This is a genomic window from Kitasatospora sp. NPDC041917 (assembly GCF_055589745.1).
In genome coordinates this window covers 1-56779 of record NZ_JBVJBI010000019.1, presented here as the reverse complement: position 1 = coordinate 56779, position 56779 = coordinate 1, and the positions used below count along the sequence as shown (strand labels likewise).

The 56779-nt window shown below is 72.8% G+C and carries 47 protein-coding genes (1 of these 47 cut by a window edge); 29 read left to right on the top strand and 18 right to left on the bottom strand.

From position 1 onward, the window contains the following. The 4 genes from ACZ6EM_RS23295 to ACZ6EM_RS23280 form a co-directional block, all read right to left on the bottom strand. Positions 1-2368, bottom strand: the start of a protein-coding gene (locus ACZ6EM_RS23295; RefSeq protein WP_465773136.1) for a type I polyketide synthase. It extends 3509 nt beyond the left edge of the window; 2368 of the gene's 5877 nt are visible here — the first part of the coding sequence; the start codon lies at positions 2366-2368; its stop codon lies off the left edge, out of view. A gap of 376 nt (positions 2369-2744) precedes the next feature. Further along, entirely contained in the window at positions 2745-3806 is a 1062-nt protein-coding gene (locus ACZ6EM_RS23290) for a carboxymuconolactone decarboxylase family protein (RefSeq protein ID WP_452180150.1), read from the bottom strand. Positions 3807-3846: 40 nt separating this feature from the next. Further along, entirely contained in the window at positions 3847-5502 is a 1656-nt protein-coding gene (locus tag ACZ6EM_RS23285) for a GMC family oxidoreductase N-terminal domain-containing protein (RefSeq protein ID WP_401049264.1), read from the bottom strand. After that, on the bottom strand, positions 5499-6029 hold the full coding sequence (locus ACZ6EM_RS23280; RefSeq protein ID WP_401049262.1) for a DUF5987 family protein: 531 nt from the start codon (positions 6027-6029) through the stop codon (positions 5499-5501). Before ACZ6EM_RS23280 ends, ACZ6EM_RS23285 begins: the two co-directional genes overlap by 4 nt. Before the next feature lie 450 nt (positions 6030-6479). Between ACZ6EM_RS23280 and ACZ6EM_RS23275 the strand changes: the two genes are divergently transcribed. After that, the gene (locus tag ACZ6EM_RS23275; RefSeq protein WP_452180149.1) at positions 6480-7256 is read left to right on the top strand and encodes a helix-turn-helix transcriptional regulator; all 777 of its coding nucleotides are present in this window, start codon (positions 6480-6482) and stop codon (positions 7254-7256) included. Positions 7257-7383: 127 nt separating this feature from the next. Here ACZ6EM_RS23275 and ACZ6EM_RS23270 read toward each other — a convergent pair whose 3' ends face one another. From ACZ6EM_RS23270 to ACZ6EM_RS23260, 3 genes are all read right to left on the bottom strand, one after another. Further along, positions 7384-8742: a cytochrome P450 gene (locus ACZ6EM_RS23270; protein ID WP_359912771.1), complete on the bottom strand. Its 1359-nt coding sequence runs from the start codon at positions 8740-8742 to the stop codon at positions 7384-7386. A gap of 2 nt (positions 8743-8744) precedes the next feature. Beyond that, positions 8745-9719: a DUF1702 family protein gene (locus tag ACZ6EM_RS23265; protein WP_452181030.1), complete on the bottom strand. Its 975-nt coding sequence runs from the start codon at positions 9717-9719 to the stop codon at positions 8745-8747. Positions 9720-9810: 91 nt separating this feature from the next. Beyond that, a complete protein-coding gene (locus ACZ6EM_RS23260; RefSeq protein WP_401047754.1) occupies positions 9811-10827 on the bottom strand; it encodes a DUF1702 family protein in 1017 nt (338 codons plus the stop codon). A gap of 252 nt (positions 10828-11079) precedes the next feature. On the opposite strand from ACZ6EM_RS23260, the gene ACZ6EM_RS23255 reads away from it, so the two are divergent. Beyond that, positions 11080-11808: a maleylpyruvate isomerase family mycothiol-dependent enzyme gene (locus ACZ6EM_RS23255; RefSeq protein ID WP_401047757.1), complete on the top strand. Its 729-nt coding sequence runs from the start codon at positions 11080-11082 to the stop codon at positions 11806-11808. A gap of 114 nt (positions 11809-11922) precedes the next feature. Here ACZ6EM_RS23255 and ACZ6EM_RS23250 read toward each other — a convergent pair whose 3' ends face one another. From ACZ6EM_RS23250 to ACZ6EM_RS23235, 4 genes are all read right to left on the bottom strand, one after another. After that, positions 11923-12939 (bottom strand): enediyne biosynthesis protein, encoded by a 1017-nt coding sequence (locus tag ACZ6EM_RS23250; RefSeq protein ID WP_380554043.1) that lies wholly within the window; start codon positions 12937-12939, stop codon positions 11923-11925. Continuing rightward, positions 12936-14864 carry a CRTAC1 family protein gene (locus ACZ6EM_RS23245; RefSeq protein ID WP_465773178.1) on the bottom strand — a complete coding sequence of 643 codons (1929 nt, stop codon included), beginning with the start codon at positions 14862-14864 and terminating at the stop codon, positions 12936-12938. The genes ACZ6EM_RS23250 and ACZ6EM_RS23245 overlap by 4 nt, the downstream gene beginning before the upstream one ends. Positions 14865-15426: 562 nt before the next feature. Beyond that, positions 15427-16803: an FAD-binding oxidoreductase gene (locus ACZ6EM_RS23240; protein WP_401047760.1), complete on the bottom strand. Its 1377-nt coding sequence runs from the start codon at positions 16801-16803 to the stop codon at positions 15427-15429. Between the two features lie 28 nt (positions 16804-16831). Next, positions 16832-18073: an acyl-CoA dehydrogenase family protein gene (locus ACZ6EM_RS23235; protein ID WP_452180938.1), complete on the bottom strand. Its 1242-nt coding sequence runs from the start codon at positions 18071-18073 to the stop codon at positions 16832-16834. A 192-nt stretch (positions 18074-18265) separates the two neighbouring features. Between ACZ6EM_RS23235 and ACZ6EM_RS23230 the strand changes: the two genes are divergently transcribed. Further along, positions 18266-19654 carry a condensation domain-containing protein gene (locus tag ACZ6EM_RS23230; protein ID WP_401046519.1) on the top strand — a complete coding sequence of 463 codons (1389 nt, stop codon included), beginning with the start codon at positions 18266-18268 and terminating at the stop codon, positions 19652-19654. A 54-nt stretch (positions 19655-19708) separates the two neighbouring features. On the opposite strand, the gene ACZ6EM_RS23225 is transcribed toward ACZ6EM_RS23230, so the two are convergent. After that, positions 19709-21046, bottom strand: coding sequence for an extracellular solute-binding protein (locus ACZ6EM_RS23225; RefSeq protein ID WP_401046522.1), 1338 nt, complete (start codon positions 21044-21046; stop codon positions 19709-19711). A 213-nt stretch (positions 21047-21259) separates the two neighbouring features. Here ACZ6EM_RS23225 and ACZ6EM_RS23220 point away from each other — a divergent pair, with 213 nt between their 5' ends. The 10 genes from ACZ6EM_RS23220 (at position 21260) to ACZ6EM_RS23175 (ending at position 31746) form a co-directional block, all read left to right on the top strand. Then, on the top strand, positions 21260-22834 hold the full coding sequence (locus ACZ6EM_RS23220) for a 4-hydroxyphenylacetate 3-hydroxylase family protein (protein WP_401046525.1): 1575 nt from the start codon (positions 21260-21262) through the stop codon (positions 22832-22834). Positions 22835-22872: 38 nt separating this feature from the next. After that, positions 22873-24627, top strand: a complete 1755-nt coding sequence (locus ACZ6EM_RS23215) for an amino acid adenylation domain-containing protein (RefSeq protein ID WP_465773135.1) — start codon at positions 22873-22875, stop codon at positions 24625-24627. Continuing rightward, complete coding sequence (locus tag ACZ6EM_RS23210) at positions 24624-24845, top strand: MbtH family protein (RefSeq protein WP_401046530.1); 222 nt, start codon at positions 24624-24626, stop codon at positions 24843-24845. Before ACZ6EM_RS23215 ends, ACZ6EM_RS23210 begins: the two co-directional genes overlap by 4 nt. 15 nt (positions 24846-24860) lie before the next feature. Beyond that, complete coding sequence (hppD, locus tag ACZ6EM_RS23205; RefSeq protein WP_380553393.1) at positions 24861-25943, top strand: 4-hydroxyphenylpyruvate dioxygenase; 1083 nt, start codon at positions 24861-24863, stop codon at positions 25941-25943. Then, positions 25933-26775: a class I SAM-dependent methyltransferase gene (locus ACZ6EM_RS23200; RefSeq protein ID WP_401046534.1), complete on the top strand. Its 843-nt coding sequence runs from the start codon at positions 25933-25935 to the stop codon at positions 26773-26775. The genes hppD and ACZ6EM_RS23200 overlap by 11 nt, the downstream gene beginning before the upstream one ends. 107 nt (positions 26776-26882) lie before the next feature. Further along, positions 26883-28049 (top strand): LLM class flavin-dependent oxidoreductase, encoded by a 1167-nt coding sequence (locus ACZ6EM_RS23195; protein ID WP_380553387.1) that lies wholly within the window; start codon positions 26883-26885, stop codon positions 28047-28049. 125 nt (positions 28050-28174) lie between these two features. Next, complete coding sequence (locus tag ACZ6EM_RS23190) at positions 28175-29728, top strand: FAD-binding oxidoreductase (RefSeq protein ID WP_465773134.1); 1554 nt, start codon at positions 28175-28177, stop codon at positions 29726-29728. Beyond that, on the top strand, positions 29721-30494 hold the full coding sequence (locus ACZ6EM_RS23185; protein ID WP_359915586.1) for an SDR family oxidoreductase: 774 nt from the start codon (positions 29721-29723) through the stop codon (positions 30492-30494). Before ACZ6EM_RS23190 ends, ACZ6EM_RS23185 begins: the two co-directional genes overlap by 8 nt. Positions 30495-30528: 34 nt before the next feature. Beyond that, the gene (locus ACZ6EM_RS23180) at positions 30529-31245 is read left to right on the top strand and encodes a DUF2306 domain-containing protein (protein WP_401054894.1); all 717 of its coding nucleotides are present in this window, start codon (positions 30529-30531) and stop codon (positions 31243-31245) included. A 138-nt stretch (positions 31246-31383) separates the two neighbouring features. Continuing rightward, a complete protein-coding gene (locus ACZ6EM_RS23175; RefSeq protein ID WP_401054893.1) occupies positions 31384-31746 on the top strand; it encodes a YciI family protein in 363 nt (120 codons plus the stop codon). Between the two features lie 109 nt (positions 31747-31855). Here the strand turns inward: ACZ6EM_RS23175 and ACZ6EM_RS23170 are convergent, their stop codons facing one another. The 4 genes from ACZ6EM_RS23170 to ACZ6EM_RS23155 form a co-directional block, all read right to left on the bottom strand. Next, positions 31856-33310, bottom strand: a complete 1455-nt coding sequence (locus ACZ6EM_RS23170; RefSeq protein ID WP_465773133.1) for a multicopper oxidase family protein — start codon at positions 33308-33310, stop codon at positions 31856-31858. 54 nt (positions 33311-33364) lie between these two features. Then, complete coding sequence (locus ACZ6EM_RS23165) at positions 33365-34384, bottom strand: alcohol dehydrogenase catalytic domain-containing protein (RefSeq protein ID WP_465773132.1); 1020 nt, start codon at positions 34382-34384, stop codon at positions 33365-33367. 21 nt (positions 34385-34405) lie between these two features. After that, on the bottom strand, positions 34406-35638 hold the full coding sequence (locus tag ACZ6EM_RS23160; protein WP_465773131.1) for a cytochrome P450 family protein: 1233 nt from the start codon (positions 35636-35638) through the stop codon (positions 34406-34408). A gap of 87 nt (positions 35639-35725) precedes the next feature. Then, entirely contained in the window at positions 35726-36904 is a 1179-nt protein-coding gene (locus ACZ6EM_RS23155) for an acyl-CoA dehydrogenase family protein (protein WP_380551036.1), read from the bottom strand. Between the two features lie 262 nt (positions 36905-37166). On the opposite strand from ACZ6EM_RS23155, the gene ACZ6EM_RS23150 reads away from it, so the two are divergent. The 11 genes from ACZ6EM_RS23150 (at position 37167) to ACZ6EM_RS23100 (ending at position 49523) form a co-directional block, all read left to right on the top strand. Then, on the top strand, positions 37167-37580 hold the full coding sequence (locus ACZ6EM_RS23150; RefSeq protein WP_401050705.1) for an SgcJ/EcaC family oxidoreductase: 414 nt from the start codon (positions 37167-37169) through the stop codon (positions 37578-37580). Between the two features lie 70 nt (positions 37581-37650). Beyond that, a complete protein-coding gene (locus ACZ6EM_RS23145; protein ID WP_401050703.1) occupies positions 37651-38808 on the top strand; it encodes an epoxide hydrolase family protein in 1158 nt (385 codons plus the stop codon). Between the two features lie 95 nt (positions 38809-38903). After that, entirely contained in the window at positions 38904-40493 is a 1590-nt protein-coding gene (locus ACZ6EM_RS23140; protein WP_401050702.1) for an outer membrane protein assembly factor BamB family protein, read from the top strand. Between the two features lie 675 nt (positions 40494-41168). Further along, positions 41169-42452 carry a PQQ-dependent sugar dehydrogenase gene (locus ACZ6EM_RS23135; protein WP_401046092.1) on the top strand — a complete coding sequence of 428 codons (1284 nt, stop codon included), beginning with the start codon at positions 41169-41171 and terminating at the stop codon, positions 42450-42452. 36 nt (positions 42453-42488) lie between these two features. Further along, positions 42489-43655, top strand: coding sequence for an inositol-3-phosphate synthase (locus ACZ6EM_RS23130; RefSeq protein ID WP_401046093.1), 1167 nt, complete (start codon positions 42489-42491; stop codon positions 43653-43655). After that, positions 43652-44554, top strand: a complete 903-nt coding sequence (locus ACZ6EM_RS23125) for an SCO3242 family prenyltransferase (protein WP_465773130.1) — start codon at positions 43652-43654, stop codon at positions 44552-44554. The genes ACZ6EM_RS23130 and ACZ6EM_RS23125 overlap by 4 nt, the downstream gene beginning before the upstream one ends. Next, positions 44551-45450: a sugar phosphate isomerase/epimerase family protein gene (locus ACZ6EM_RS23120; protein ID WP_465773129.1), complete on the top strand. Its 900-nt coding sequence runs from the start codon at positions 44551-44553 to the stop codon at positions 45448-45450. The genes ACZ6EM_RS23125 and ACZ6EM_RS23120 overlap by 4 nt, the downstream gene beginning before the upstream one ends. Next, the gene (locus ACZ6EM_RS23115) at positions 45447-46154 is read left to right on the top strand and encodes an EboA domain-containing protein (RefSeq protein WP_401046099.1); all 708 of its coding nucleotides are present in this window, start codon (positions 45447-45449) and stop codon (positions 46152-46154) included. The genes ACZ6EM_RS23120 and ACZ6EM_RS23115 overlap by 4 nt, the downstream gene beginning before the upstream one ends. Continuing rightward, the gene (locus tag ACZ6EM_RS23110; RefSeq protein WP_452180650.1) at positions 46151-47011 is read left to right on the top strand and encodes a TatD family hydrolase; all 861 of its coding nucleotides are present in this window, start codon (positions 46151-46153) and stop codon (positions 47009-47011) included. Before ACZ6EM_RS23115 ends, ACZ6EM_RS23110 begins: the two co-directional genes overlap by 4 nt. Next, positions 47008-48138: a metabolite traffic protein EboE gene (gene eboE, locus ACZ6EM_RS23105; RefSeq protein ID WP_452180649.1), complete on the top strand. Its 1131-nt coding sequence runs from the start codon at positions 47008-47010 to the stop codon at positions 48136-48138. Before ACZ6EM_RS23110 ends, eboE begins: the two co-directional genes overlap by 4 nt. Further along, entirely contained in the window at positions 48135-49523 is a 1389-nt protein-coding gene (locus ACZ6EM_RS23100; RefSeq protein ID WP_465773128.1) for an alkaline phosphatase family protein, read from the top strand. Before eboE ends, ACZ6EM_RS23100 begins: the two co-directional genes overlap by 4 nt. A gap of 10 nt (positions 49524-49533) precedes the next feature. Here ACZ6EM_RS23100 and ACZ6EM_RS23095 read toward each other — a convergent pair whose 3' ends face one another. Further along, positions 49534-50784, bottom strand: a complete 1251-nt coding sequence (locus ACZ6EM_RS23095) for an RNA polymerase sigma factor (protein ID WP_380358210.1) — start codon at positions 50782-50784, stop codon at positions 49534-49536. Positions 50785-50788: 4 nt separating this feature from the next. Beyond that, a complete protein-coding gene (locus ACZ6EM_RS23090; protein WP_401046107.1) occupies positions 50789-51151 on the bottom strand; it encodes a YciI family protein in 363 nt (120 codons plus the stop codon). A 210-nt stretch (positions 51152-51361) separates the two neighbouring features. Between ACZ6EM_RS23090 and ACZ6EM_RS23085 the strand changes: the two genes are divergently transcribed. From ACZ6EM_RS23085 to ACZ6EM_RS23065, 5 genes are all read left to right on the top strand, one after another. Next, positions 51362-52954 carry an MFS transporter gene (locus tag ACZ6EM_RS23085; RefSeq protein WP_465773127.1) on the top strand — a complete coding sequence of 531 codons (1593 nt, stop codon included), beginning with the start codon at positions 51362-51364 and terminating at the stop codon, positions 52952-52954. 143 nt (positions 52955-53097) lie between these two features. Beyond that, positions 53098-53742 carry a dihydrofolate reductase family protein gene (locus tag ACZ6EM_RS23080; RefSeq protein ID WP_452180646.1) on the top strand — a complete coding sequence of 215 codons (645 nt, stop codon included), beginning with the start codon at positions 53098-53100 and terminating at the stop codon, positions 53740-53742. Positions 53743-54018: 276 nt separating this feature from the next. Continuing rightward, the gene (locus ACZ6EM_RS23075; RefSeq protein ID WP_465773126.1) at positions 54019-55182 is read left to right on the top strand and encodes an acyltransferase family protein; all 1164 of its coding nucleotides are present in this window, start codon (positions 54019-54021) and stop codon (positions 55180-55182) included. A gap of 30 nt (positions 55183-55212) precedes the next feature. Then, complete coding sequence (locus ACZ6EM_RS23070) at positions 55213-56445, top strand: cytochrome P450 (RefSeq protein WP_452180645.1); 1233 nt, start codon at positions 55213-55215, stop codon at positions 56443-56445. An 11-nt stretch (positions 56446-56456) separates the two neighbouring features. Further along, positions 56457-56666, top strand: a complete 210-nt coding sequence (locus ACZ6EM_RS23065; RefSeq protein ID WP_380358219.1) for a ferredoxin — start codon at positions 56457-56459, stop codon at positions 56664-56666. Positions 56667-56779: the final 113 nt, after the last annotated feature.

Below are 56779 nucleotides of genomic sequence, written 5' to 3'. Positions count from 1 at the left end.
GGCGGACGGGTTCCTGGAAGTCGAACCGCGCGAGCTCGGCGGCCATCGCGACCGCGGCCGGCTCGACCAGCGGCGAGTGGAAGGCGTGCGACACGTTCAGCCGGGTCGCCGTGACGCCCTCGCCCGCGGCCCGGCGGCAGACCTCGTCGACCGCCTCGGCGGGGCCGGAGAGCACGGTCTGCCGGGGCCCGTTGTAGCCCGCGATCACCACGTCCTGTCCGGCGGACAGCCGGGTGGCCTGCTCCGGGGTCGCCGCCAGTCCGGCCATCGCGCCGCCGCCGTGGCTCGCCTGGGCCATCACCCGTCCGCGGATCGTGGCGAGGCGCACCACCTGCTCCTCGGTCATCGCGCCCGCCCAGTGCAGGGCGGTGAGCTCCCCGAGGCTGTGGCCGACGGCGGTGTCGGCCCGGATGCCGACCGCGTCCAGCACCCGCAGGGCGGCCAGGGAGCCGGTGACGATGCGCGGCTGGGCGACCTGGGTGGCGACCTGGTCGTCACCGGTGGGCAGGGCGGCGGCGCGGAACACCTCCTCCGCCGCGGCGAACCGGCGCCGGATCGCGCCGACGGCGCCGCGGCCGGAGCCCTGGCCCGGGAAGAGGTAGGCGATCCGGGGGGCGGTCCGGGCGTGGCCGAGGAAGATCCCCTCACCGGCCGAGGACACCTCCCGCGCCCCGGAGTCGAGCAGGGCCAGCAGCCGTTCGAGGCCGCGCACGGCGTCGTCCGGGCCGGTCGCCACCACGGCGGCCCGCACCGGGCCGTCGGCGAGCCGGTCGGCCAGGGTGCCGGCCAGGTCCGCGAGTTCGGCCTGGGCCAGTTTCGGCACCAGGTCGAGCAGCCGGGTCAGCTCCGCGCGCAGCGCGGCCGTGTCCGCCGCGTCCAGCAGCAGGAGTTCGGCGTCCTGGCGGCCGGCGACCAGCCGGGTGGTGCGCGCGTCGAGCGCCTCGCGCCGGGTGCTGCCGGGTGCCTCGGCGAGGGTGACGTGGGTGTTGATCCCGCCGAAGCCCATGGCCGACACCCCGGCCCGGACCGGGTGGCCGGCCGGCCAGAGTTCGGCCTGGCGCGGGACGTACATCGCCGCCTCGTCACCGAGCAGGCCGGGGTGCGGGTCGACGTGGCCGGTGGCCGGGGGGATCACCTGGTGGTGCACGGCGAGGGTCGCCTTGATCAGGCCGGCCACGCCCGCGGCGGCCTTGGTGTGCCCGAAGTTCCCCTTGACCGTCCCGAGCGCGGCCGGACGGGCCGTCGGGTCCGCGGTGCGGCGGGCGGAGGACAGCGCCTCGATCTCGGTCGCGTCGCCGAGGGCCGTGCCGGTGCCGTGGCCCTCGAAGTACGAGACCGTCTCGACGCCGTAGCCGGCCCGCCGGTAGGCGCGGGTCAGTGCCAGCCGGTGGCCGCTCGCCTCCGGCCGGGTGATGCCGCCCTTGCCGTCCGAGGAGACGCCCCAGCCGCTGATGCTCGCGTAGATCCGCCGCCCCTGCGCCAGCGCGTCCCGCTCGCGCATCAGCACGAGCATGCCGGAGCCCTCGCCGGGCCAGAAGCCGTTGGAGTCCCGGTCGTAGACCTTCATCTCGCCGGTGGCCAGTGCGCCCGTCTTCGCGAAGCCGATCACCTCGAACGGGTCGATGGACAGGTCGACGCCTCCGGCGACGGCCACGTCCAGTTCGCCGTCGGCCAGTGCCTTCGCCGCCGTGACGACGGACAGCAGGGAGGAGGAGCAGGCCCCGTCGACCGTGTAGCCGCCGCCGCGCAGGTCGAAGTGGTTGCAGATGCGGCCGGCGATGGTGTTGGCGAGGCCGCCGGCCAGCGAGTCCTCGTCGATGGCCGGGAAGGGCGCCTTGTACTGCGGCTCCAGCTCCTGGAGGAGCTTCGCGACGTCCTCCTCGGACCAGCCCTGGCCGGTGAGCGCGGCGGCCACCGTGCGGCGCACGTAGGGCCACCGCAGCCGCATGATGTTGGCCCGCGAGAATTCCCCGGTGAGGCTGTTTCCGACCACCACGCCGGTGCTCTGGTGGGGAAGTCCCGAGCCGTCCGGGAATCCGGCGTCGGCAAGTGCCTCGGCGGCCACGTCGAGGGCCAGCCAGTGCGTCAGGTCGGTCGCCCGGTACGTGCTTCCGGCGACGCTGTATTTGATGCGGTCGAACGCGTAGTCCCGCAGGACCGCGGCCTTTTTCGTGTAGTGCCGGTCCGGCGCACTCCGGTCCTCCGACCAGTAGTCCGCCTGGTTCATCCGCTCGTCCGGCAACCGCCGGAAGGCTCGCCGGCCGCCCAGTACGTTGTCCCACAGTTCGCTCGCCGAATTGGCGTCCGGATAACGGAGGCCAATTCCTACGATAGCGATCCGCTCACTGCTCACGTATTCACCACCCATGGAGATGAATTGACGGCGAATCTCCTCGCCGACTCGACTCGCCTGCACTGTCGTCAAGAATGCATCTGCGGCCGCCCCGATGTCTTCTCCGAGTTTGCTTTCCGCCTGGTGGGGGGCACTGCTTTTCCATAACGGTGTGATTTCTCGGCGCCGCTATTCAATAACGCCGTCATTTCCGGGGCGGGCCGCGCCCGTCCGGACGACCGTGCCGGTGGACGTGCCGACGCCCGTGCGGACGGCTGTGCGGACGGTCGTGCGGACGGCTGGGCGGGCAACCGTGCCGACGCCCGTGCCGATGCCCGTGCGGGAGGCCGGGAACGCGCCGAGGCTCCCGCCGGTCGGCGGGAGCCTCGGTCGTGCGGGGCCGTGCGCGGGGTCAGCCGTCGGCGGCCTTGGGCAGGCGGGCACCGAGCCGGGCGCCCAGCTCCCGGGCCGCCGTCAGGGCGGCCCAGGAGGTGAGCTCGATCAGCGCGGTGTCACCGGGCCGGTCGCTCCGGAACTCGGCGACGAGGCCGTCGTCGACCTGGTAGGAGGCCTGGGCGGTCAGCAGGGCCAGCCGGCCCGCCGCACGCTGGTCCCCGGGCAGGGCCGACACCGCGTCCTCGACCCAGCCGCGGCTGATCCCCGGCGGTCGGCCGTCCCACCCGGCCAGCCGGTCCGTCACCAGGGCGCGGACGCCGTCCGGCACCGACCGGGCCCCCGCCGCGTCGATCGCGGCCGCCGCCCGGGCGAACGCGCCGGCGACGCTGGGGGTGCCCGCCGCCCAGCTCAGGTCCCCGGGCAGCGGCGCGGAGGGCAGCAGGTCGAGGGAGGTCCCGGCCGGCGGGGCGAGGCGCGCGCTGCGGCGCATCAGCCGGCCGAGGACCGCCCTCGCCGCCGACCGCGCGGCCGGCGGAAGACCGGCCGGCAGCGGGCTCTGCGCGAGGAACAGGTTGACCATGCGGTTCAGGTAGTGGAAGGTGACGGCCACCCCGACCAGCTCGGGCGCCGCCTGCGTGGGGAACGGCGGCCGGTCGTCCGGCGCCGGCCCCCGGTCGCCGTCCGCCCGGAACCAGTCGGCCCACCCCTCGGCCGTCGCGCGGGCCGTGCCCGGGGCGGCGGCCCCGGGCAGCAGCGCGGCCAGCGCCGTGCCGTGCACCTCCACGCAGTACGGGCAGGCGTTGGCGGCCGAGACCGCCGCGGCCACCGCCTCCTTGGTCGCGCGGTCGACCCGCCCGCCGGCCACCAGGGTCTCCCGCAGCATCACCCAGGAGGCGGCGAGCACCTCCGGCGCGGCGGCGTGCAGCCCGATCGGCGGTGCCAGCATGCCGAACTCCCGCTCGACCTCGGCGAAGACGCCGGCCACCTCCTCCCCCGCGGCTGCCGGCCGCACCGCGGCGACCCGGTGGATCTGCGCCATCGACCTTCGCAGGGCCGACCGCAGGAACGGTGTCGTCATGTGCCTCCTCCTCGACGGCTCGATCCGGTGCCGGGGCCGGCTACCGGCGCATCAGGCCGGGCAGCTGCACCTGCACGCCGCGCCGCCCGCTGGTCGCACCGTCCGGCGCGGGAGCGCCGTAGACGACGTTCACGCCGCGCTCCCGCGCGGCCCTCACGATGCCGGGGATCGCGCGTTCGGCGAGCGCGGAGATGGTCAGCGCGGGGTTGACCGTGAGCGCTCCCGGGACGGCGGAGCCGTCGGTGACGAAGATGCCCGGGTGGTTGCGGAGTTCCTGCCGGTCGTCGAGCGCCGAGGTCTGCGGGTCGTCGCCGATCCGGCAGGACGCCAGCGGGTGCACGGTGTAGGCGCCCACCAGGTCGTTGGTCCACGGCATGACGCGGGCGAGTCCGTCGCGCTCCAGGATGTCCTTCACCACGGCGTCCGAATCGGCCCAGGCGCGCAGGGTGTTGGCGGTCGGCCGGTACGAGATCGACCCGCGCCCGAGCATCTGCTGGGAGATCCGGACGGCGTTGCCGGTGGGCGGCGGCGGCCCGAAGACGCCCTCGTTGTCGTCCTCGATCATGGTGAAGACGGTCAGCCAGGACTGCCACTGCCGGACCAGTTCCTTCTTCTCCACGCCGAACCAGCTGGGCCCGCTCGCGTCGGGCACCTGCGCCAGGATGGTGCCGAAGCCCGGCGGGAAGTAGAGCTGTTCCAGGGAGAACCGGGAGTGCTCCGGCAGCGATCCGTCGAGGTTGTCCCAGCTCGCCACGACCGGGCCCTTGCCGATCTGGTTGGCCTTGAACGCCCGGCCGTCGGAGCGCTTGAGCCCCAGCAGGTCGCGGGCCTTCTCCTCGTCCACGATGGCCGTGTTGAGGCGTTCGCCGTTGCCGGAGAAGTAGCGGCCCACGGCGTGCGGCATGGTGCCCAGGGTCGCCTCGGAACGCTGGAGGATGACCGGGGTGGCGCCGGCGCCGGCGGCGAGCACGACGATCTTCGCGTCGATCGTGCCGCTGCCGACGTGCACCCGGTAGTCCACGTCGTCGACGACGTCGTAGTGCACCCGGTAGCCGCCGTCGTCCGTCCGGGACAGCTGCTGCACCTCGTGCAGCGGCCGGATCTCGGCGCCGTGCGCGAGGGCCGCCGGAAGGTAGTTCAGCAGCAGGGACCGCTTGGCGTCGAAGCGGCAACCGGACATCATCCAGTTGCAGTTGGTGCACTTCGCCCGGTCGATGGCGGCCGGGACGGGGTTGGCGGTGCGTCCCGCGTGCTCGCAGGCGGCGGCGAACAGCCCGCCCGCGTACGTGACGTCGTTCCAGTCCTGCTGGGTGATGGGCAGCGCCTCGGCCACCCGGTCGTACCAGGGGTCGAGGACGTCCCGGTCGATGGCGGCCGGCCACATCCGGCGGCCGATGCTGCCGCGGCGCTCGAAGACGAACCGCGGGGCGCGCGGCATCGCGGCGAAGTACACCACGCTGCCGCCGCCGACGCAGTTGCCGCCGAGCAGGCTCATGCCGTCGCCCACCACGAAGTCGAAGATCCGGGTGTACGAGGAGCCGAGCAGGAAGTCGTGGTCGAAGTCGTCGGCCTTCAGCCACGGGCCGCGCTCCAGGATGGTGACCTTCGCGCCGCCGGCCGCCAGGTGGTACGCCGCGATCGCGCCGCCGAAGCCGCTGCCCACGATCAGGACGTCGGTGCTCTCGGTACTCGTCATGCGGGACTCCCTGTAGGCGTGGTGTCCGGGTGGGGGTCTGCCAGCTGCTTGCCGTACGAGAAGTCGGGGAACCGCCACAGGCCGTCCTCGTCGGGCTTCATGAAGCCCATCGCCGTGAGGCCCGGGTGGCCCGCCGCGAGCGCGTCCGCGGTGTGCATGTGGGCGGCCGTGTCGAAGGCCATGTTGGCGAACAGCGCCAGCAGGACCCACAGTTCCCGTTCCTGGTGCTCCGTTCCGGTCAGCTCCTGCACCAGGCTGGTCCGGTCCGCGAACGGCAGGGCGACGAACGGCGGCACCGAGTCGTCGAGCCGCAGGCCGTGCTCGTCCGCGTACGTGCTCGCGTGGCGGTTGAGCGCCTGCACGTAGTCGTCCAGGGCGTCCGACAGTCCGGTCGCGGGGGTTTCGAGCAGTTCGACGGCGCCCGCCTGGACGGCACCGCCGCCGGTCGAGGCGCCGGCCACCGCCCGGTCGTCGGGCGAGCGTTTCTCGCCCGGGACGATCGTGTCCGCGAAGGCTTCGAGCGTCATGGTCCGGTCATGGTTTCGATCTGAGGTAGGCGATCCCACCGGCATCTCCTCAGCTGCTTGTCGAAAAGCGGGGACGGCACACACCGGCCGATCCCGATTCGCATACGCGACTGTGGCATCGTGCGCGCATTGCGCTCCCGCCCGCATCTCTCGCGTTGCTGAGGGCTCCCGGCGCCGTTCAAACCCGACTTCCGGGATGTCTCACCGCTCGGGCTTGCCAACGGCACGTGCCGCCCGGCCCATTGCGGCTGTCATGTGCCTGCTGCTACGGTCGTCACTTGCTATGGCGGCGACACTTTTCAGCTTCGCCTTCCGAAGGGGGTCCTCCCTTCGCTTGCCCTGGCGCCTTCGACAGTCGGCCTGTCACCGCGGCCGTGACTTTCGTTCCCGATCATCGCAAGGGTGGAATTCTGTTCATCCGCAGGTGCGGCGGAGAAGCTGGAGTCAAAGATGACATCTGCCATCGAGCAAGCTGTTTCCCGGGCCATCGAAACCATGCACGACAACATCGGCGAGTTACTGACCATCGACGATATGGCGCAGGCGGCCATGTACAGCAAGTTCCACTTCTCCCGGGAATTCCAGCGGATGACCGGGGTGTCACCACGGCGGTTCCTCTCCGCCCTCCGGCTCGAAACGGCCAAGCGCCTCCTCGTCGAAACCTCGTTCACGGTGACCGAGATCAGCCACCGCGTCGGGTACAACAGCGTCGGCACCTTCAGCTCGCGGTTCGCCAGCAGCGTCGGTGTGCCTCCCACCACCTACCGTCAGCTCGGGGGCTTCACCCCCCGGATCGAGATCGACTCGCGCGGCCTGGCCCGGAGCACGGAGCTCTCGACCTTCCGCGGCGAGATCCGGGCCCCGATCGCGGGGAACCTCGGCCTCGTGTACCTCGGGCTGTTCCCGACCCGGGTCCCCGAGGGCCGGCCCGCCGCGTGTACCGTCCTCCCCCATCCCGGCGTCTTCTTATTCGACCAGGTGCCGGCCGGCACCTGGTACCTGCTGGCACACTCCGTCCCGGCCGCCTTCGACGAGGTGCTGACGGGTGGCCACCCCGTCTCGGTGGGATCGGTCGGACCGATCGAGGTGCGGCCGGACGTGCCGCTGCTGCCGATCGAACTGCGCCTGCGCCCGGCCCGCGTCCTCGACCCGCCGGTCCTGCTGGCACTGCTGGACGCACGGACCATCGCGCAGACCGTACGGACCCCGATCACCGACACCGCCTGATCCGGCCCGGGCCGCGGCAGCGGGCCGGGCCGACCGGGGCCCGCGCGACGGCGCGGGCCCTCCGCACGGCAGAGCCCCCGCGACGTCGTCGCGGGGGCTCTGCCGTGCACGGCGCGGGCGTGTCCGCTCAGCCGGCGGAGTGCACCGTCATCGGCAGGCCGCCGCGCACCCGCAGCGACAGCATCGGCTCGGCCACCACCCGGTACCCGGGCACCTTCCTCAGCCGCAGGTCCCGGGCGACCATGGCGATCGTGAACGTGGCCTCCAGCAGCCCGAGGTGGTTGCCGATGCAGAAGCGCGGACCCGCTCCGAACGGGATGTAGGCGTAGCGCGGCCGGTCCGTGGCCCGGTCCCGGTCGAAGCGCTCCGGGTCGAACTGCTCCGGGTCGTCCCAGAACCGGGAGTGGCGGTGCAGGGTGTACGGGCAGATCAGGACGTCGGAGCCGGCCGGGACGTGGTACCCGCCGACCTCGTCGTCCGCCTGGGCCTGCCGCGGCAGGATCCACACCGGCGGGTAGAGCCGCATGACCTCCTCGACCACCATCGAGGTGTACCGCAGGCGGTGCAGGTCCTCGAACTCGGGCAGGCGGTCGCCGAGCACCTCGACGGCCTCGGCGTGCAGCCGGTCCATCACCTCGGGGTGCCGGTCGGCCAGGTAGAACGTCCAGCCCAGGGTGCTCGCCGTGGTCTCGTGGCCGGCCAGCAGCAGGGTGACCAGTTCGTCGCGCATCCGCTGGCGGGCGACCTTGTGGTCGGGCTCCTGCCGGGTGGCGACGATCAGGCGGGACAGCGCGTCCTCCCCCACGATCTCCCCGGCGTCGCGGGAGACCCGCTCGGCCACCAGCCGGTCGACCACCCGTTGCAGGTCCTGCCGGGCCTGCCGGAAGCGGAGCTGCTTGGACAGCGGCACCCAGCCGGGCACCATGCCCATGGTGACCATGTCGAACATCGCCTGGTCCTGCACGGCCTCGAAGTCGTGGCCGACCGCCTCGAAGGCGCTGAGGTCGACGTCGAGCAGGGTGCGGCCGAGCACCCCGAGGGTGAGGGCCGTGACCTCCTTGGTCACGTCGACCGGTGCGCCGCCCTCGTGCGCCCGCAGCCGGCCGACCAGCTTGGCCGCCTCCTCCGCGACGGCACCGGCCTGTTGGACGATCCGCTTGTGCTGGAAGGCGGGCTGGATCTGCCGGCGCTGCTTGCGCCAGAGCTCCCCCTCACTGGTCAGCAGGCCGTTGCCGAGGGCCCGCCGGGCCTGGGCCAGGCCGATCCCCTTGTGGTAGTTGGCCGCGTTGTCCGCGAGCACGTGCTTGGCGTGGTCGGGGTGGTTGAAGAAGTAGAGCGTCTTGGGGCCCATGGAGATCCGGACCGCGTCGCCGTACTCCGCCGCGGCGGAGCGCATCATTTCGAGCCGGTCCCCCACCAGCCTGCGCAGCAGGACGGGGGCGGCCCGGCGCGGCGGGCCGGGCGGCACCCGACGGGTGGCGGCCACGGTCAGCACCCCCCGACGTCGGCGAAGCGGTCGGCGATGGCCTGGCGCCACACCTCGTACGCGGGCAGCGCGCCGGGCACCGGCCCGCTCGGCCGCGCCTCCTGGCTGACCGCGGCGGCCTGATCGGGCGTCATGCCGCAGAAGACCCGCGTGGCCAGCTCCGTGTGCGGCACCAGCAGTCCGGCCCGGATCCGGGCCTCGGCCGCGAACGCGCTGCCCTGGGCGACCATCGGCCCGTGGATGCCGGCCCGGTCGCGGAACGCGCACAGCTCCGCCTCGTCCACGCCGCCGGCGTAGGTGGCGGCCAGTCCGGCGCCGCCGTAGAGGTCGGACCGCCGGGACTCCGGGAACTTCTCGATCATGGTCGCGACCAGCTCGGCGTCGGTGCCGCCGACGAACCACAGGGCCCGGCCGATGCCCTGGTCGATCGCGCGGCCGGCGTACGACGGGGAGTCGTGCGCCGGCCAGGGGAAGGCCGGTTCCCGGTACTGCTGGTGGACGTACCGGTCGGTGCGGAAGTACGCCTGGTGGAAGCCGTATCCGTCGAGCACCAGCCAGCGCAGCAGCGGGTCGAGCTTGTCGATGTCGGGCCAGCAGAACCTCGGCAGCCGGGCCATCGCCCAGCCGATGCCGACGTAGACCATGTAGACGTGGTCGGCGCCCCGGCCGGTGAGGCAGCGGGCCACCGAGTTGCGGCCGGACAGCCGCAGCCCGTCGAGCATGGCGAAGCCCATTCCGGCGCCCTCGTAGGCGAAGCCGCGGAACCGGTCCGGGATTTCCTCCAGCGGGTATTCCGCCTCCGCCGGGTTCCGGGCCTCCACGGCGTGGGCGTAGCCCTCCAGGAACCGCGCGCCGACCGTCTCCAGGAGGTCCTGGGCGGCCGGCGACTTCCGGTGGAAACCACGCGTTTCCAATAGCGTTTCAGAGGTGCTCGGAGTGAGAACTCGACGTCGGAGCGTCCGCCATGCACTGGACACGCCATACTCCTCTCGGGTTTCCCGCGGGGCGGCCGGTCCGCCCCGCGGATGACTTCGCACCGGTCCGGCCCGGGGCTCGTCCGGAAAACACTCAGGCCGCCGGCCCCGGCGCGGGCCGGGGCGAGGGCCCGGCCTCGCGGAAGTGCTCGCGCACGTTCGCCCGCCAGAGCTCGTACGGGGGCGGCCCGCCGGCGGCGCCCGGGGTGCGGTCGTCCACCGCGCAGGCGTCGGCCACCTTCGCCGCCGCCTCCACCGACAGGCCGGTCAGGCCCGTCGAGGCGACCTCGGAGTGCGCGGGCACGAAACCCGCGTACGCACGGGCCTTGGAGGCGAACACCGACCCCTGGGCGAGCTCCGCCCGGTACGGGCCCGCCGCGTCGCGCAGCCCGGCCAGGCCCTCGGCCGTGCCGCCCCCCGCGAAGGTCGAGGCCAGTCCCACGCCGCTCCACAGGTCGCCCTGCCGGTCCGCGCCGAACCTGCGCACCGCGGCCGCCACGTTCGCCGGCGATCCGCCGTGGATGAACCACAGCGCCCGTCCGACGCCCTGGTCGACGGCCCGCTGGAAGTACTCGGGCGCGCCCTGCCACGGGTACGGCTTGGGCCTGCGCTGCCCGTCCACCCAGCGCCGGGTGTGGAAGTAGGCGAGGTCGAAGCCGTAGCCGTCGACGGCCAGCCAGCTCATCGTCGGGTGGTAGGGCGTCCCGGTGAGGTCCGGCAGCACCTTGGGCCACAGCGACCTCGGCAGCCGCGCCATGGCGAAGCCGATGCCGATGTACGCCAGGAAGATGTGCGGCTGCCCGGACCCGGCCAGCAGGTCACGGGTGCGGTGGCCCCGGCCCGTCGCGTCCAGGACGGTGAAGGCCATGGTGGCACCCTCGTACGCGAATCCGCGCTGTTCGGGTTCGACCAGGCCGAGTCGGCGCTCGACCTCCCACTGGCTCCGGGCGTCGATCCCCCACTCGAAGCCGCAGACCACCGCCTGGGGCACCGCCTCCAGCCGTTCGGTGCTCTCCGTCGGTGTCACCGGGAAGCCGCGTCCGGCGAAGGTCACCGAGGCCAGTGACGGTGTCAGTACCAGTCGGCGCAGCGATCCGAAGGTCGTCGGCACGATCCCTCCCAGGCTCACGTCCCGCAATTGACGGTCCTCCCCATGGTCCTGAGGCGGCGTCACGGCCCGCATCTCCACGGTTGCGTTTCTGAACCCGCCCGGCCGCCGGGCGTCTTCGGGCGTGCTCCGCCCGCCGTCCCGCCGGCCGTCGCCCGGAACCCGGGCGCCACAATGGAACCGGCCCGCGCGAGACCGGGGTTCCGGCACCGTCGGTCCGTCCCCGCAACGTCGTCCAACCGAAGGAGAGCCCGTATGAGCACGTATCAGCGGAACGCCGAGGCCACGACCGGGTCGCTCTGGGACCGCTCACCGGACCATCTCGCCTACCGCGGCTCCCGGGAGAACATCACCGGGCTGCTGGGCGGCCGGCCCGCGGTGGCCGACGTTCCCGTGCCGGCCTGTCCCGGGTGGACGGTCCTGGACCTGGTCGGCCATCTGCTGGAGGTCTGCCGCACGGTGGCCGCCGACGCGCCGGGCAACCTGTGGGAGGTGCCGCACGCCGACTCCGGCGACGGCCTCGCCGGTCTGCTCGCCGAGTGGTCACGGCTGGACGGCGGGGTGGAACGGGTGCTCACCGAGTCCCCGCAACTGCGGCACACCATGCTGATGATGGACGCGTTCACCCATGAGATCGACCTCCGGGTCGCGCTGGGGGAACCGGTGCTCCCGGACCACCCGTCCTACCCCTCGTCGCTGGACCTTGTCGTCCGGGGCTTCTCCAACGCGGTGCGCACGCTGGGGCTTCCGGCGCTGCGCATCGAGACGCCGGGCGCCGAGTGGCGGGCCGGTGACGGCGAGCCGGCCGCCGTCGTCCGCGGGCACCGGCACGACCTCCTCCGCTCGCTCACCGGCCGGCGCTCGCCGGGGCAGATCGCCGGACTGGACTGGAGCGCCGCGCCCGAGGCCTGGCTGCCCGCCTTCACCTGGGGCCCGTTCCGGCCGCCGGCGCAGCCGGTCGAGGACGCGGCCGCCGGGCGGTAGGCCCCGGGCCCGACCGGTCCTCGGCGGGCCGGGAAACGGCGCTGTGGCGCTGCCCCGAGCGGGCAGCGCCACAGCGCCGTTGCGGTGTCGTGCGCGGTGTCGCACGCGGGTGCCTCAGGCCGCGACCGCCCCGACCTGCTGCGGCTGCGCGGCCGTCCCGTCCGGGGCGCCCGCCCCGGCGGAGTCCGCCTGCCGGGACCGCTTGATCAGGTGCGCGACCCACCATCCGATCCCGCGCAGGGCGCAGACGATGGTGGTGGCGTAGAAGAGCGTGTAGACCACGTTGAACACCATCAGGACCGCGTAGACCATGGCGACCGAGGAGCCGAACATGAACTGGGCCTTGGCCTTCATCGGCGTCGTTCCCGGGTCGCTGATCATGTAGTTGGTGAACAGCACGAAGGCGACGCCGGTCATCGCGCCGAGCGCGGAGTACAGCGAGACGTCCCAGATCCAGTGCCGGACGAACGCCTGGATGGCGAACGCCCCGAGCCAGCCGACGATCAGCGGCGTCCGCTTGGTGAGCAGCGCGTTGATCACCGTTCCCGCGGTGGCGATGATCAGCGGGATCATCACCCGGAAGAAGGTGTTCGCGTTCTCCGTGAACTGGTACGGCGGCGAGATGCTGAACCAGGACCCGAAGCACACCAGTGACATCGTGATCCCGAAGTTGGACGGGTTCATGTAGTGCCGCATCCGGCCGGCGATCGGCGCCTGCAGGGCGTGCTTGCCACCGACGCCGATGACCACCCCGAAGAACATCGGCAGCAGCTGGTTGTTCCCGTAGGTCAGCATGTTGACCGCGAGCGCCGTGATGTGGGCGGGCAGCAGGAACTCGTAGACCCCGCGCACCCCGTTGCCCAGGAAGCGCGGCGGGCGCCGCTGGGCCCAGCCGCTGATCAGCTCGAAGCAGATCTCGCACGTGTAGGCGGTGAACACCGCGATGAACGGCCACAGCCAGGGCTGTTCGAAGCCGAGCAGGGTGTAGCCGAAGGCGTTGAACACGCTGATGGAGATCGCGAAGTTGCGCAGGGCGAGGTAGCGCGGATCCTTGGGCTTCGCGGGGGCGGCGGGCGCGGGGGGCGCGGCGGCCGGGGCGCCGCCGGGGCGGGACTGCGCGGTGGCGCTCATCGGTTCGGGACCTCCTGGGCGTCGCTGGTCAGCATCAGGGTGTGCGTACCGGCGGTGAGCTGCTCGGTCTTCTTGTGCATCCCGCCGTTCGCGTCCCGCCACCGCAGCTCGACGGTGACCGGGCCCTGGTGGGAGCCGAGGCCGAAGCGCGTGTCGAAGCTGCGGAAGCCGCCGTGGCCGCCGCCGCCGTCGAGCTGGGAGATCTGGGTGCCGTCCGGGGTCATCACGCACACGGTGGCGCCGTACGCCGGCGACCCGGAGTTCACCAGGCCCTCGCCCGCCCCGCCCTCGGCGGTCGGCCGGTAGAGCCGCAGGTTCAGCTGGTTGCCCAGATTGGGCGAGGTGTTGGCGTAGAAGGCGGGCGGGCCCCACTGGCGGGCCACCGCGAAGTCCAGCCGGCCGGTCCCGGTGGTGTCGCCGGTGGCGAGGCCGCGGGTCGGGGTGGGCACGGCGATGCCCAGTTGCTCGCTGATGTTGACGTACGGGCCGTCGGGGGTCTTCGCGTAGAAGGCGATCGCCTCGTCCCCGGCGATATCGTCACCGGGCTGGACGTTGGGCCACATCGCGGGGTTGGACAGCAGGTCGTCGTTGGTCATGGCCATCTCCTGCAGCCACGGCCAGCGGTTGATCTTGCCCTTCACGAAGCCGGTGGCCTGGAGGACGTTGAGGTCGCCGCTGTTGAGGAAGTCGCCCATCTTGGCGTCCCAGCCCCAGCCGGTCCAGGCCATGCCGTGCTCCTGGGCCTCCTGGGTGAACGGCGCGATGCCGGCGTCGAGCTTGTTCCGCATGTCGGCTTCGTCCTTGGCCTTGTTGATCCAGACGAAGTTGCTCTCCTCCAGGCCCCAGGCGACGGTGATGTTGCTGACCATCATGTCGAACTTGCCGTCGTGGCCGAGGTCGCCGAAGTCGACGCCCATGCCCTTGAAGGAACCGTTGCCGAGCACGAAGGACTTGGGCGTGGTCGGGGTGCGCTGGCCCTTGGCCTCGGTGAGCTCGATGTGCCCGGGCGTCGACCGGTTGTACAGCAGGTGCCCGTGACCGAAGTCGTTGGCGACGTACAGCTCGGGCAGTCCGTCACCGGTCAGGTCGGCGCCCGAGATCGCCAGGGTCCATCCGGTCGACGCGTCGAAGGGGATGGCGCCCTTCTCCTCCACGTACGACGCCGTGGGCTCGGGCCCCGAGGTGCTCTGCTGCCAGCGCAGGACGTGGTCGCCGCCGGCGTTCTTGGCACTGGACAGCGAGTCGTTCATCACGACGTTCTTCAGACCGTTGGGGTCGAGGACGTCGGAGTCGGGGAAGTAGTTGCCGATCACGATCGACGGGTGTCCGCTGCCGTCGAGGTCGCCGACGTAGTCCGCGTCGGTGTTCCAGCGCGGGCCGTGGTACTTCCCGTCCAGCGACTCCGAGGCCACCAGCTCGCGCGGCACGTAGGAGCTCGCGGCGGGGGTCGTCGCGTCCGACTTGGCCATGAACAGGATGGGCGTGCGGCCCCAGTACGTCACCAGGAGGTCCATCCGGCCGTCGCTGTTGAAGTCGCCGGGTGTGCAGCCGGTGGGCGCCATGGTGTCGTCCATCGGCAGCGGCTTGCCGTCCAGTACGAAGGGCGTGAACCGGTCGGCCTGCCGGGCGGTCGGCGTGTACGTCACGACGACGCTGTCGGTCCTGGTGTCGACGATGCACATGCTGTTGGCCACACCGTGCCCGGTGAGGTCGTTGATCGCGATGCTGGCCCCGACCGAGGAGATCCACGAACGGATCTTCTGGTAGGCCGGGTTCACCTTCCGGACCGTCTTCATCGGCTGCTGGTCGTAGCCGGGCGGCATCGCGATGGGCATTTCCTTGAAGCCGTACTGCTTCGCGACCCCTTCCGCCCCGGCCACCGCGACCGAGCTCCGCGCCGCGAAGAACAGCGAGGCGGCCACCATGATCACCACCAGGCCCGGTACCAGTCTGCGGAATCGTTCACGGTTTGTCACCGAAATTCCCCTCTCGGCAGATCGCGTACGACCCTGCTTTCGCATCGAGTGCACTCCCGCGGCCGACTCCGGCGGGCCGAAAAGGCCCGGGGTCCTGGTTCCGCGGTCCCGAAATGCGACGGTGAATCCCACTTCACTCGCAGGTCTACTGCACGAGCATGAACGCCGGACGCCCGCAAAGGCATCTCTCACATTGCTCACCGGCCGGGAACGGCTTTTGCCAATTGTTTTCCCGCCGAAAGAATCTCCGGCGGCGTGATCGGAAATGGGTGATCCGCCGCCCGCGATCGGCGATGGGCGATGAGCGATCGGCCCGGATACCCGGCCGCGGTCGCCCGCGCGTCGCGGGCCGGCGGACGGCGAGTGGCGGGCAGCGGGCGCCGGCCGGCCGGGAACACGCCGAAGCGCCCTCCGAACGGACGACGGAGGGCGCTTCGACAGCAGGTGGTTCGACGGCGGGCGCTCGGGCGGGCGCGCACGGGGCCGCCGGGCGGCGCGCGCTCGGCGGCGGTCAGTAGCGGGCGGAGGCCCCCGGCGGCACGTCGTGGCGCAGCCACCCGGCGGGGTCCACCCGGCGGCGCACCCGGTCCACCCGTTCGACGTCGGCCGCGGACAGGTGCCGCTGCGGCTGCTCCAGGCGCTCGACCAGGGTCGGCGCGGTCCGGCCGGTGTCCCAGGGCGTCAGGGCGGAGCGGACCTCGGCGCAGTGCGCCCGGGCCGCCGCCGTCGCGGCCGGGTCGAGCGCCAGGCCGCCGGCGGTGAAGGCGAAGGCGGCGTCGAGGTGGCTCAGTGCCCCGCCGTCCGGATCCGGCACCGCGAGCGCGCCGCCGAGCTGCCGGAGTTCGGCGTTGACCAGTGGCGATCCCGAGCCCTCGCCGAGCACCCGGAGGAACGCCTCCGCGCCGTCCGCGCCGAGTTCGGAGAGCAGCAGGTGGTCCCCCACCACCGGCACCGGATCGGTCGGGTCCATGTGGGTGCGGACCACGGCCGGCGGGGTGGTGGTCTCCCAGGTGTCGAGCACCGGCTCGGCGACGGCCCGGAACCGGCCGAGCAGGTCGGCGGCCTGGCGTTCGGCGGTCGCCAGGCCGTCCTCGGTCGGACTGAGTACCACACCGGCCAGGCACACCACCGGACCGCCGGTCAGGGCCGGCGGGATCTCCGGCACGGCCGGCAGGTTCATCACCCGGAACACGGTGGTGACGTCCTCGGGCGCGTCCCGGGTCCAGCTCAGCCAGCGGGACAGCAGCTCGGGGCCGTGCGCGGCGGGCCAGAAGGCGGCGCCGGTGACCACCCGGGCCGCCGGGAAGAGCGCGATCTCGATCGCGGTGACGACGCCGAGTCCGCCGCCGCCCCCGCGCAGGGCCCAGAACAGCTCGGGGTCGGCGGTCGCCGAGACGCGGCGGAACTCGCCGTCCGGGGTGACGAGTTCGATCGCCCGGACGCTGTTCACGGCGAGCCCGGCCCGGCGGCCGTAGAAGCTGATCCCGCCGCGCAGCAGGTAGCCGACCACGCCGACCGTGGGCGAGGTGCCGTGCGGCGCGGCCAGCCCGTACCCGGCGGCGGCCTCGACCACCGCGCCCCAGCGCGTTCCCGCCGGGACGCGGGCGGTGCGGGCCACCGGGTCGATCACGACCGGGCCCGCGGGCTCGGTGCGGAGGAGCAGGGATTCGTCCATCGGGCGGGCCGAGCCGGCGGCGTGCCCGGTGGTGTGCACCCGGACCCACCGGCCCGCGCGCTGGGCGTGGCGCAGCGCGGTCCGGACCTGTCCGACGGTGCGGACCGTCACCGCCGCCGCGGGCCGGACCGGCGCGGCCAGGTTGAACACGGCGGTCGCGGCGGCGAAGGCGCGCTCCCCGGGCAGCGCGACGGCGTGCTCGGTCTCGGTCATGGCAGGAGCTCCTCGGCTCGTTGACGGGTCACTTGACGCCGAACCGGGCACGGGCCAGCTCCCGGGTGGTCACCGCGGACAGGAAGACCCCGATCCCGGAGTGGCTGTGCAGGGTGGACAGGTCGCGCCAGACCCGCTCGATCCGCTCCCCCTGCCGCACCGCGCTCGAACCCGCCGTCGGGAACAGCTGCCCCTCCACGGCGTGCCAGCACAGCCGGATCACCTCGCGGCAGATGGTGGCCAGGCGCAGGTCGTGCTCCCGGGTGAAGGCGCCCGGCCCCCGGGCGCACAGCTCCTGCCACTGCGCGATCGCCTGCAGCACGGCCGCCTCGGCCGTGGCGATCATGCCGGCCGCCTCGCCGTACCAGAACTGGTAGTCCGGGTCCTCGGCGCGGGTGACCACGGGCGGGAACAGCGTCGTGCGGGAGAGCATCAGCTCCTCGTAGGCGTCCAGCGCGCCCTGGGCCATGCCCACGGCGAGCGAGGCCACCTCCAGGAGCATGAAGCTGAGCGAGCCGCCGCCGTACTCCGGGTTGCCGTGCAACCGGTAGCCGGGCGTGCCCCCGTCGACGACGACCTCGCTCATGTGCGTCCGCGGGAGCGTCAGGTGGTCCGGGACCCGGCCGTCCTCGATCACGATGCTGTGCGAGCCGCTGCCCTTGAGGCCCAGCTGGCCGCCCCAGTCGTCGAGCCGGCGGAACTCGGCGCGCGGAGCGACGAAGAGCATCGGCGCGGGCGGTTCGCCGGCCTCGCCGGGCACCGGGACGTGACCCATGAAGTGCGTCGCGTACGGCGAGCCCGAGCAGTAGTTCCAGGTGCCGTCGATCCGCCAGCCGCCGTCCTCGGCGCGCTCGGCCTTCCCGTTCGGCACGATGGTGGCCGGGCAGATGAAGTCGCCGCCGGCGAAGAGCTCGGCCTGTGCCCGCTCGTCGAACAGCGAGGCCGCGGGCAGGGCGTGGGTGGCGCCGAGGCAGTACATCCACCCGGTCGACGGGCAGCCGCGGGCCAGCGTCATCGCGACCCGCAGGAAGGTGTCGATGCCGAACTCGTAGCCGCCGTAGCGCTTGGGCACGAGGATCCGGTAGAAGCCGGCCCCGGCGAACGCCTCGTGGGTGTCCTGGGCGTAGTAGGTGCGCTGTTCGGTCTCGGCTTGCCGGGGCACCAGGAGCGGCGCGATGGCCTCGGCCCTGGCGATGATCTCCCCGGGTGTCAGACCGGGCTCGGGCGGCTGCGGCGAGCCGGACCCTGCGGCGTTCATGGCGACCGTCATTGCGGCGCAGCTCCTCTACGGTTCGGGCGGGCGTTCCACCGACGCTGGATGGACTTTCCCGGCCAGCCTGGCCCGCGGCCCGGCCGGTGCGCATCTCCCGGATTGCCAGCACGATCGAAGAACCCACGGCCGCGGGGCCGTTGCTACGGTTCCGGGGCGAATTCGCCCCGGACTCCGTGAGAGGAATTCCCCATGAGCCCCAATGGAAAGCCGCAGTCGAACGCACCGGCGAGCAGGACGCCACTCTCCTTCAACCAGGAATTCCTCTGCGGCTTCGACCGCGGCGACGACGAGGGGCCGTTCGGCCCGCGGTTCCACATCGTGCACGGCTGGCGCCTGCGCGGGAAGGTCGACGCCGCGACGCTTCAGCTGGCCCTGGACGACGTGGTGGTGCGGCACGAGGCCCTGCGCACGGCCATCGTCCGGGGCGAGGGCGAGCGGTACCAGGAGATCCATCCGCCGACCCCGGTCCGGCTGGAGCTGCGGGAGCTGACCGGGGCGGATCCGGCGGCGCGCGAGCGGGCGGTGGAGGACCTGATCACCGAGGTGGAGTCGGGCACCATCAGCGCGCGGGAACTCCCCCTGCTGAAGGCCACCCTGCTCCGCTTCGACGAGGAGGACGCGGTCCTGGCCCTCGTCGTGCACCACACGGCGGCCGACGGATGGTCGGTGCGGCTGATCATCCGCGATCTCGCCGTCCGCTACGCCGAGCGCCGCGGGCACACTCAGCCCGAGCTGCCGGTGGCCCTGCCGTACCGTGAGTTCTCGGCGTGGCAGCGGGAGTACGCGGCGGATCCGGCGCTGGAGGAATCACGCGCCTTCTGGCGGGAGCAGCTGGCCGGCGCCGAGATCTACTCGGTGGCCACCGACCGGCCGAAGTCGGCCGGCCTGCCGGAGTCCACCGCCATCCACCGCTTCACCGTCGACGCCGAACTGACCGCGCGGGCGGTGGAGATCGGACGGGCGCTGCGCAGCACGCCGTTCATGGTGCTGATGGGCGCGTTCGCGGTGATGGTCGCGCGCTCCTCCGGAACGACCCGGGTGGTGGTGCCGACCTTCTCGCCGGGCCGCGGCGAGGACCGCTTCCACCACACGGTCGGGCCGTTCTTCAACTTCCTCCCGCTGTGCACCGAGCTCGCCGGGTCCCGCGACTTCGCCGAGGTGGTCGCCCGGATCCGCACCACCAGCCTGGAGGCGTACGCCCACGACATCCCGTTCGGGCAGATCCTCGCCCAGGCACCGGAGTTGATGCTGCCGACATTGGAGGACGGCCGGGCGGCCTGTGTCTTCCAGGTCTTCCCGTTCCCGTTCCTGCTGGACGGGGAGCTGATCGGGGACCTGGAGTACACCGAGGTGCGGCGCCGGCTCACCTCGCAGCCGGTGGGCTCGGACGTGCCCAACGGCGCGCTGTGGACGCTCAACCTCGACCCGGCCGGGGACGTGGTGGCGGGCATCCAGTACAACAGCAACCTCTACGACGAGAGCTCGGTGGCGGAGCAGGTGGACCGCTTCCGCGAGGTGCTGCGGGAGCTGGTCGGCGCGCCGGACGCGCCCCTGGACCTCCGTACCGAGCGTTCCTGAACCACTGGGGCCGACGGTCCCCGCCGCGTGCGGCGGGGACCGTCGGCCCTGTCGTCAGCCGACCCTGATCGGGCCGCGGGGGCGCAGGCCCCGGCAGGCGTCGTTGTACTGGTCCAGCAGCAGCTGGGCCTCGGCGTTCGCCTGTGCGAAGCGGACCCGCGGTTCCACGTCGGTGACCAGCACGTCGTGCATGGCGGTGGTCAGGATGTCCTGGATCCCGGCGAACTCCCCGAGCAGCGCGCCCCGGGCGGCCGGCGAACCGGAGTTGGCGGCGAGCTGGTCCAGCGCCGTGCGGAAGTGCGGGTTGCGCTCGAACCAGCCCTCCTGCTCCAGCAGGTCGATCGCACCGCCGGTGACCGGGATGAAGCCGGTCTCCCGGTGCCGCTCGGCGGCGGTGCGCGGCGTGTTCAGGTACTGCATGAAGGCCAGGGCGCCGTCCTCGGTCTCCCGGTCCAGGCCGGCGGCCAGCCAGAGCGCGTCGCCGCCGATCACGTTGCCCGCGTAGGGCACCCGGTCGTTGTACGGCATCCGGCAGGCCTGGACGACGAAGCCGCCGTCCAGGCCTGCCTGGGCCATCCGGGCCGCCTCGACCGAGGTGGTGAGCACGAAGGCGACCTCCTGGTCGGCGAAGGCGCGGAAGTTGCCGTCCCAGTCGACCTCGGTGTTCACCCGGCTCGGGTGGTAGCGGTACAGGCCCGCCCGGTGCAGCCCGCGCCACCAGTCGACGTAGGCGAGCATCGCGTCCGAGTCGAGGTACAGCGTCTCCGCGCGACCGGAGCGGCCGTTGTCGTGGTCGGCCAGCAGCGCCCCCTGCTGGGCCACCGACTGCTGGAACCACCAGCCGTGGTTGGGCCAGGTGATCGCGTGGGCCGGCCCGTCCGGAAGCGCGGCGACGGCCCGGCAGGCGGCCTCGATCCCGGCCCAGGTCTGCGGGACCTCGGTGATCCCGGCCCGCTCCAGCAGGGTGGTGTTGGCGTAGAGCAGCGTGGTCGAGGTGAGCGGCGGCATGGCCGCCACCGCGCCGTCGTGGGTGTAGTAGTGCCGCGCGGCGGGCGCCACGTCGCCGAGCACGACCGGCTCGCCGAGGATCTCGGTGCGGCCCGCGATCGCCCGCTCGACCGAGGTGAACAGCGGCGACCCGTCGGGCCGTCGGGCGTCGAGGGCGTCCCGGGTCGACGTGTAGAAGTACTGCGCGATGGTCGGCGCGCCGCCCTGCTGGACGGCGTCGTGGACCGTCTGCGGCACCGACAGCCAGTCGGCGCCGCTGACCCGGATCCGGTACTCGGGATGGTTGGCCGTGAACTTCTCCGCCAACTCCCTCGTCCGGTCGAGAAAGTACGGCATGAACGGGTAGAGCGGCACCACGATGTCGATGTCGATTCGCTTGCTCATTCCGGAGTCCCTCCTGCGCAGGCCTGGCAAATCCAGATGCTCATGCTCCGGGGGCGGCGGACCGCGGGCATCTCCGCTCGTGCTGAGTCCGGGCCGTGCGGACCGCCCGGGCCGCCCGGGTCCGCAAGCGGCGCACGTCGGGAGAAGCCACCGCCGCTCCCGGGCTGTCAGTCTCGATCCGTCCGGTGAACTGGCAGCAAGGAGAGGCGTCTGATGGCCGAAGCCCGGGAAACCACCGCCGGCAATGCGCGCGGAACTCGCCCGCTGACCGGGGCGGAGTACATCGAGAGCCTGCGCGACGACCGGGAGATCTACCTCTACGGTGATCGGGTCAAGGACGTCACCGCCCACCCGGCGTTCCACAATCCGGTCCGGATGACCGCACGGCTCTACGACGCCCTGCACGACCCCCGGCACCGGCCCGTGCTGACCGCGCCGGTCGACAGCGGCGGCGAGGGCTACACCCACCGCTTCTTCACCACCCCGCGCAGCGCGGAGGACCTGGTCGGCGACCAGCAGGCGATCGCCGCCTGGGCGCGGATGAGCTACGGCTGGATGGGCCGCAGCCCCGACTACAAGGCCTCCTTCCTCGGCACCCTGGGCGCCAACGCGGACTTCTACGAGCCGTTCGCGGACAACGCCCGGCGCTGGTACGCCGAGTCGCAGGAGAAGGTGCTGTACTGGAACCACGCGATCGTGCATCCGCCGGTCGACCGGTCCCTGCCGCCGGACCAGGTCAAGGACGTCTTCATCCACGCCGAGCGGGAGACCGACGCCGGCCTGGTGGTGTCCGGCGCGAAGGTGGTCGCGACCGGCTCCGCGCTGACGCACTACAACTTCATCGCGCACTACGGCCTGCCGATCAAGGACCGCACCTTCGCGCTGGTGGCCACCGTGCCGATGAACGCGCCGGGGATGAAGCTGATCTGCCGCCCGTCCTACACCGCGACGGCGGCGGCGATGGGCAGCCCGTTCGACCATCCGCTCTCCTCCCGGCTGGACGAGAACGACACCATCCTGGTGCTCGACAAGGTGCTCATCCCGTGGGAGAACGTCTTCGTCTACGGGCAGCCGGAGAAGATCCGGATGTTCACCGGCCAGTCCGGCTTCATCGAGCGGTTCACCTTCCACGGCTGCACCCGGCTCGCGGTGAAGCTGGAGTTCATCGCCGGGCTGCTGGCCAAGGCCCTGGACATCACCGGCACCGGGGACTTCCGCGGGGTGCAGAGCCGGCTCGGCGAGGTGCTGGCCTGGCGCAACCTGTTCTGGGGACTGTCCGACGCGGCCGCCCGCAACCCGGTCGCCTGGCGCAACGGCGCGGTGCTGCCCAACTCCCAGTACGGCCTGGCCTACCGGTGGTTCATGCAGACGGGCTACCCGCGGATCAGGGAGATCGTCCTCCAGGACGTGGCCAGCGGGCTGATCTACGTCAACTCCAGTGCCAAGGACTTCGGCAATCCGGAGATCCGGCCCTACCTGGACCGGTTCCTCCGCGGCTCCGGCGGCGTCGACGCGGTCGAGCGGGTCAAGGTGATGAAACTGCTCTGGGACGCCGTCGGCAGCGAGTTCGGCGGCCGCCACGAGCTCTACGAGCGCAACTACGCGGGCAGTCACGAGAACACCCGGATCGAGCTGCTCTTCGCCCAGCTCGCCAACGGCCAGCTGGACTCCTACAAGGGCCTGGTCGACGAGTGCCTGGCGGAGTACGACCTGAACGGGTGGACGGTACCCGATCTGTCCTCCTTCGCCGACCTGAGTGATTCCGTCCACGGGCTGCTCGACAGCTGATCCGGGTACCGACAACCAATCGATGAGGATCGGAGGGCATGGTGGCTTCCCCTTCCCTTCAGGGGCATTTCACGCAACAGGCGCTCAGGACACCGGACGCGATCGCCGTGTCGTCCGGTGAAGTCCGGCTCAGCTACCGCGAGTTGGACGAGCGGGCGAACCGGCTGGCGCACCGGCTGGGCGAACTCGGCGTGCGGGCCGAGTCGCCGGTCGCGGTGCTGATGGAGCGGTCGGCGGACCTGGTGGTGGCGATCCTGGCCGTGCTCAAGGCCGGCGGGTGCTACCTCCCGCTGCACAGCGCCTACCCGCTGCCGCGCAAGCAGCGGATCGTGGAGCATTGCGCGGCGCCGGTGCTGCTGACCGACGAGGCGATGAGCCGGCAGGGCCTGCCGGAAGGCGCCGAGGTGGTCGTCGTCGAGGGCGAGAAGGGCCTCGCGGGCTACCCCGCGACGGACCCGGCCGTCCCCACCGGCCCGGACGCCCTCGCCTACGTGATCCACACCTCGGGCTCCACCGGGGTGCCGAAGGGCGTCGCGATCGCCCACCGGGACGCGCTCGGCCTGGCCCTGGACTCGATCTGGGCGGATGGTCGGCACGAGCGGGTGCTGATGGTGGCGCCGTACGCCTTCAACGTCTCCACGTACGAGTTCTGGGTGCCGCTGCTGCACGGCGGGCGGATCGTGGTGGCCCCGCCGGGCGACCTCGACGTGCACGCCCTGCGCCGGCTGATCGCCGAGGAGCGGATCACCGGCATCCACCTGACCGCCGGACTGTTCCGGGTGCTGGCCGAGGAGGATCCGGGCTGCCTCGCCGGTGTGCGCGAGGTGCTCACCGGCGGCGACGTCATCGCCCCCTCGGCCGTCCAGCGGGTGCTGGAGCACAACCCCGCCCTGGTGGTGCGGGCGATGTACGGCGCCACCGAGGCGACGCTGTTCAGCACCAGCGCGCCGATGACCGCCCCCTACCTCGCCACGGGCCCGGTGGGCGTCGGCCGGCCGATGGACGACGTCCGGCTGCACGTCCTGGACGCCGGGCTGCGGCCCGTGCCGGTCGGCGGGGTGGGCGAGCTCCACATCGCCGGCCGCGGCCTGGCCCGCGGCTACGTCAACCGGCCCGATCTGACGGCCGAGCGGTTCGTGGCCAACCCCTTCGACGCGCCGGGCGAACGGATGTACCGCACCGGGGACCTGGTCCGGGTCGACCGGGACGGCCTGCTGGAGTACCTCGGCCGGGCCAACGACCAGCTCAAGGTGATGGGCTTCCGGGTGGAGCCCGCCGAGGTGGAGGCGGTACTGGCGCGCCATCCCGGCCTGGCCCATGTCGCCGTCGTGGCACGGGAGTCGGAGTCCGGGGAGAAGCGCCTGGTGGCGTACTACGTCCCGGAGTCCGACGGGATCGAGGCGGGTGCGCTGCGGGCGCACGCGGTGGAGCAGCTGCCGGCGTACATGGTGCCGACGGCCTTCGTGAGCGTGCCGGCCCTCCCGCTGACCCCCAACGGCAAGCTGGACCGGCGGGCGCTGCCCGAGCCGGTGACCGGCTCGACCCGCCGGGCGCCGGCGACCGAGCGGCAGCGGCAGCTGTGCGCCCTGTTCGCCGAGGTGCTGGAGGTGCCGGAGATCGGGGTCGACGACAGCTTCTTCGAGCTCGGCGGCCAGTCCCTGGCCGCGATGCGGCTGGTCAGCCGGATCCGGGCCGAGCTGAGGATCCCGCTCACCGTCACCCAGTTCTTCGACGTTCCCTCGGTGGCGGCCCTGGAGGGCCTGCTGGACCGACCGGAAGGAGAGCGGGAATGAGCAGCCCCTTCGACGCCGACGACGGCGAGTTCACGGTCCTGGTCAACGCGCGCGGCCAGTTCTCGCTCTGGCCGGCCGACGCCGCGGTACCGGCGGGCTGGACGCCCGAGCACGGGCCGTCCGACCGGACCACCGCCCTCGCCTACGTGAACGAGCACTGGACGGATCTGGGGCCGAACGGCCTCACCGGGCGCCTCCCTGGGCAGCCCGACGACTGACGAGGAGTCCGGAACATGAGCCTCGACGCGGGTCAGGAGACCTTCGGCGGCATGCTCGTCGACCACATCACCTGCTACGTCGCCGACTTGGCGGTCACCACCGAGTGGCTGGTCCGCGGGTACGGCCTGGAAGTGTATGCGAGCTCGCCCCCGCAGGCGCGGGAGCTGCGCTCGGTGGCGCTGGGCGCCAACGGGATCCGGCTGCTGCTCAGCCGGCCGGTGGTGGGGGACCACCCGGGAGCGGCCTACGTCGAGAAGCACGGCGACGGGGTGGCCGACATCGCGCTGCGCGTCCCGGACGCCCGGGCGGCCTTCGCCACGGCGGTGCGCCGCGGCGCCCGGCCGGTGTCGGCGCCGGTCGCGCACGGCGACGTGGTCACCGCCACGATCATGGGCGTCGGCGACATCGCCCACACCTTCGTCGAGCGCCCGGCGGGCGGCGACGAGCGGCTGCTGCCCGGGCTGACGCCGGCCGACGCCGGCCCGGCCGGGCCGGACTGCGGCCTGCGGGAGGTCGACCACTTCGCGATCTGCGTCGAACCGGGGCAGATGGACACGACGGTGGCCTTCTACCGCGAGGTCCTCGACTTCGAACCGATCTTCACGGAGCGGATCGAGGTCAACGGCCAGGTGATGATCACCAACGTGGTGCAGGGCGGCACGGTCACCTTCACCCTGATCACCCCCGACCCGTCCGAGGTCTCCGGCCACCTGGACTCCTTCCTGAAGGACCACGGCGGTCCGGGCGTGCAGCACATCGCCTTCACCACGGACGACATCGTGCGCTCGGTCGACGCGATCGCCGCCCGGGGCGTGGAGTTCCTGGGCACCCCCCCGGCGTACTACCGGCTGCTGCCGGACCGGCTCACCCCGCTGCGGCACTCGGTGGCGGAGCTGGAGCGGCTGAACCTGCTGATCGACCAGGACCACGACGGGCAGCTGTTCCAGATCTTCGCCAAGTCCGTGCACCCCCGCAACACCCTCTTCCTGGAGGTCATCGAGCGGATGGGTGCCCGCTCCTTCGGCAGCGGCAACATCAAGGCGCTCTACCAGGCCATCGAGCACCAGCAGGGCAGGGGTACCGGCGATGACGCGTGACACGATCCCCGACGAGCGCTTCCGGACCGCGGTCGAGCGGCTTCGGGTGCCGGGCATGGGAACGGAGGTGGTGGCGCCGCTGCTCTCCCAGCTGATCCACCTGGTCCGGCCCCACCGGGTGCTGGAGGTCGGCATGGGCTACACCACCCCGTTCCTGGCGAAGGCCCTGGCCGAGGCCGAGGAACTGGCCGGCGCCGAGGCCGCGGCGCTGGTCCGCAAGACCCTGCCGTACCTCACGGACGGCCGGGAGCTGGACGAGGCGTGGATCGACAGCGAGCCGGCGCTGCTGCTGCCGGGCGGCTACCGCGAGCCGTACCGGCCGCGGTTCGTGGCGGTCGACGACCTCTCGGACGCCGGCTCCTCGGCCCCGCTGGTGACGGAGGTGCTGGGCGAGCTCGGCCTCGCCGAGCGCGTCACCGTCGTCAACTCCGACATGCGCGGGGCCGTCGGACGCCTCCCCGAGGAGTTCCGGCCGATCGACTTCGCCTGGGTGGACGCCTGGGACTGCCTCTACTTCTTCGAGAACTTCTGGGAGTTGATCGATCCGGACGGCGGGATCGTGGTCATGCACTACCTGATGACCTACCCCGAGGGCGAGGCGATCCTGGAGTACATCGCCGACACCCAGCGGATGGCCCCCGGCGAGTTCGAGATGCTCAACCTGCTGGAGAGCCGCAAGCTGCGGCAGAACAGCATGACCGTGCTGCGCCGCACCGGCGGCAGCCGGCCCCGGCAGTACTCCGACACCGGTCAGCGCCCCCGCCTCGGCGGCCGGGTGCGTTCCGACGCCGCCGCGCTGGCCAGGTCGTTGGAGGCCCCGGGCACGGTCTGAAACCGGCCCGGACCACGCGGGCAATCTGGAAGATGGCGGCCTCCGGCCGCCTGGCTAGATTGATTCACATCCACTGCGAGCCTTGCGAACAGAGGGGAACCACCGGCATGAGCACACTCTCCGAGGACCCGAACAGCGTCAAGTTCGTCTACTGGGACAACCTCACCTACGCGCCGTCGGGATCGCGCTCGCCGGAGGAGTGGGACCCGGTGCTCGGGGCCCGCCTCTACGAGACCTACCTCGACCACTGCGTCGAGGCGGAGCGCCTCGGCTACGCCGGCCTCAGCCTGCCGGAGCACTTCGGCCCGTCGTCGATCTCCCCGCACCCGAACGTCATGCTGGCCGCGATCGCCGCGCGGACGACCCGGGCCCGGCTGGTCTCCGGGGTGAACCTGGCCCTGCTGCACCACCCCCTGCACCTCGCCGAGCAGTTCAACATGATCGACGTGCTCTCCGGCGGGCGGCTGGAGATCGGCCTCGGCCGGCGCGGCGACCGGGCCGCCTTCGAGCACAACGCCGACCTCATCGACGGCGCCGTCAACCGGATCGACCACCCGGTGGCGAAGGACGACCTGACCCCCGCGTACACCGCCTTCCTCCAGGACGCCGAGGTCGCGAAGGTCACCGTCTGGCCCCGGCCGGTCCAGCCGAGCGTGCCGCTGTGGGTGGCGGCGGAGACGGACGAGTCCCTCGCCATGGCGGCCCGCCGCGGCTGGAACGTCTTCACCGGGCTGAACCTCGACCCGGCGGCCGGCGGCATGTCGAAGATCAGCGTGGAGGAGATGGTCGCGCGCCTGCACCGCTACCTGGAGGTCGGCAAGGAGCACGGGCACGAGCTCTCCATGGCGAACGTCGCGGCGAGCTGCTTCACCGTGATCGCCGACACCGACCGCGAGGCCGCGGAGCTCGTCCGCGACGGCTTCGTCTCGCACATCGAGACCGCCGGCGGGGTGCTGGCGCGGATGGCCGGCGCCGACCCCGCCGACAGCCCGCTGTCCTCGCTGGCGAAGGAGGGCGACACCGGCGTGCAGGGCGTGTTCGAGGCCCCCGCGGAGTCCTACCTCCGCAACCCCTTCGCCCTGGTCGGTTCGGTCGAGACGGTCCGGGCCAAGCTGGAGGCGCTGACGTCCGCCGGCTTCCGTCGCTTCGTGCTGCTCTGCGGCGGTGTCGGCACCACGCACGAGGTCGCCTGGCAGTCGGCCAGGGCCATGGCCGAGGACGTCGCCCCCGAACTGTTCGCAGCCACGTCCGGCTCCGGCGCGGTGGCCGGCTAGCCGGACCTCCCCCGCCCGGGGGCCGCGCCGCTGGGGCGGGGCGCGGCCCCCGGGCCCCCGCGCAGGACCCCCGGGACCCGACAGCCGGCGCCGCGCGCGTCCGGCCCGTGGAAGGACGAACGAGCATGACCGACAGGACCGTTGATCCGACCGGGCCGGTGGTGATCCGGCCCGGGGACCCGCGGTACGAGAACCTCGTCCAGGGCTACAACCACCGCTTCGTCGGACGGCCCGACCAGGTGCACGTGGTGACCGGCACCGAGGAGGTGGTGGCGGCCGTCGACGAGGCGGTGGCGACCGGCCGGCGGATCGCGGTCCGCAGCGGCGGGCACTGCTTCGAGGACTTCACCGCCTCCCCCGACGTCCAGGTCCTGCTGGACGTGTCCCAGCTGAACGGCATCTCCTACGATCCCGACCGGCGCGCGATCGAGGTCGGCTCCGGCGCCCTGCTCGGGGACGTCTACCGGACCCTCTTCAAGCGCTGGGGCGTGACGGTCCCGGCCGGCACCTGCCTGGACGTCGGCGTCGGCGGCCACTTCACGGCCGGCGGCTACGGCCACCTCTCGCGCCGCGACGGCCTGGTCGTCGACCACCTCCACGCCGTCGAGGTGGTGGTCGTCGACGAGTCCGGCCGGGCCCGTGCCGTGGTGGCGAGCGCCGACCCCGAGGATCCGCACCACGATCTCTGGTGGGCCCACACCGGCGGTGGCGGCGGCAACTTCGGTGTGGTGACCAGGTTCTGGCTGCGCACCCCGGGGGCCGACTCGGCCGACCCGGCCCTCCTGCTTCCCCGGGCTCCGGCCCGGGTGTGGAAGCGGACGGTCATGTGGCCCTGGGAGGGCATGACCGAGGAGGCCCTCGCCACCCTGCTGCGCAACTACTGCACCTGGTACGAGGAGCACGACGACGCCGACGCGCCGACGGCCGGCCTGTGGAGCAACCTGATCGTCACCCACCGGAACTCCGGGGCCTTCGGGATGGTCGTGGTGATCGACCACGAGGGGCCGGACGCCGAGAAGGTGCTGGCCGAGCACTTCGACGCGGTCAGCGCCGGGGTCGGGGTGGAACCGTCGGTGCACGTCACCGAGGTCGTGCCCTGGCTGAGCTCCTGGCTGCCCTCGTACAGCTTCCCGAACGACCCCAAGGGGCGCTACAAGGACAAGGCCGCCTACCTGCGCAAGGGTTTCACCGACCACCAGCTCGGGGTGGTCTGGCGCTACCTGAGCGATCCGGAGCACATCAACCCGATGTCGTGCCTGGTGGTCGCCGGCTTCGGCGGCAGGGTCAACACCGTCGCCCCCGACGCCACCGCCACGGCCCAGCGGGACTCGATCCTCAAGGTCCTCTACAGCGGCGGCTTCTGGCTGTCCGCGGACCAGGACGAGGCCTGCATCGCCTGGGTCCGGGAGTTCTACCGCGAGGTCCACGCCGGGACCGGCGGGGTCCCCGTCCCCGACGGGTTCACCGACGGCGCCTACATCGGCTACCCCGACCGCGACCTGGCCGACCCCGCCCTCAACACCTCGGGGGTGCCCTGGTCGGTGCTCTACTACGGCGGCAACTACCCGCGCCTGCAGCGGGTCAAGCGGGCGTACGACCCCCGGAACGTGTTCCGCCACGCACTGTCGATCGAACCAACCGACGCACAGCCGGACTTGCTGGAGGATCAGGATGCTTGAGAACAAGGTCGTCGTGGTCTCGGGGGTCGGCCCCGGTCTGGGCCGGGCCATCGCCCTGCGCGCCGCGCAGTCGGGGGCGGACGTGGTGCTCGCCGCCCGGACCGCCTCCCGGCTCGCCGAGATCGCCGCGGAGGTCGAGCGCACCGGACGCCGGGCACTGGCCGTACCGACCGACATCACCGACGACGAGTCGGCCGCCGCCTTGGTCAAGACCGCGACGGAGGCCTTCGGCCGGATCGACGCCCTGGTCAACAACGCCTTCGCGGTGCCCCCGCTGGTCGACCTCGGCGAGGTCGAATTCGCGGACGTGCGCGCCGGGTTCGAGACCAACGTCTACGCCGCGCTGCGGCTCACCCGGCTGTTCGCCCCCGCCCTGGCCGAGAACCGGGGCTCGGTCGTCATGATCAACTCTGCGGTGATCCGGCACTCCAAGCGGCTGTTCGGCGCCTACAAGATGAGCAAGGCCGCCCTGCTGTCGCTGGCCCAGAGCCTGGCCACCGAGCTCGGCCCGCAGGGCATCCGGGTGAACACCGTCGCCCCCGGCTACATCTGGGCGGACGCCCTGCGCGAGGGCTTCGGCCACTGGGCCGCGCAACGCGGCGTCACCGTGCAGGACATCTACGACGAGATCGCGGCCACCCTCGACCTCGGCCGGCTCCCCGAGCCCGACGAGATCGCCGACGCCGTGCTGTTCCTGATGTCCCCGCTCTCCCGCGCCGTCACCGGCCACTGCCTGGACGCCAACGCCGGCGAGTACCACCACTGAACCACCCGGACCCAACGGAAGTCGAGGATCAGCGGTGACACGGAACACGAAGCCGTCCGGGGCCCTGGCCGCCGGACCGGAACGCACGAGACCCGGCACCGGAGCGGGCGCGACCGCACCGAGCTGGTGGCAGAGCCCATGGGTGACGGCCCTGGCCGTCCTCGTGGTCTTCAATCTGGTGTACGCCTTCCCCCGGTACCTGACCGGCGGCCCGGGCCAGGCCAGGATCCCCCTGGACCCGTCCTTCCCGGCGCACTACGCCGTCCTGGTGGGGCACGTCGTCTTCGGCAACATCTCGATGGTGACGGTCTTCCTCCAGGTCCTGCCCTGGATACGCCGCAACCACCCGACGGTGCACCGGATCAGCGGCCGGGTGTACATCTTCGCCGGGGCCCTGCCCGGCGGCCTGCTGGCCCTGGTGCTGCTGCCCTACTCCACCGCCCCGAGCGGCAGGATCGGCCTGGCCATGATGGGCGGGCTGTGGCTGCTCACCACCGTGCTCGGGCTGCGGGCCGCGCTGCAGCGCCGGTTCGTCGACCACCGGCGCTGGATGGTCTACAGCTTCGCGATGGCCCTCGGCACGAGTTGGGGCCGGGTGGTGGTGGAGCTGATGGGGTACATCCCCGGCTTCAAGCTCGACCTCCCGGTACTCCTGGAGGTGGCCAACTGGGCGGGCTGGGTGGTCAATCTGCTGGTCGCCCACTGGTGGCTGGAGCGGACCGGCCCCCGGGCCGCCCAACTGGTGCGCTGACGTTCCTCCCCGCGCGGCCGGCCGTGGATCGCCACGGCCGGCCGCGCGCTTTCGTGTCGAAAACGGGCCGTCGGCTCCGACGTCCCCTGTGAGGACCCCTGGAGAAGGCCGGGGGCCGTGGCCCAAGGAGTGAGAATCATGAAGTACCTGCTCGTGATGCACATGGACCCGGTGCTCTGGGAGGGCCTGTCCGTCGACGAGCAGCAGGCCGTCTACGCCGGCCACGGCGACTTCATGAAGCTCATCAAGGAGTCCGGCGAGCTGGTCACCACGCAGTCGCTGGCGCTGCCGGAGCGGAGCACCACCGTACGGGTCCGCGGCGGCGGCCCGGCGCACAGCGACGGCCCGTACCTGGACACCAAGGAGTTCGTCTGCGGCTTCTACCTGGTCGACGTCGAGACCAGGGAGCGCGCGATCGAGCTCGCCGGGCTGATCCCGGACGCCCGCCACACCGGCGTGGAGGTCCGTCAGGTGATGTTCGAACAGGGGCTTGAGATGTGAGCCGGGGCCCGGCTCCGCCCGCGGGGGCCGGAGCCGGGCCCCGGCTCACCGTGCGAACGCCGACGGCGGGCCGGGCCGTGTGCCCGGCCCGGCCCGCCGTCGGGGCGGATCAGTCGACGATCTCCATCTGGCCCATCATGCCCGCCGAGGAGTGCTCCAGCATGTGGCAGTGGTACATGTAGCGGCCGAGGTAGTCGGTGAAGGTCGCCTGGACCCGGACCGACGTACCGGGCGGAAGCGGCACGGTGTCCTTCAGGCCGGCGTCGCCGGGCAGCGGCGGCCGGCCGTCCCGGTCGAGCACCCGGAACTGCGCCAGGTGCAGGTGGAAGGAGTGCTGGATCGGACCGTACTTGGTGGCGCTGTCGCCGTTGGTGACCGTCCAGATCTCGGTGGCACCGCGGCGGACCCGCTGGTCGACCCGGTCCGGGTCGAAGGGCAGGCCGTTGACCAGGCCCGTCGGCGTGCCGTTCAGGTCGAAGGAGAGCGTCAGCTCGCGGTGGACCGTGGCCGGCGGCAGCTCCGGCAACGGCCGCAGGGTGGCCGGCACACCGCTGCGGTCGCGCGCCCGGCGGTCCACCGCGAACTGCAGTACCGGCTCGACCCGGTCGTCGCCGGTGTACTGGCCCTGGTTGGTGAGCGCCGCCCTGCTGCCGACCGCCAGTCCGGAGAAGTCCACCACCAGGTCCACCCGTTCACCGGCGGCGAGCGGGAAGTCCGTCCCGGTCCGGTCGACCGGCGCGGGCAGCAGACCGCCGTCCGAGCCGATCTGGAGGACCGGCAGGGAGCCGAAGTTCAGCTTCAGGAACCGCAGGGTCGAGCTGTTCAGCAGGCGCAGGCGGTACTTGCGGGCGGCCACCGGGAAGTACGGCTTGGAACGGCCGTTGACCAGGATCACGTTCCGCTTCGCCGGATCGCCGTGGACCAACCGGCCCGCGGCGTCGAACTCGGCGTCCCGGATCGCGATCGGCACGTCGTACTCGTCCCTCGGCAGGTCGGACCGGCGCTCGTCCTCGCCCTCGATCAGGTAGAAGGCGTGCAGGCCGCGGTAGACGTGCTCGGCCTCCGTGTGATGGCTGTGGTCGTGGTACCAGAGGGTGGCCCCGGGCTGCCGGTTCGGGTACTCGTAGCGGCGCTCGCCGCCCGGGTCGATCAGCTGCATCGGGTGGCCGTCGCTGTCGGCCGGGACGTGGCCGCCGTGCAGATGAACGTTGACGGCCTCGGGCAGCCGGTTGCGGTAGGTGACCAGCACCCGGCGGCCCTCCCGGGCCCGGATCGTCGGGCCGACGAAGCTTCCGCCGTAGGTCAGGCAGCTGGTTCGGACACCGGGGATCAGCTCCAGGTCGGCGGCCAGGACGTCGAGCCGGTAGACGTCGGTGTCGTCGGTCCGCGCCACCGGCCGCAGCGTCGGCGGCACCGGCATCCGCACGGAGAACGGCCCCTTGGGCGCCCCCCGGCCGATCCGCACGGGGGGCAGCGGGTCCCCGCCGGCCACGGCGCCCACCGGCAGGCCCACCCCGGTCACCGCCGCGATGCCCGCGAGGCCCAGGAATCTTCGTCTGTACACAGTGTCCTCCCCACGTCGGTCCCCATGCGGTCGCATGCGGTCGCTGCCGGTGCGTCAGGCGTAGGTCACGACCGCGCGGAAGCGGACCTCGCCGCGTTCGACCCGTTCGAGCGCCTCGGCGACCCGCTCCTTGGGGAAGGTCTCGATCAGCGGCGTGACGGCCCCGGACGCGACCAGGTCGAGGGCCTCGGTGAGCTGGTCGAGGCCGTTGTGGGTGGCGCCGATCACCTGCTGGCGCTGCGCCCAGAACGGGCTGGTGGGCGGGATCGTGAAGGAGTCGACCGGGTCGATGGTGGCGAGCACGATCCGGCCGTTCGGGCGCAGTCCCTGGAGGGTCTCGGTGGCGGCCCGGTAGGAGGTGCCGGTCACCAGGACCACGTCGGCGCCGCCGGCCGCCCGCAGCTGCTCGCCGTCGGCGACCACGTGGTCCGCGCCGAGCGTGCGGGCCAGCTCGTGCTTGTCCGGCGAGCGGGTGACGGCCACCGTCTCGAAGCCGGCGGCACGGGCGAACTGCACGGCGAGGTGGCCGAGTCCGCCGATCCCGAGGACGGCGACCCGCTCGCCCGGCTCGGGGTTCGCGGCGCGCAGCGCGCTCCACGCGGTGTACCCCGCGCACAGCACGGGCGCCGCGGCCTCGTACGACAGGGCGTCCGGCAGAAGCACCGTGCTGTCGGCCGACACCGCGACGTACTCCGCGTGACCGCCCTGCACGGTGAGGCCGCTCATCACCGACTCCGGGCAGTTCATCCCGGACTGCCCGGTGAGCGGGAGGTTGAGCCGGCAGTAGTCGCACCGGCCGCAGGTCGCCTGCACCCAGGTGGTGCCGACCCGGTCCCCGACCCGGCGGGTGGTCACCCCCGGACCGACCTCGACGACCTCTCCGGCGGCCTCGTGACCGACCACCACCGGGTCGAGCGGCGGGAAGGGGAAGACACCCTGGCTGACCCAGAGGTCGTTGTGGCAGACCCCGCAGGCGTGGACCCGGATCAGTACCTGACCCGGACCTGCCGTGGGGGTGGGGATCTCGCGCAGTTCCCAGCGCGCCTTGACCTCGGGTACGACGGCTGCCCACATCGGACGGACCTCCCTTTCGTGTCAGCGGTTTCGCGGCGTGAGGCGGACCGGGAGGGTCTGCACGCCGTTCATGATGAAGGTGACCTGCGGCGCCACGTCCATCTCGGGGACGGCGAGTTCAATGTCGGGGAAGCGCCGGAACAGCGCGGCGAGCGCGATCTCGGCCTCCATCCGGGCCAGCGGCATGCCGATGCAGCGGTAGACGCCGTGGCCGAAGGAGAGGTGCTCCTTGTCCGACCGGGCGGCGTCGAAGGCGTCCGCGCTGTCGCCGTGCACGGTACGGTCGCGGCCCACCGCCGCGAAGTTGATCAGGACCGGGTCGCCCTTGGCGATGACGACGCCGCCGATCTCGATGTCCTCCACCGCGAAGCGGAAGGGCAGATGGGCGACCGGCGCCTCGACGCGCAGGGTCTCCTCGATCACGTCCGACCAGCTCACCGCGCCGCTGCGCAGCAGTGCCAGCTGGTCGGGGTGGGTGAGCAGGGCCCGGGTCGCGTTGGCGAGCAGGTTCATCACCGGCTCGGTCCCGGTGGCGAGCAACAGGTGCAGGGTGCCGACCAGTTCGGAGTCGTTCAGCCGGGAGCCGTCCTCCTCCTGGGCCTGGACCAGGTCGCTGGTCAGGTCGTCCCCGGGGCTGCGGCGCTTGGCCTCGACGAACTCCTGCATCTCCCGGTGCCACTGCTCGACGTTGGCCGCCGACTCCTCGGGGGTGAGGGTGGTGTCGATGTTCGCCTCGCCGCCGCGGAGCATCTGCGCGCGGTCCTCGGCCGGCACGCCGAACAGGTCGCAGATCACCCGGGCGGGCATCGGGCGGGCGAAGCGGGCCTTGAGGTCCAGCACCTCGCCGGGTTCGCAGCGGTCCAGCTCGTCCAGCAGCTCGTCGACGGCCTTCTCGACCTCGGCCCGCATGGCCTCGACCCGGCGCGGGGTGAAGGCCCCGGCGGTCAGCCGGCGCAGCCGGGTGTGGTCGGCGCCGTACCGGGTGGTGAGGTTGTCCATCAGCACCCAGCCGATGAGCGGGAAGTCCTCGCCGATCCTGCCCTCGGCGAAGGCCGTCCAGTGCTGGCGCGGGTCCTTGGACAGCCGGTGGTCGGTGAGGGCCTGGCGGGCGGTTTCGTGGTCGGTGATCGACCAGCCGAGCACGCCGCCGGGCAGCTCGATCCGGGCGACCGGGCCGTTCGCCCGGATCCGCGCGCCCTCGGCGTGGATGTCGTGTCCGGCGGGGTCGATGACGACGGGTTCGGGGATTGCCATGGGGATCCTCCGGGCGGTCGGTGGGAACGGCGGGCAGGGCATGCCGGACAGGGCCGCTCGGTGCGGCCCTGCCCGGTGGGGCGCCGGCTACAGGTAGAGGGTGTTGGGCCCGAGGCCGCAGGCGACCCGCCCGTAGAGTTCGAGGTTGGTGTTGGGGTGCAGGATGCCGTGCAGGTTGAGGGTCTGGACGTCCCGCTCGATGCGCTGGATCGGGACGGTGGTGTAGATCGAGGAGCCGCCGCTGGCGGTGTTGAGGATGTCCACCGCCTCCTTGGTGCGCGAGCAGACGGCACCGAGGTCGAGCCTGATCCGGGCCCGCTCCTCCAGGGTCCACTCCTCGCCGGTGGGGCCCTTGGTGTCGATCAGGCCGGCGGCGCGGTGGGCGTGGAACTCCACCTCGTCGATCCTGGTGATGGCGTCGGCCACCTGGAGGTGGGTCACCGGCGCCTCGGCCTGGTTGGCGTACTCGGTGTAGCTGATCTTCCGGCCGGGGAGCCGCTCGAAGAACGCCTCCTTGGCGGCCTTGGCCAGCCCGAGCGCCGGCGCGGCCACCGTGGCGCACGCGGTGGGCATGAACGGGGCCCGGTAGATGGGCGATTCGGCGTTCGCCAGGGAGCGGTGCCGGCCCTGGAGCACCGGGACCATCGGCAGCACCCGCGGCTCGGGGACGAACAGGTCGGTGGCGACGGTGGTGACGCTGCCGGAGCCGCGCAGGCCGGTGGTGTGCCAGTCGTCGACGATCTCCAGGTCCGCCAGCGGGACGGCCACCATGATCGGCTGCGGCCCGTCCGGGGTCATCAGCACGGCCGCGTTGGTGTTCCAGGAGCTGTGCAGCGCGCCCGAGTTGAACGTCCACTTGCCGTTCAGCAGCACGCCGCCCTCGACCGGCACGGCGACCGCGGTCGGGCTGAGGATGCCGCTCACGCGCACGCCCGGGTCGGCGAAGATCTCGTCCTGCACCTCGTCCGGGAACAGGCCGGCCATCCAGGAGCTGATGGCGTAGACCGCCATGACCCAGGCCGTGGAGCCGTCGCCGCGGGCCAGCTCGGCGATCACGTCCACCGCGGTGCGCATGTCGGATTCGTAGCCGCCGTAGCGGACCGGCACCCGGATCTGCAGCAGTCCGGAGTCCGTCAGCGCGGCCAGCGTCTCGTCGGACAGCCGGCGGTGCTCCTCGTGCCACAGCGCGTTCTTCTGCAGCAGCGGCACCAACTCGGCTGCACGGCTCACCAGTTCTTCCCTGGACGGGGATTCCTTGGCTGTCATCGGGGGCTCCTCCGAAGTGGGCGGCCCGCGTGGGACGGTTGGCCGTCCGGGCCGCGGTCGTTGATCGGCCCTGTCGAGGCTGGCAGCCGGGCGGGGCGCCCGCATCTCCCGGATTGCGGCGCGTCCGGAGCGTGTCCAGGCCACCCGGCCGTCCAACGATCGAGCGCAATCGGGGAGTTGTCGCCCCGTGCGGACCGGTGTGAGGCTGGCCGTCACCCGGCCGCCGTGATCGCGGCCGTGACCACCGGAGAAGGAGAGAGCCATGTCCGCCACTCCCCCGCCCAACTCCCCCGAAGCCGCCGCGCTGCGCGCCGTTCCGGAGCGCATCGTCGCGGCCTGGGCCGCCCAGGACGCCGACGGCTTCGCCGAGGTCTTCACCGAGGACGCGACGCTGATCCTGCCCGGGGACATCTACCTGACGAGTCGTCAGGCGATCCGCGCCTTCATGACCCAGGCCTTCGCCGGCCCGTTCAAGGGAACCCGGGTCACGGGCGAGCCGGTGTCGGTCCGCCCGCTGGCCGCGGACGTGGCCGTGCTGGTCACCCAGGGCGGTGTGCTGGCCCCCGGGGACACCGAGGTGACGGCCGAGCGTGCGATCCGGGCGACCTGGGTGCTGGCCCGACAGGGCTCCGACTGGCGGATCGCCTCGTACCAGAACACCCCCGTCGCCGCCTGAGACCCGGCGGGCCGGTCCCGGCCCGCGCTGCCCGCCCCTCCGATCCGACAGTCCACTGAGAGGACTTGGCATGCGCCCCTTCCGTATCGACGTCCCGCAGGAAGCCCTCGACGACCTGGACCGCCGGCTCGCGGCGACCCGCTGGCCCGGCGAACTGCCGGGCGTGGGCTGGCAGCGCGGGGTTCCGCTCGACTACCTGAAGGAGCTGGCCGAGTACTGGCGCACCGGCTTCGACTGGCGCAAGGCCGAGGAACAGCTCAACGCGTTCCCGCAGTTCCTGACCGAGATCGACGGCGTGGACATCCACTTCCTGCACGTGCGCTCGCCGGAGCCGGATGCCACGCCGTTGATCATCACCCACGGCTGGCCCGGCTCGGTGGTCGAGTTCCTGGACGTGATCGGGCCGTTGACCGACCCGCGGGCGCACGGCGGCGATCCGGCCGACGCGTTCCACGTGGTCATCCCCTCGCTGCCCGGCTACGGCTTCTCCGGCCGCCCCCGGGAGACGGGCTGGGACACCGCCCGGGTCGGCCGGGCCTGGGCCGAGCTGATGCACCGCCTCGACTACGACCGGTACCTCGTCCAGGGCGGCGACTGGGGCATGCCGGTCTCCCTCCAGCTCGGCCTGGCCGATCCGGCGCACGTCGCCGGCGTCCACCTCAACATGCTCGCCACCTTCCCGCCGCAGGACCCGGCCGAGTTCGCGAACCTGGACGGGGCGGACCTGGCCAGGCTGGAGTTCGCCGCGCACTTCGAGCAGGACGGGGCCGGCTGGCGGAAGATCCAGTCCACCCGGCCGCAGACCGTCGGCTACGGCCTGACCGACTCGCCGGTGGGTCAACTCGCCTGGATCGTGGAGAAGTTCAAGGAGTGGACGGCCGCGGAGACGGCGCCGGAGGACGCGGTGTCCCGCGACCGGCTGCTGACCAACGCGGCGATCTACTGGTTCACCGCCTCCGCCGCCTCCAGTGCCCAGCTCTACTACGAGTCCAACCGGCTGGACTCCGACTTCATCCGTACCTGGGCCGGCCCGTGGCCGCTCGCCGCGCCGGTCGGGGTGGCCGTCTTCCCGCAGGACGCCGTCCGGCCGATCCGCCGCTGGGCCGAGCGGATCCTCCCGACCCTCGCCCACTGGTCCGAGTTCGAGCGCGGCGGGCACTTCGCCGCGCTGGAGGAGCCCGAGCTGTTCGTCGGCGACGTCCGGGCGTTCGCGCGCCGGGTGCGCTGACCGCCGTCCATCCCGCGTAGCGGCCGGGGAGCCGGTCCGCCACCTTTCGTCCAGGCCCGGGTCGAGCAACGACACCGAGCGGAAACGGAGTTGAATTGTCCGTCATTCTGAAGACCCGCGGCGCCGGGCGGCGCGGTCGCCGCACCCCGGGCTGGCTGGCGTTCACGGCGCTGGCCGCCGTCTCGCTGGCGATCGCACCCGGCATGGCCGCCCCCGACCCGGCCGCCGCGGGCACCGAGAACGCCCGGGGCGGCTACGACCGCCGGGTCCACCCACAGGACTGGGCCCTGTCCAACGGCGGTCTGACCAACACCAGGAACGTCACCCGGACACCGATCAACTCGCACAACGTCAAGAACCTCAAGGTGAAGTGGCGGCTTCCGCTGGAGGGCGACCCGACCTTCGCCGGCATCATGGCGTCCAATCCGATCGTCGTGGGCGACACGGTCTACCTGATCAGTCTCAACTCCGACGTCACCGCGGTGGACAAGGAGACCGGGAAGGTCCGCTGGAAGCGCGTCTTCAACAGCCCCTCGGTCGGGCCGAACGGCGTGGCCTACGCGCGCGGCCTGCTCTTCGGCACGACGTTCACCGGCGTCTTCGCACTCGACCCGGCGACCGGCCGGACCGTCTGGTCACGGGAGCTGATCGCCTCCGGCGAGGGCGGCATCGACGTCGCTCCCCAGGTGTACGAGGACACCGTGGTGGTCAGCACCGTCCCGAACACCTTCGGCAAGTACGTGCCGGGGGCCATGGGAACCATCTTCGCGCTGGACACCGCCACCGGGAAGCCGCGCTGGAGCTTCAACACGGTCAAGGACGGCGACCTCTGGGGCCACCCGGAGATCAACAGCGGCGGCGGGACCTGGTTCGCGCCGGCCCTCGACGAGCACGGACGGCTGTTCGTCGCCGTCGCCAACCCCGCCCCGCTCCCCGGCACCCCCGAGTACCCCAACGGCAGCAGCCGGCCGGGCCCCAACCTCTACACCAACTGCCTGCTGGCGATGGACAGCAGGACCGGGAAGCTGCTCTGGTACCAGCAGACCGCGCCGCACGACCTGCGGGACTACGACCTCCAGGACCCCCCGATCGTGACCACCGCGACGGTCCGCGGCAAGCCCACGGAGATCGTGGTGGCGGCGGGCAAGATGGGCAAGGTCTACGCCTACCGGGCCGACGACGGAACCCCGCTGTGGACCCTGCCGGTCGGCACCCACCTGAACGACGAGGGCCCGCTGCCGGACACCCCGACCACCGTCCTGCCGGGCATCATCGGCGGGGTGGAGACGCCGATGGCGCTCTCCCGCGGGCGGCTCTTCGTCCCCTGGGTCGACAATCCCGCCAAGCTCGACTCCCGGGGCGGACTGCAACTGCCCGACTACACCGTGGGCCGGGGCGGCCTCACCGCCGCCGACGTGGCGACCGGCAAGGTGCTCTGGCAACGGGACCTGCCGCAGATGGCGCTCGGTGCCGCCACGGTGGCCAACGACGTGGTCTTCACCTCCACCTTCGACGGCCAGGTCTACGGCTTCGACACCACCACCGGCGCGACCCTGTGGACGGCCAGGACACCGGCCGGCATCATCTCCTTCCCGGCCGTGAGCGGCAACCTGCTCCTGGTCGGCGCGGGCGCCCCCGCGTTCTCGACCAACCCGTCGTTCGAGCTCATCGCCTACTCGCTCTGACCCGCCCCCGCGTACCGCCCCGCCCCTGACGACCCGACGGCCACCGGCCCGGCATCCACGCCGCGCCGGTGGCCGTCGTGCGTGCGTCCGCGAAGCATGCTGTGCGCGCTGCCGTTGCGACGGGTCGCGCGACGTCCGGCGGGACGGCACGACGGAAGAACTCCCGAAAATTCTCCCGCTCGATGTCGATCCGCGGCGCCCGGCTCCGTCTACCAAGTGCCGGGCCTGGACCCCGGCCGTCGGGGCTCCGAGCCTCGACACGGTCGCGGTCGCCGGGGACGGAGTGGACGCCCTCCCCGGCGACCGTCGGCTCCGACCGCAGCAGGGAAGGGGGCCCGCCGAAAACTACCGGGAGTGACTGCGAGGCCGGCTGTCCGGACTCCGCTCCCCACCGGGACGGCAACCGCGCGAGGCCCGTCACCGGTATGCCGGAGCGCCCGGGACTTCTCGCGTCGTGCGGTGCCCAGCAGGCCCCACGACCCCGATCCGGACTTCCTTCCACGGCCTTCACATACCGCCTGACCTGCGTATTTCCTGACCGTGCCGGTGAACCCACGGCCGTCGGCGAGCGCCCGGGCGGTTCTTGACCATGCTTCGTGGACGCTGCTACACATCGACCCGTCGCCGACCTCACCGGGGCGGCGGATCTTCTGTGGGCACGACCGTGGAGGAACCGTGGCGCAATCACCCACCGTACTGGCCGACAGGCTGGACTTCCCGACCAGCCTCACCTTCGACGACGCGGGCCGGATATACCTGGCCGAGTCCGGACTGCCCTTCGGGGGCGCCGCCCCCGGCGGCCGGATCTGGCGTCTGGACCCGGGAACCGACACCTCGTCACGCACCCTGATCGCCGACGGCCTGGCCGCCCCGGTGACCGGACTGCTCTGGCACCAGGACCACCTGTACGTCTCCGAGGGCGGGGCCGGCCGGATCGTCCGGATCGGCCCGGACGGGCAGCGGGCCGTCATCGTCGACGGCATGCCGGGGCCCGGCAACTACCACATCGACATGGCCGTGGCCGGCCGGGACGGGAAGCTGTACTTCGCCCAGGGCGCGATGTCCAACCTGGGGATCATCGGGCTGGACGCCTACGAACTCGGCTGGCTGGGACGGCTCCCGCACTCGTACGACATCCCCGGCCTCGACATCGAGCTCACCGGCTTCAACGTGACCACGGACGACCCGCTGGCCGGCCGGCCCGGCGCGCGGACCACCACCGGCGCGTTCGTCCCGTTCGGCACCGCGACCCGTCCCGGGCAGCGGGTACCGGCCGGACTGCCGTGCAGCGCGGCCGTGCTGCGCTGCGACCTCGACGGCGGCAACCTGGAGCTGGTGGCCTGGGGGATGCGCAACGCCTTCGGCCTGGGCTTCCTGCCGGACGGCCGGCTGCTGGCGGTCGACCAGGGCGCCGACGACCGCGGCAGCCGGCCGATCGGCAACGCCCCCGACCTGCTGTTCGAGGTGCGCGAGGGCGCCTGGTACGGCTGGCCGGACTTCATCGGCGGCATCCCGGTGACGGACCCGGCGTTCAAGCCCACCCGCGGCCCGCAGCCGACCTTCCTGCTGGCCAACCACGGCGAACTCCCGCCGCCCGAGCGCCCGGTGCTCGACTTCGAGTCGCACGTCGCGGCCACCAAGTTCGCCGTGGCGCCCCCGCGCTCGCCGCTGGCCGGACAGCTGGTGGTCACGCTGTTCGGGGACGAGGCGCCGATGACCCTGCCGCCGGGCGGCCCCCGGCTCGGGCGCGACCTGCTGCTGGTCGACCCGACCGACTGGTCCACCCGGGGCCTGCCGTCCGGTCCCGAACTGCACCGGCCGATCGACGTCGGCTTCGCGCCGGGCGACGACGCGCTGCTGATCCTGGACTTCGGCGAGTTCGAGATGACCGACCACGGCGTCGAGTCCCGGCGGGGCACCGGCCGGCTCTGGCGCTGGGCGGGCTGGGACCGCGCGTAGGACGTCATCTCCTCCTCACCGAAAGGGAGTCGCACCATGGCAGGCAGGACCGGACTATGGCTGGTCGGCGGCAGGGGGTCGGTGGCCACCACGGCCGTCTGCGGCCTCGCCGCCTTGCGGGCCGGGCTCGTCCCCGCGACCGGCAGCGTCAGCGAGCGGCTCGACCTCGATCCGGGCGTCTTCCCCGGCTGGTCCGAGCTGGTCACCGGCGGCCACGACCTCGTCCCCACCCCGCTGGGCAAGCGGGCGGAGGAACTCGCCGCCGCGGGTGTGCTGCCCGGTCGGCTCCCGGCGGCGGTCGCCGAGGAACTCGCCGCCGCCGACCGGGAGATCCGCCGCGGCCACGACCCGGACGACGACGCCCCGGCCACCCAGGCCGAGGCGGCGGACCGGCTCGCCGCCGACCTCGCGGACTTCCGGCGCTCCCACGGCCTGGAGCGGGTCGTGGTGGTCAACGTCTCCTCCACCGAGCCCCCGCTCCGGCCGCTGCCCGAGCACGCCGACCTGGCCGCCCTCGACCGCGCCCTCGCCCAGGAGGGGCGCCGGGTGCTCGGCCCGGCCGCCCTCTCCGCGTACGCCGCGTTCTCGGCCGGCTGCCCGTACGTCGACTTCACCCCGTCGCCCGGTCTGCGCATCCCGGCGGTCGCCCAACTGGCCGACCGGCACGGCCTGCCGTACGCGGGCTGCGACGGCAAGACCGGCGAGACCCTGCTGCGCAGCGTGCTGGCACCGATGTTCCTCGCCCGCGGGCTGCGGGTGCGGTCCTGGTCGGGGACCAACCTGCTCGGTGGCGGGGATGGCGCCAACCTCGGGGTGGCGGGCCGCGCGCAGGGCAAGCTGGAGTCCAAGACCCGCGGGCTGGCCGCGCTGCTCGGCGGGGAGGTCACCGCGCCGCTGCACATCGACCACGTCCCCGACCTCGGCGAACGCAAGGTCGCCTGGGACCACGTCTCCTTCGAGGGCTTCCTCGGCACCTCGATGAGCCTGCAGCTGAGCTGGGACGGCTACGACTCGGCGCTCGCCGCGCCGCTGGTCCTGGACCTCGCCCGGCTGGTGGCCGGTGCGCACGCGGCCGGGGAGTCCGGGCCGCTCGGCGCGCTGGCCTTCTTCTTCAAGGACCCGCTCGGCAGCGACGAGCACCGGCTCGCCCAGCAGGAACAGGACCTGGTGTCCTGGGTCCGGCGGATCGAGGTGGCCCGATGAGGGTCGCCCTGCGTCCGTGGCTCGACCTGGTCCGGGCACCGGCGGCGCTCACCGTCCTCGGGGACACCGTGGCCGGCGCGGTCGCCGCGGGCCGTCCGCTGCGCGGCCGGCGGCTGGCCCTGCCGCTCGCCTCCGTCGCCCTGTACTGGTCGGGGATGGCGCTGAACGACTGGGCGGACCGGGCGGTCGACGCGCTGGAGCGCCCCGAGCGTCCCGTCCCGTCCGGTCGGATCGCGCCCGGGGCCGCGCTCGCCGCGGCGGCCGGGCTCGGCGCCACCGGGCTGGCCCTGGCCGGTCTCGCGGGCGGGGCCGACGCGCTGCGCATCGCCGTCCCGCTCACCGCGGCGGTGTGGGCGTACGACACCGTGCTGAAGCCGACCCCCGCCGCCCCGCTGGGCATGGCGGCCTGCCGCGGCCTGGACGTCCTGCTCGGCGCCGGATCCGGGCACTGGCGGGCGGCCGGCGTCCCGGCGCTGGCGCTGGCCACCCACACTCTGGGCGTGACCGCGCTGTCCCGCGGCGAGGTCCACGGCGGCCGCTCCACCGATGCCCGGCTGGCGGTGGCCGCCACCGCGGTCACCGCCCTGCTGACCGGCACGGGCCGGGCCGCCTCGGCCCGGCACCGCACGGCCGGGGCGCTCTGCGCGCTGGGGTACGCGGCCGCCACCGGTGCCGCCCAGCTCGCCGCCGGCCCGGCACGCTCCACCGGACGGACCGCGGACGGCACGGCGGGCGGCACGGCGGCGGCGGTCCGGGCCGCGACGGTGGCCGGGATCCACGGCATGGTGCCGCTGCAGGCCGGGCTGGCCGCACGGCTGGGCTCGCTGCCGGCCGCCGCGCTAATGCTGGGCGCCCTTCCGCTGGCCCGCCGGCTGTCCACCCGCAGGAGCCCGACGTGAGCGCGATCGCCGTCGGGTACGGCACCAACGGCTTCGCCAACCACCGGCTCGCCGACGCGATCCGGGTCATCGCCGACCTGGGCTACACCTCGGTCGCCCTCACCCTCGACCACCACCACCTCGATCCCTTCGGCCCGGACCTGGCCCGGGAGACCGACCGGCTGGCGGCGCTGCTCTCCGCCGCGGGCCTGCGCTGCGTGGTCGAGACCGGCGCGCGCTTCCTGCTCGACCCGTACCGCAAGCACCACCCCACGCTGGTGTCCGGGGACGCCGCGCCGAGGATCGACTTCCTGCTCCGCGCCGTCCGGATCGCCGAGTCGCTCGGCGCCGACTGCGTGTCCTTCTGGTCCGGTGTGGGCGAGCCCGGGGTGGACGCACGGACCAACCGCGCACGGCTGGTCGAGCGCCTCGGCCCGGTCCTGGCCGAGGCGCAGCGCCGCGCCGTGCGGCTCGGCCTGGAGCCCGAGCCCGGCATGGTCGTCCAGCACCTCGACCAGGCGCTCGACCTGCGCCGCGAGCTCGGCGAGCCCGGCGCCCTCGGCATCACCCTCGACGTCGGGCACTGCGTGGCCGTGGAGCCGGTGGACGCCGCGCAGTGCGTCCGGCGCGCGGCCGGGCTGCTGGTCAACGTCCAGCTGGACGACATGCTTCCGGGCGTCCACGAGCACCTGGAGTTCGGGCAGGGGCGACTCGATCTCGCCGCGACGCTGGCCGCCCTCGACGGGATCGGCTACACCGGCGTCGCGGCGGTCGAACTGCCCCGGCACAGCCACGCCGCACCGACCACCGCACGAACGGCCCTGGCGGCGATACGCCGGGCCCAGGAGACCGTTTCCGTTCCGCCGGCGCACACGGGTGCGCCGGCGTCGTCCACGATCGGAGACCGCCCATCATGACCGACACCGAGAAACACCGCTGGCTCGAAACCAGCGTCTACGGCGGGAGCCGGCCGGCCCTGCCGCCGGACCCGCAGGAGGACTGGCTGACCTGCGCCGAGCGCCGGGTCCGCGAGTGGCCGGGCACGATCCACCAGGAGTTCCCGCTGGCCGGCCGGATGGTCGGGCGCGGGCCGGTGCGGCCGGACGCCGACCCGCAGGGGCTGGTGCACGGCACGGCCGACGACCGGGCCCGGGCCCGGCTGCTCGCGGTGCTGGCCGGGGCCCTGCCCGGGGCGGTCCTGGCGGCCGAGGTCGAGAAGCTCTACCGGCACGGCGACGCCGCCGAGCGGCGCGGGGTGCTGCGCGCGCTGCCGGACCTGCCGGACGGCGTGCGCCGGCTCGGCCTGGAGCTGGTCGCCGACGGCCTGCGCACCAACGACCCGCGACTGGTCGCGGCGGCGATGGGCCCCTTCGCCGCCCGGCACCTGGAGCAGGACCAGTGGCGCCACGGCGTGCTGAAGTGCCTGTTCACCGAGGTGCCGCTGGGCGCCGTGGCGGAGCTGGTCGCCCGCACCGACGCCGAGCTGCTGCGGATGGCCCGCGACCTGGCCGAGGAACGGCGGGCGGCCGGCCGGGAGATCGGCTCCGACCTGCGCGTGCTGCTCGGCATGAGCGTCCTGCTGGCCCTCGTCCCGCCGCGACCGCAGGAGGCCTGGTCATGAGGATCTTCGACCCGCACATCCACATGACCTCGCGCACCACCGACGACTACCGGGCCATGCGGACGGCCGGTGTCCGGGCGGTGGTCGAGCCGGCCTTCTGGCTCGGCCAGCCCCGTACCAACCCGGGGTCCTTCACCGACTACTTCGACGGCCTGCTCGGCTGGGAGCGGTTCCGGGCCTCCCGGTTCGGGATCAGCCACAACTGCGCGCTCGCCCTGAACCCCAAGGAGGCCAACGACCCCCGCTGCGTCGAGGTGCTGGACGTCCTGCCGCGCTACCTCGGCAAGGACGGCGTGGTCGCGGTCGGCGAGATCGGCTACGACTCGATGACCAGGGCCGAGGACGAGGCCTTCGCCCGTCAGCTGGAGCTGGCCGTCGACCACGGACTGCCGGTCCTGGTCCACACCCCGCACCGGGACAAGCACGCCGGCACCCGCCGCACCCTGGACGTGGTCCGCGAGTCCGGCATCGCCCCGGGCGCCGTCCTGGTGGACCACCTCAACGAGGTCACGGTGGCGACGGTCGCCGACTCCGGCTGCTGGATGGGCTTCTCGATCTACCCGGACACCAAGATGGACGAGCACCGGATGGTCGCCGTCCTGCAGGAGTACGGAACCCACCGGATCCTCGTCAACTCGGCCGCCGACTGGGGGAATTCGGACCCCCTCAAGACGCACAAGGTGGGCCGGGCCATGCTGGCGGCCGGCTTCACCGCGGCGGACGTGGACACCGTGCTCTGGCGCAACCCCGTCGAGTTCTACGGCCGCAGCGGGCGGCTGGTCCTCGACGAGGGGCTCCAGGACGACGCCGACGGCGCCTCCTTCGCGGGCAACTCGGTGCTCCGGGGCGGATCGTGAACCGGCTCTGCTACTCCACCAACGTCCATCCGGCCGAGGACCTGCCCGGCATCCTCCGGCAGCTCGACACCTGCGCAGTTCCGATCCGCGAGCGCACCGGCTTCGACCGGCTCGGGCTGGGCCTGTGGCTGGCCGCCGACGCCGCCTCCGCACTGGCCGCCGACCCGTCCCTGCTCCGCCGGCTGCGGGTCGAACTGGACGCCCGGGACCTGTCCGTGCTCGCCCTGAACGCCTTCCCCTACGGCGGCTTCCACCAGCGGGTGGTCAAGCACGCGGTGTACCGGCCGGACTGGACCGAACCCGCCCGCGCCGCCTACACCGCCGACTGCGCCACCGTGCTGGCCGGCCTGCTGCCCGACGACGCCGACGGCGGCAGCATCTCCACGCTGCCGCTGGCCTGGCGCAGTCCGTGGTCCCCCGCCGCGGACCGGGCCGCCGAGCAGGCGCTGCGCCGGACGGCGGCGGCGCTGCGCACGGTCTCGGCCCGGGCGGGCCGGCCGATCCGGCTCGCCGTCGAGCCGGAACCGGGCTGCGTGCTGGACACCGTCGAGGACGCCGTCGGCTGGCTCGCCACCCGCGCGGACCTCGAATTCGTCGGCCTCTGCCTGGACACCTGTCACCTGGCGGTCTCCTTCGCCGACCCGGAGCGGACGGTGGCCGCCGTCGAACGGGCCGGCCTGCGGGTGGTCAGGATCCAGGCCTCGGCCGCCCTGCACGTGGACGACCCGAACGACCCGGCGGCCCGCCGGCTGCTCGCCGACCATGCCGAACCCCGCTACCTCCACCAGGTGCGGGAGTCGGACGGCGCCGGCCGGGTGCTCACGGCCGACGACCTGCCGGAGGCGCTGGAGCGGCTGCCCGGCCGGTGGCCCTGGCGGGTGCACTTCCACGTGCCGCTGCACGCCCCGCCCCCCGCGCCGCTGCGCGCCACCACCGATGTGCTCCGCCGGGCGGTGGCGGCCGTGCGGGAGCGGACGGTGATCGAGGTCGAGACCTACACCTGGCCGGTGCTGCCCGGGCGACCGGCCGGTGCCCCGGACGACGCCCCCGTGGACATCCCGGCCGGGATAGCCGCCGAACTCACCTGGGCCGAGCGCGAACTGATCAGCGAAAGGGTGGACGGTTGAAACCCGTGGTCCTGCTGGACGTGGTCGGCCTGACCCCGCGCCTGCTGCCGTACATGCCCAACCTCACCCGGCTCGCCGAGCGCGGCGGGTCCGCCCCGCTGCGCACGGTGCTGCCCGCCGTCACCTGCAGCGTGCAGTCCACGCTGCTCACCGGCCGCCTGCCCGCCGAGCACGGCGTCGTCGGCAACGGCTGGTACTTCCGCGAGCTCGGGGAGATCCACCTCTGGCGCCAGCACAACCGGCTGGTCCGGGCACCGAAGGTGTGGGACACCGCACGCTCCCGGCATCCCGGCTACCGGGTCGCCAACGTCTGCTGGTGGTACGCCATGGGCGCCACCACCGACCTGCTGGTCACGCCGCGCCCGGTCTACCACGCCGACGGCCGCAAGTCGCCCGACTGCTACACCCGGCCGGCGGCGCTGCGCGACGAACTCACCGCCGAGCTGGGGCCCTTCCCGCTCTTCCAGTACTGGGGCCCGACGGCCGGGATCGCCTCCAGCCGCTGGATCGTCTCGGCGGCCCGCCGGATCCTCGCCGCCGAGCGGCCCGACCTGCTGCTGGTCTACGTCCCGCACCTGGACTACGACCTCCAGCGCTTCGGGCCCGACGCGCCGCAGGCCGTGGCCGCGGCCCGGGCGGTGGACGCCGAGCTGGCACCGCTGCTGGAGCAGGCGGAGCAGTCCGGCGCGACCGTGGTCGCGCTCGGCGAGTACGGCATCACCCCGGTGCGGCGCCCGGTGGACATCAACCGCGAACTGCGCCGGGAGGGCCTGCTGGAGGTGTACACCCAGGCCGGGATGGAGTACCTGGACCCGTGGGCCTCGCGGGCCTTCGCCGTCGCCGACCACCAGATCGCCCACGTGTACGTCCCCGACGAGGCGGACCTGCCCAAGGTGCGCGACCAGTTGCTCCGGCTGCCCGGCGTGGCCGAGGTGCTGGACCGCGCGGACCAGGCCCGCCACGGCCTCGACCACCCCCGGTCCGGCGAACTGGTGGCGGTGGCCGACCCCGACGCCTGGTTCACCTACTACTACTGGCTGGACGACACGCGGGCCCCCGACTTCGCGCGGTCCGTCGAGATCCACCGCAAGCCCGGCTACGACCCGGCCGAGCTGTTCTTCGACCCGGCGGACCCGCTGGCCAGGGCCCGGGCCGCGCTCGGCCTGGCCCGCAAGAAGCTCGGCCTGCGCCACACCATGAACGTGGTTCCGCTGGACCCCTCCTGGGTCCGCGGTTCGCACGGCCGCCTGCCGGACTCGCCCGCCGACGGCCCGGTGCTGATCTGCTCCGACCCGGCCTGGCGGCCCGTCCTCGACGCGGCCGGCGCGATCGGCGCCACCGACGTCCCCGAGCTGCTGCTGGGACTCCAGGGCCTGGGCCATTGACGCGCGGCCGTCACCGGTCGTTCAGTGCTTCGGCCCGGGACTCCAGGTAGCGGCGCTCGGGGATGCTGCCGGTGCGCCGGGCGGCCTCCCGGAAGCTGTTCCGGGCGGCCTCCCGGTCACCGCTCATCTCCAGCAGGTGGGCGCGGACCGCGGCGAGCCGGTGGTGGTCCGCGAGCCGGCCGTCGGACTCCAGGGCCGCGAGCAGTTCGAGCCCGGCCGCCGGGCCGAGGGCCATCGCGCGCGCGACCGCGTGGTTGAGCGTCACCATCGGGCCGGGGGCCATCTGCTCCAGCACCTCGTAGAGGGCCATGATCTGCGGCCAGTCGGTGTCCTCGGCGTGCGCGGCCTCGCCGTGCACGGCCGCGATGGCCGCCTGCACCTGGTACGGCCCCGCCACCATCCGGGGGAGGGTCTCGGCTATCAGCGCCAGCCCCTCCTTGAGCGCGGACTGGTCCCAGGCCGAGCGGTCCTGCTCGGCGAGCGGGACGAGGCTGCCGTCGGGCCTGGTGCGGGCCGGCCGGCGGGCGTCGGTCAGCAGCATCAGGGCCAGCAGACCCGCGACCTCGCCCTCCTCGGGCAGCAGCCGGTGCAGCTCACGGGTGAGGCGGATGGCCTCGCGCGCCAGCTCGGGCTGCAGCAGGTCGGGACCGCTGGTGGTGGTGTAGCCCTCGTTGAAGATCAGGTAGAGCACCTGGAGCACGACCGCCAGCCGTTCCTTGCGCTCGCTCTGCGGAGGCATCCGGAACGACGACCCGGTGGACTTGATCCGCTGCTTGGCCCGGCTGATCCGCTGGGCCATGGTCGCCTCGGGGACCAGGAAGGCGTGCGCGATCTGCACGGTGGTGAGACCGCCGACGGCGCGGAGGGTGAGCGCGACCTGCGAGCCGGGGGTGAGCGAGGGGTGGCAGCACAGGAACAGGAGGGTGAGCATGTCGTCCTGCTCGGCCGCCTTCGGCTCCTCGCCGGGACCCGGCGTCACCGTCTCGTCGGCCGGGGTGAGCGCGGCGGCGGTGGCCTCGCGGCGCTGGCGGGCCTGCTCGCTGCGCAGCCCGTCGATCACCCGGCGGGCGGCCACGGTGATCAGCCAGGCCCGGGGGTTGCCGGGGACCCCCTGTTCGGGCCACTGGACGGCGGCGGCCAGCAGGGCGTCCTGAACGGCGTCCTCGCAGGCGTCGAAGTGCCCGTAGCGGCGGACGACCGCGCCGAGGACCTGCGGTGCGAGCGATCGGAGCAGGTCCTCGACCCGGACGTCACGGTTCATCGGCTCAGCTCTCCGTATCGGCTTCGAAAACGACCTGGCGCACCTCGACGCCGGTGTACCGGGCGTCGGGGATCAGGCCGGCCAATTCGATCGCGCGTTCCTTGGACGCGCACTCGACCAGGTAGTACCCGGCCAGGAACTCCTCGGCGGCCAGGTAGGGGCCGTCGGTGATCGCGGGCAGCCCGTCCCGGACCCGGACCGTGGAGCTGCCGGACGGATCGGCGAGGGCCTGGGTCACCACCATCTCACCGGAGTCGAGGATGTTCTGCTGGAACGTGGCGTGCCCGGAGAAGACCTCGTTGCGCTCTCTCTCGGACAAGCCGTCCCAGACTACCGGGTTCATGTGGATCAGCAGCATGTACTTCATCTCATCATTCCTTGGTCCCTTGCACGGTCGACTGGTGCTCTGCACTTGAGACGTCGCCGCCGAAGACCCTCCCTCGACATCCAAGCCCAGATCACGGCCCTTCGCGCGGGTTTCCGCCGCAGACGTCGAGACCGTGTCGCCGGGTCCGACGTTCCGGGTGTGACGGCACCCCCGGGTGCCACCTGCCCGAGAATCCGGAAGGACCCCGTGATGAGCGACACCACACCCCCCAGCGCGCCCGCGCCCCGGGCCGGACGGCGGGAGTGGATCGGGCTGGCCGTCCTCGCCCTGCCCGCCCTGCTGGTCTCGATCGACGTCTTCGTGATGCTGCTGGCCCTGCCCAGCCTCGCGGACTCCCTCCATGCCGGCAGCGTGCAGCAGTTGTGGATCACCGACATCTACTCGTTCATGCTCGCCGGCCTGCTCGTCACCATGGGATCGCTCGGCGACCGCATCGGCCGGCGCAGACTGCTGCTGATCGGCGCCGCCGCGTTCGGCCTCGCCTCCGTCGCCGCCGCCTACGCCGTCAACCCCGCCATGCTGATCACGGCGCGCGCCCTGCTCGGCGTCGCCGGCGCCACCCTCGCGCCGAGCACCCTCTCCCTGATCACCGCCATGTTCCAGGACGCCCGGCAGCGCGGCGCCGCCTTCGGCATCTGGGGCGCGTGCTTCTCGGCCGGCGCCGTCGCCGGCCCGATCATCGGCGGCACCATGCTCGCCCACTTCTGGTGGGGCTCGGCCTTCCTGATCGGCGTCCCCGCGATGGTGCTGCTGCTCGTGCTCGGCCCGGTGCTCCTGCCCGAGTTCCGCGACCCCGACGCCGGGCGCCCGGACCTGATCAGCGTGCTGGAGTCGCTGGCCGCCGTCCTGCCCGCCATCTGGGGCCTGAAGGAGATCGCCAAGGACGGGTGGCAGCCCCTGTCGATCGCGGCCGTCCTGGCCGGCCTCGGCTTCGGGATCCTCTTCGTCCACCGCCAGCACCACCTGACGCATCCGCTGCTCGACCTGGGCCTGTTCCGGCACCGCGCCTTCACGGCCGCGCTGCTCAGCCTGTTCCTCGGCACCATGCTCACCGGCGCGGTGATGTTCTTCGTCACCCAGGCCCTGCAACTGCTGTACGGACGCGACCCGTTGCACGCGGGCCTGTGGATGCTGCCGGCGATCGTCGCCAACACGGTCGGCTTCACCCTGTCCCCCAGGCTCGGTCAGCGCTTCCGTCCGGCGTACCTCATCGGCGGCGGACTGGTCCTGGCCACGATCGGCATGGCGGTGATCACCGGGGCCGAGCCCGGCTCCAGCCCCGCCGTGCTGATCGCCGGCTTCGCCGTGGTCTTCCTCGGCTCCGGCCCGATGGTCACCCTCGGCATGGGCCTGGTCATGGGCTCCGCCCCGGTCGAGAAGGCCGGCTCCGCGGCCGCACTCAACGAGACCAGCGGCCAACTCGGCTTCGCCCTCGGCATCGCGGCCCTCGGCAGCGTCGGCGCCGCCGTCTACCGCGGCGCGCTGCGCCTTCCCGAGGGCCTGCCCGACGGGGCGGTCCGGGCCGCGGGGGACTCCCTCACGGGCGCGCAGGAGGCCGCCCGTTCCCTGTCCGGCGAGGTCGCCGACGCCCTGCTGACGCCCGCCCGGGCCGCCTTCGCCGTCGAGCTCCACACCGTGGTCACCGTCGCCGGCGTCCTGCTGCTCGTCACCGCCGCCCTGGTGACCGCCCTGCTCCGCCACCTGCCGCCCACCGGCCGGCCGTCGGACGAGGCCGCCGCCGGGCCCACCGGGGGCTCCGGCACCGTCCCCGCGGCGGGCTGATCGCGTCCGTCCCACCCGCCCGACGGGGCGGTCACTCGTACGGCGTACCTCCCCGTGCCCTGCCGACGACGCGGTCGTTGTGGGCGCGGGCGCCCGGTCCTGACGGGCGGCCCGGATCGCCCACGAGGAAAGGTGTGGACCGTATGTCGCAGTTGGTGTCGGTGCAGTGCTTCAATCTGTCGCGCGACGGCTTCGGAGCCGGCGAGGGACAGTCCCTGGAACGGCCGTTCGGCCACGCGGACCCCTCCCCCTTCTTCTCCTGGGCGGGAGCCACCGCGAGTTGGGTGAACCGCGCCGACCCCGGCGGCACCCGCGGCCTGGACGACTACCTGACCCGCGACCACGCCCGCCCGCCGGGCGCGGTGATCATGGGGCGCAACAAGTTCGGCCCCCAGCGCGGCCCCTGGGAGAACCACGAGTGGCAGGGGTGGTGGGGCGCCAACCCGCCGTTCCACGCTCCGGTCTTCGTGCTCACCCACTACGAGCGCCCGTCCTTCACGCTGTCCGACACCACCTTCCACTTCCTCAACGCGACGCCGGAGGAGGCGCTGAAGCACGCGAAGGAGGCCGCCGGGGACCGGAACGTGCGCATCAGCGGCGGGGTGACCACCGTCCGCGAGTTCATCGACGCCGACCTGGTCGACACCATGCACTTCGCCGTCGCACCGGTCGACCTCGGCCGGGGGGAACGGCTCTGGAAGAGCCACACCGAGCTGCTCGACCGCTTCCACCTCGACACGGTACCCAGCCCGAGCGGGGTGACCCACCTCCTGTTCTGGCGGCGGTGACCACCGGCGCGTACGACCGCGCCCTCCCGTCGTGACCACCGCTCGTCCGTGGCCGGGGCCTTCGCCCCGGCCACGGTCGTGCCGGCGCCCGGGCCGTCGCCGACCGGCGATCAAGGGCAGCACGTTGGAAGAAATCATGATGTCGAATCGCCTCCCCCGGTTACGACTAACACGCGAGTAGCGCCGCGCGCCCACCGAAGACCGGGTGGTGCCGCCCCGGCGTTCCGCCTCGGAGAAAAGGGGTTGCCCATGAATTCGCCACTACCGGCGAGAACGGTGACACTGCCGTCACTGGAAGGCCTCCGGGCCGTCGCCGTCGTCTTCGTCTTCGCCAGCCACGCGCTCGTCCTCGGGGCCTTCAAGGACCCGAACGCCCTCTCCGTCTTCAGCACCCTGACGGGCGACGGACGCATCGGGTTCCTCGCGGTGTCGTTCTTCTTCGTCCTCAGCGGCTTCGTCCTCACCTGGTCGGCCAAGCCCGGTCAGACCGCGACCGGCTTCTGGCGGCGCAGGGTGGTGCGCATAGGCCCCTCCCACGTCCTGATCGCGTTCGTCGCCCTGAGCCAGTTCGCCGCCGCGGGCGAGACGATCAGATGGGGACCGGCCCTCGCCAACCTCTTCCTGGTCCAGAACTGGTGGCCCTCCCAGGACCTGATCATGTACCAGTTCAACGGCGCGACCTGGACGCTCGCGGTGGAGATGCTCTGCTACGCGATGTTCCCGCTGCTGGTCCGGTTCGTCCGCCGGCTCGGCAACCGGGCGCTGTGGTCCTGGATCATCGGCCTCGGCGCGACCGCCGTCCTGCTCCCGGCGATCAGCTACCCGCTGCTGTCGGGGTACCCGCCGAGCCAGTTCTACCCCGCGGGGTCCTGGCCCCAGCTGTGGGCGCTGTACTTCTTCCCGCCCGTGCGGTGCATCGACTTCGTGATCGGCATGTTCCTCGCCCGGATCATCGCCTCCGGAAGCTGGCCGAGGATCCGGATCCTGCCGGCCGCCCTGCTCAACCTCGCCGTCTTCCTGCTGCTGTTCCACCTGCCCATCCCCTTCGGGATCGCGGCGCTCTACCCCGTCCCGGCCGCGCTGCTGATCGGCGCGCTCGCCGTCCGGGACCTGTCCGGCCGGCGCACGGTCCTCAGCGCGCCCTTCATGGTGCGGCTCGGGGAACTGTCCTTCGCCTTCTACATCATCCACATCACCGTGATGTTCGCGGTGCACGCGGCGTTCGCGGGCGATCTGGTGGGCTACGCCCACGCGTACACCCCGACGGCGTTCAGCACGCCCGTCGCCATCGCGTTCGTCGTCGCCCTCTACGCCCTCTGCGTCGCACTGGCCTGGGTCCTGCACAAGACCGTCGAGATGCCGGCCATGCGCCGCTGGAGCCGCCCGGCGGCGCAGCGTGCTCCCAAACGTCCGAACCCGGAGCCCCAGCCACAGACCTGAGCACCCCTCGCACGACGATCGGAGACAGCCATGGCCGAAGCCACCGACCCGACCGACCACTCCGACCACTCCGACCACTCCGACCACCCGTCCTACCCGATGCCCCGGACGTGCCCGTACACGCTGCCGGACGGCTACCAGGAGCTCCTCGACCGACCGACCCTCGGCAAGGTCCGGCTGCCCAGCGGCAAGCTCGCCTGGGCCACGGCCCGCTACGAGGACGTCAAGGCGATGCTGGGCGACAACCGGTTCAGCTCCGACCTGCGCCGCCCGGGCTACCCGCTGATGATGGACCACCAGGTCCCCGCGCCCGAGTTCTCCACCTCGCTGGTCGGGATGGATCCCCCCGAACACACCCTGGCCCGGCGCGCGGTGGCAGCGGACTTCACCCCCCGCAGCATCAACCGCCTGCGGCCCCGGATCCAGGAGATCACCGACGAGTACGTCGACCGGCTGCTGGCCGGCCCCCGTACCGTCGACCTGATCGACGCGTTCGCCAACCCGGTTCCGCTGCTGGTGATCTGCGAGCTGCTCGGCGTCCCGTTCGCCGACCGCGAGTTCTTCCTGCGGACCTCCTTCACGGTGATGAACGCCACCACCCCCGAGGCCGGCGCGGTGGCGACCGCGGAACTCATGGGCTACATGGACGGGATGGTGACCGACAAGGAGCGGACCCCGACCGACGACCTGATCGGCCGGCTGGCGGCGCGGCGCGGCGAGCCGGGCGTCCCCGACCACCGCGACCTCGTCGGGATGGCCTTCATGCTGCTGATGGCCGGCCACGAGACCATCGCGAACGTCATCGGTCTGGGGGCCATGCTGCTCCTCGAACGGCCGGTGCTGCGCAAGGCGCTGGCCGCCGACCCGTCGCGTTGGCCGGCGACGATCGACGAGCTGGTGCGCTACTTCACCATCGCGGAGATCGCCAACTCCCGGGTGGCCCTGGAGGACGTCGAGATCGGCGGGGTCCGGATCGCGGCCGGCGAGGGCGTGCTCGGTCTGACGGTGGGAGCCAACCGGGACCCGCTGCGCTTCGCGGACCCGGACGTCTTCGACCCCGACCGCGTCGAACGCAGTCTGGCGTTCGGCTTCGGCGCGCACCAGTGCATCGGTCAGCACCTGGCCAGGACCGAGCTGGAGGTCGTCCTGACGACCCTGTTCGAGCGCATCCCCGAGCTGCGGCTCGCCGAGCCCGTCGAAGCGCTGCGGTTCAAGGAGGAGCACGTCAACTACGGCCTGCACGCGTTGCCGGTCACCTGGTGAGGGGGAACTCCATGCGGATCCGTACCAACCCCGACAGCTGCATCGGCGCGGGCCGGTGCTACCTGGCGGCGCCCGACCTGTTCGACCAGGACGACCGTGACGGGACGGTCGTGGTGCTGGCCGACCGGGTTGCGGGGGCCCAACTGGCGGGCGCCCGGACGGCGGTCGAGGAGTGCCCGACGCGCACGCTGTCCCTGACCGAGGAATCGGACGTGCCCTGAGGAACGGACGGGGCCGGGCGGGCAGGTCACCGACCCCCGTTTCCGCCCCCCCGCCTGAAGGCGACCCCCGCCCAAACAGCCAACAGAAAAAAAAAGGCAGAAAAACACACATC

Excerpts from the sequence above, each read along its gene's own strand:
- ACZ6EM_RS23115 (WP_401046099.1), top strand. The coding sequence starts at position 45,447 with ATGACCGACACCGAGAAACACCGCTGGCTCGAAACCAGCGTCTACGGC.
- ACZ6EM_RS23215 (WP_465773135.1), top strand. The coding sequence starts at position 22,873 with ATGGTGGCTTCCCCTTCCCTTCAGGGGCATTTCACGCAACAGGCGCTC.
- ACZ6EM_RS23160 (WP_465773131.1), bottom strand. The coding sequence starts at position 35,638 with ATGGCAATCCCCGAACCCGTCGTCATCGACCCCGCCGGACACGACATC.
- hppD (WP_380553393.1), top strand. The coding sequence starts at position 24,861 with ATGAGCCTCGACGCGGGTCAGGAGACCTTCGGCGGCATGCTCGTCGAC.
- ACZ6EM_RS23085 (WP_465773127.1), top strand. The coding sequence starts at position 51,362 with ATGAGCGACACCACACCCCCCAGCGCGCCCGCGCCCCGGGCCGGACGG.
- ACZ6EM_RS23195 (WP_380553387.1), top strand. The coding sequence starts at position 26,883 with ATGAGCACACTCTCCGAGGACCCGAACAGCGTCAAGTTCGTCTACTGG.
- ACZ6EM_RS23150 (WP_401050705.1), top strand. The coding sequence starts at position 37,167 with ATGTCCGCCACTCCCCCGCCCAACTCCCCCGAAGCCGCCGCGCTGCGC.
- ACZ6EM_RS23240 (WP_401047760.1), bottom strand. The coding sequence starts at position 16,803 with ATGACCGAGACCGAGCACGCCGTCGCGCTGCCCGGGGAGCGCGCCTTC.
- ACZ6EM_RS23090 (WP_401046107.1), bottom strand. The coding sequence starts at position 51,151 with ATGAAGTACATGCTGCTGATCCACATGAACCCGGTAGTCTGGGACGGC.
- ACZ6EM_RS23255 (WP_401047757.1), top strand. The coding sequence starts at position 11,080 with ATGAGCACGTATCAGCGGAACGCCGAGGCCACGACCGGGTCGCTCTGG.
- ACZ6EM_RS23110 (WP_452180650.1), top strand. The coding sequence starts at position 46,151 with ATGAGGATCTTCGACCCGCACATCCACATGACCTCGCGCACCACCGAC.
- ACZ6EM_RS23285 (WP_401049264.1), bottom strand. The coding sequence starts at position 5,502 with ATGACGAGTACCGAGAGCACCGACGTCCTGATCGTGGGCAGCGGCTTC.
- ACZ6EM_RS23070 (WP_452180645.1), top strand. The coding sequence starts at position 55,213 with ATGGCCGAAGCCACCGACCCGACCGACCACTCCGACCACTCCGACCAC.
- ACZ6EM_RS23095 (WP_380358210.1), bottom strand. The coding sequence starts at position 50,784 with ATGAACCGTGACGTCCGGGTCGAGGACCTGCTCCGATCGCTCGCACCG.
- ACZ6EM_RS23210 (WP_401046530.1), top strand. The coding sequence starts at position 24,624 with ATGAGCAGCCCCTTCGACGCCGACGACGGCGAGTTCACGGTCCTGGTC.
- ACZ6EM_RS23275 (WP_452180149.1), top strand. The coding sequence starts at position 6,480 with ATGACATCTGCCATCGAGCAAGCTGTTTCCCGGGCCATCGAAACCATG.
- ACZ6EM_RS23080 (WP_452180646.1), top strand. The coding sequence starts at position 53,098 with ATGTCGCAGTTGGTGTCGGTGCAGTGCTTCAATCTGTCGCGCGACGGC.
- ACZ6EM_RS23290 (WP_452180150.1), bottom strand. The coding sequence starts at position 3,806 with ATGACGACACCGTTCCTGCGGTCGGCCCTGCGAAGGTCGATGGCGCAG.
- ACZ6EM_RS23225 (WP_401046522.1), bottom strand. The coding sequence starts at position 21,046 with ATGAGCAAGCGAATCGACATCGACATCGTGGTGCCGCTCTACCCGTTC.
- ACZ6EM_RS23245 (WP_465773178.1), bottom strand. The coding sequence starts at position 14,864 with ATGGTGGCCGCCTCGCTGTTCTTCGCGGCGCGGAGCTCGGTCGCGGTG.
- ACZ6EM_RS23230 (WP_401046519.1), top strand. The coding sequence starts at position 18,266 with ATGAGCCCCAATGGAAAGCCGCAGTCGAACGCACCGGCGAGCAGGACG.
- ACZ6EM_RS23065 (WP_380358219.1), top strand. The coding sequence starts at position 56,457 with ATGCGGATCCGTACCAACCCCGACAGCTGCATCGGCGCGGGCCGGTGC.
- ACZ6EM_RS23155 (WP_380551036.1), bottom strand. The coding sequence starts at position 36,904 with ATGACAGCCAAGGAATCCCCGTCCAGGGAAGAACTGGTGAGCCGTGCA.
- ACZ6EM_RS23125 (WP_465773130.1), top strand. The coding sequence starts at position 43,652 with ATGAGGGTCGCCCTGCGTCCGTGGCTCGACCTGGTCCGGGCACCGGCG.
- ACZ6EM_RS23130 (WP_401046093.1), top strand. The coding sequence starts at position 42,489 with ATGGCAGGCAGGACCGGACTATGGCTGGTCGGCGGCAGGGGGTCGGTG.
- ACZ6EM_RS23280 (WP_401049262.1), bottom strand. The coding sequence starts at position 6,029 with ATGACGCTCGAAGCCTTCGCGGACACGATCGTCCCGGGCGAGAAACGC.
- ACZ6EM_RS23220 (WP_401046525.1), top strand. The coding sequence starts at position 21,260 with ATGGCCGAAGCCCGGGAAACCACCGCCGGCAATGCGCGCGGAACTCGC.
- ACZ6EM_RS23165 (WP_465773132.1), bottom strand. The coding sequence starts at position 34,384 with ATGTGGGCAGCCGTCGTACCCGAGGTCAAGGCGCGCTGGGAACTGCGC.
- ACZ6EM_RS23200 (WP_401046534.1), top strand. The coding sequence starts at position 25,933 with ATGACGCGTGACACGATCCCCGACGAGCGCTTCCGGACCGCGGTCGAG.
- ACZ6EM_RS23190 (WP_465773134.1), top strand. The coding sequence starts at position 28,175 with ATGACCGACAGGACCGTTGATCCGACCGGGCCGGTGGTGATCCGGCCC.
- ACZ6EM_RS23185 (WP_359915586.1), top strand. The coding sequence starts at position 29,721 with ATGCTTGAGAACAAGGTCGTCGTGGTCTCGGGGGTCGGCCCCGGTCTG.
- ACZ6EM_RS23175 (WP_401054893.1), top strand. The coding sequence starts at position 31,384 with ATGAAGTACCTGCTCGTGATGCACATGGACCCGGTGCTCTGGGAGGGC.
- ACZ6EM_RS23250 (WP_380554043.1), bottom strand. The coding sequence starts at position 12,939 with ATGAGCGCCACCGCGCAGTCCCGCCCCGGCGGCGCCCCGGCCGCCGCG.
- ACZ6EM_RS23235 (WP_452180938.1), bottom strand. The coding sequence starts at position 18,073 with ATGACGGTCGCCATGAACGCCGCAGGGTCCGGCTCGCCGCAGCCGCCC.
- ACZ6EM_RS23145 (WP_401050703.1), top strand. The coding sequence starts at position 37,651 with ATGCGCCCCTTCCGTATCGACGTCCCGCAGGAAGCCCTCGACGACCTG.